49 protein-coding genes (2 of these 49 cut by a window edge) are annotated in these 57671 nt (G+C 37.2%); 23 read left to right on the top strand and 26 right to left on the bottom strand.

Annotated features, from left to right (window positions below; translation table 11 throughout):
• The 4 genes in view from H4J73_RS01090 to H4J73_RS01075 are tightly spaced (at most 27 nt apart) and all read left to right on the top strand, a layout consistent with a single transcriptional unit that may run on beyond the window.
• Positions 1–1713: the 3' portion of a penicillin-binding protein activator gene (locus H4J73_RS01090; RefSeq protein WP_182179228.1), read on the top strand. Its footprint begins 165 nt before the window's first position; the window shows 1713 of its 1878 coding nt (coding positions 166–1878); its start codon lies off the left edge, out of view; the stop codon is at positions 1711–1713.
• Positions 1682–2074, top strand: coding sequence for a YraN family protein (locus H4J73_RS01085; protein WP_182179227.1), 393 nt, complete (start codon positions 1682–1684; stop codon positions 2072–2074). Before H4J73_RS01090 ends, H4J73_RS01085 begins: the two co-directional genes overlap by 32 nt.
• A gap of 27 nt (positions 2075–2101) precedes the next feature.
• Entirely contained in the window at positions 2102–2692 is a 591-nt protein-coding gene (locus tag H4J73_RS01080) for a phosphoheptose isomerase (protein WP_182179226.1), read from the top strand.
• Between the two features lies 1 nt (position 2693).
• Positions 2694–3263 (top strand): BON domain-containing protein, encoded by a 570-nt coding sequence (locus H4J73_RS01075; RefSeq protein WP_182179225.1) that lies wholly within the window; start codon positions 2694–2696, stop codon positions 3261–3263.
• A gap of 89 nt (positions 3264–3352) precedes the next feature.
• Here the strand turns inward: H4J73_RS01075 and H4J73_RS01070 are convergent, their stop codons facing one another.
• The 8 genes from H4J73_RS01070 to zapE all read right to left on the bottom strand — a co-directional run bounded on the left by H4J73_RS01070 (position 3353) and on the right by zapE (position 9714).
• Positions 3353–3811 carry a ClpXP protease specificity-enhancing factor gene (locus tag H4J73_RS01070; RefSeq protein WP_182179309.1) on the bottom strand — a complete coding sequence of 153 codons (459 nt, stop codon included), beginning with the start codon at positions 3809–3811 and terminating at the stop codon, positions 3353–3355.
• Between the two features lie 17 nt (positions 3812–3828).
• Positions 3829–4467: a stringent starvation protein SspA gene (gene sspA / locus H4J73_RS01065; protein WP_182179224.1), complete on the bottom strand. Its 639-nt coding sequence runs from the start codon at positions 4465–4467 to the stop codon at positions 3829–3831.
• Positions 4468–4552: 85 nt separating this feature from the next.
• Positions 4553–5266, bottom strand: a complete 714-nt coding sequence (locus H4J73_RS01060) for a cytochrome c1 (protein WP_182179222.1) — start codon at positions 5264–5266, stop codon at positions 4553–4555.
• On the bottom strand, positions 5266–6531 hold the full coding sequence (locus H4J73_RS01055; RefSeq protein WP_182179220.1) for a cytochrome bc complex cytochrome b subunit: 1266 nt from the start codon (positions 6529–6531) through the stop codon (positions 5266–5268). Before H4J73_RS01055 ends, H4J73_RS01060 begins: the two co-directional genes overlap by 1 nt.
• Positions 6531–7121 (bottom strand): ubiquinol-cytochrome c reductase iron-sulfur subunit, encoded by a 591-nt coding sequence (petA, locus tag H4J73_RS01050; protein ID WP_182179218.1) that lies wholly within the window; start codon positions 7119–7121, stop codon positions 6531–6533. The genes H4J73_RS01055 and petA overlap by 1 nt, the downstream gene beginning before the upstream one ends.
• Before the next feature lie 379 nt (positions 7122–7500).
• On the bottom strand, positions 7501–7893 hold the full coding sequence (gene rpsI, locus H4J73_RS01045) for a 30S ribosomal protein S9 (protein ID WP_182179216.1): 393 nt from the start codon (positions 7891–7893) through the stop codon (positions 7501–7503).
• Between the two features lie 3 nt (positions 7894–7896).
• Positions 7897–8325, bottom strand: coding sequence for a 50S ribosomal protein L13 (gene rplM / locus H4J73_RS01040; RefSeq protein WP_182179214.1), 429 nt, complete (start codon positions 8323–8325; stop codon positions 7897–7899).
• Positions 8326–8598: 273 nt separating this feature from the next.
• On the bottom strand, positions 8599–9714 hold the full coding sequence (zapE, locus tag H4J73_RS01035; protein WP_182179212.1) for a cell division protein ZapE: 1116 nt from the start codon (positions 9712–9714) through the stop codon (positions 8599–8601).
• A 177-nt stretch (positions 9715–9891) separates the two neighbouring features.
• On the opposite strand from zapE, the gene H4J73_RS01030 reads away from it, so the two are divergent.
• From H4J73_RS01030 to H4J73_RS01020, 3 genes are all read left to right on the top strand, one after another.
• Positions 9892–10347 carry a YhcB family protein gene (locus tag H4J73_RS01030; protein ID WP_182179210.1) on the top strand — a complete coding sequence of 152 codons (456 nt, stop codon included), beginning with the start codon at positions 9892–9894 and terminating at the stop codon, positions 10345–10347.
• 92 nt (positions 10348–10439) lie between these two features.
• Positions 10440–11801 carry a Do family serine endopeptidase gene (locus tag H4J73_RS01025; protein WP_182223822.1) on the top strand — a complete coding sequence of 454 codons (1362 nt, stop codon included), beginning with the start codon at positions 10440–10442 and terminating at the stop codon, positions 11799–11801.
• Positions 11802–11939: 138 nt separating this feature from the next.
• Positions 11940–12992, top strand: a complete 1053-nt coding sequence (locus H4J73_RS01020; protein WP_220460027.1) for a trypsin-like peptidase domain-containing protein — start codon at positions 11940–11942, stop codon at positions 12990–12992.
• A 787-nt stretch (positions 12993–13779) separates the two neighbouring features.
• Here H4J73_RS01020 and H4J73_RS01015 read toward each other — a convergent pair.
• The 3 genes from H4J73_RS01015 to H4J73_RS01005 all read right to left on the bottom strand — a co-directional run bounded on the left by H4J73_RS01015 (position 13780) and on the right by H4J73_RS01005 (position 21517).
• A complete protein-coding gene (locus H4J73_RS01015) occupies positions 13780–13926 on the bottom strand; it encodes a hypothetical protein (RefSeq protein ID WP_182179206.1) in 147 nt (48 codons plus the stop codon).
• Positions 13927–14477: 551 nt separating this feature from the next.
• Entirely contained in the window at positions 14478–15389 is a 912-nt protein-coding gene (locus H4J73_RS01010; protein ID WP_182179204.1) for a diguanylate cyclase domain-containing protein, read from the bottom strand.
• 2 nt (positions 15390–15391) lie between these two features.
• Positions 15392–21517 carry a response regulator gene (locus tag H4J73_RS01005; protein ID WP_182223823.1) on the bottom strand — a complete coding sequence of 2042 codons (6126 nt, stop codon included), beginning with the start codon at positions 21515–21517 and terminating at the stop codon, positions 15392–15394.
• A gap of 280 nt (positions 21518–21797) precedes the next feature.
• On the opposite strand from H4J73_RS01005, the gene H4J73_RS01000 reads away from it, so the two are divergent.
• The 3 genes from H4J73_RS01000 (at position 21798) to H4J73_RS00990 (ending at position 23754) form a co-directional block, all read left to right on the top strand.
• A complete protein-coding gene (locus H4J73_RS01000) occupies positions 21798–21968 on the top strand; it encodes a hypothetical protein (RefSeq protein WP_182179195.1) in 171 nt (56 codons plus the stop codon).
• 79 nt (positions 21969–22047) lie between these two features.
• Positions 22048–22743: an iron-containing redox enzyme family protein gene (locus H4J73_RS00995; RefSeq protein ID WP_182223824.1), complete on the top strand. Its 696-nt coding sequence runs from the start codon at positions 22048–22050 to the stop codon at positions 22741–22743.
• Positions 22744–22776: 33 nt separating this feature from the next.
• The gene (locus H4J73_RS00990; RefSeq protein WP_220460026.1) at positions 22777–23754 is read left to right on the top strand and encodes a C1 family peptidase; all 978 of its coding nucleotides are present in this window, start codon (positions 22777–22779) and stop codon (positions 23752–23754) included.
• A 73-nt stretch (positions 23755–23827) separates the two neighbouring features.
• Here the strand turns inward: H4J73_RS00990 and H4J73_RS00985 are convergent, their stop codons facing one another.
• The gene (locus tag H4J73_RS00985) at positions 23828–24625 is read right to left on the bottom strand and encodes an EAL domain-containing protein (protein ID WP_182179191.1); all 798 of its coding nucleotides are present in this window, start codon (positions 24623–24625) and stop codon (positions 23828–23830) included.
• A 265-nt stretch (positions 24626–24890) separates the two neighbouring features.
• On the opposite strand from H4J73_RS00985, the gene H4J73_RS00980 reads away from it, so the two are divergent.
• Entirely contained in the window at positions 24891–25994 is a 1104-nt protein-coding gene (locus H4J73_RS00980) for an aldose epimerase family protein (protein ID WP_182179189.1), read from the top strand.
• A gap of 51 nt (positions 25995–26045) precedes the next feature.
• Here the strand turns inward: H4J73_RS00980 and H4J73_RS00975 are convergent, their stop codons facing one another.
• The 4 genes from H4J73_RS00975 to H4J73_RS00960 all read right to left on the bottom strand — a co-directional run bounded on the left by H4J73_RS00975 (position 26046) and on the right by H4J73_RS00960 (position 28820).
• Positions 26046–26360, bottom strand: a complete 315-nt coding sequence (locus H4J73_RS00975) for a helix-turn-helix domain-containing protein (RefSeq protein ID WP_182223825.1) — start codon at positions 26358–26360, stop codon at positions 26046–26048.
• Between the two features lies 1 nt (position 26361).
• On the bottom strand, positions 26362–26823 hold the full coding sequence (locus H4J73_RS00970) for a hypothetical protein (protein ID WP_182179185.1): 462 nt from the start codon (positions 26821–26823) through the stop codon (positions 26362–26364).
• Positions 26824–27052: 229 nt separating this feature from the next.
• Positions 27053–27523, bottom strand: a complete 471-nt coding sequence (gene argR, locus H4J73_RS00965) for a transcriptional regulator ArgR (protein WP_220460025.1) — start codon at positions 27521–27523, stop codon at positions 27053–27055.
• A gap of 103 nt (positions 27524–27626) precedes the next feature.
• Entirely contained in the window at positions 27627–28820 is a 1194-nt protein-coding gene (locus tag H4J73_RS00960; protein WP_182179183.1) for an acyl-CoA dehydrogenase, read from the bottom strand.
• Between the two features lie 315 nt (positions 28821–29135).
• Between H4J73_RS00960 and H4J73_RS00955 the strand changes: the two genes are divergently transcribed.
• The 6 genes from H4J73_RS00955 to H4J73_RS00930 all read left to right on the top strand — a co-directional run bounded on the left by H4J73_RS00955 (position 29136) and on the right by H4J73_RS00930 (position 35421).
• Positions 29136–29999: a MipA/OmpV family protein gene (locus H4J73_RS00955; RefSeq protein WP_182223826.1), complete on the top strand. Its 864-nt coding sequence runs from the start codon at positions 29136–29138 to the stop codon at positions 29997–29999.
• Positions 29989–30468 (top strand): DUF3019 domain-containing protein, encoded by a 480-nt coding sequence (locus H4J73_RS00950; RefSeq protein ID WP_182223827.1) that lies wholly within the window; start codon positions 29989–29991, stop codon positions 30466–30468. The genes H4J73_RS00955 and H4J73_RS00950 overlap by 11 nt, the downstream gene beginning before the upstream one ends.
• 31 nt (positions 30469–30499) lie before the next feature.
• Positions 30500–31195 carry a response regulator transcription factor gene (locus tag H4J73_RS00945; protein WP_182223828.1) on the top strand — a complete coding sequence of 232 codons (696 nt, stop codon included), beginning with the start codon at positions 30500–30502 and terminating at the stop codon, positions 31193–31195.
• A gap of 5 nt (positions 31196–31200) precedes the next feature.
• Positions 31201–32517, top strand: coding sequence for a cell wall metabolism sensor histidine kinase WalK (locus tag H4J73_RS00940; protein WP_182223829.1), 1317 nt, complete (start codon positions 31201–31203; stop codon positions 32515–32517).
• 70 nt (positions 32518–32587) lie between these two features.
• Positions 32588–34132, top strand: coding sequence for a DUF2235 domain-containing protein (locus H4J73_RS00935; RefSeq protein ID WP_182223830.1), 1545 nt, complete (start codon positions 32588–32590; stop codon positions 34130–34132).
• Between the two features lie 188 nt (positions 34133–34320).
• Positions 34321–35421, top strand: coding sequence for a phosphotransferase enzyme family protein (locus tag H4J73_RS00930; protein ID WP_182223831.1), 1101 nt, complete (start codon positions 34321–34323; stop codon positions 35419–35421).
• Between the two features lie 176 nt (positions 35422–35597).
• Here H4J73_RS00930 and H4J73_RS00925 read toward each other — a convergent pair whose 3' ends face one another.
• Positions 35598–36158 (bottom strand): CBS domain-containing protein, encoded by a 561-nt coding sequence (locus H4J73_RS00925; protein ID WP_182179168.1) that lies wholly within the window; start codon positions 36156–36158, stop codon positions 35598–35600.
• A gap of 306 nt (positions 36159–36464) precedes the next feature.
• Entirely contained in the window at positions 36465–36767 is a 303-nt protein-coding gene (locus H4J73_RS00920) for a hypothetical protein (RefSeq protein WP_182179161.1), read from the bottom strand.
• A gap of 284 nt (positions 36768–37051) precedes the next feature.
• Here H4J73_RS00920 and H4J73_RS00915 point away from each other — a divergent pair, with 284 nt between their 5' ends.
• The 3 genes from H4J73_RS00915 to H4J73_RS00905 all read left to right on the top strand — a co-directional run bounded on the left by H4J73_RS00915 (position 37052) and on the right by H4J73_RS00905 (position 41710).
• The gene (locus H4J73_RS00915; protein ID WP_182179159.1) at positions 37052–37612 is read left to right on the top strand and encodes an RNA polymerase sigma factor; all 561 of its coding nucleotides are present in this window, start codon (positions 37052–37054) and stop codon (positions 37610–37612) included.
• A 24-nt stretch (positions 37613–37636) separates the two neighbouring features.
• A complete protein-coding gene (locus H4J73_RS00910; protein ID WP_182179157.1) occupies positions 37637–38698 on the top strand; it encodes a FecR family protein in 1062 nt (353 codons plus the stop codon).
• Between the two features lie 468 nt (positions 38699–39166).
• Positions 39167–41710 (top strand): TonB-dependent siderophore receptor, encoded by a 2544-nt coding sequence (locus H4J73_RS00905; RefSeq protein ID WP_259366543.1) that lies wholly within the window; start codon positions 39167–39169, stop codon positions 41708–41710.
• 118 nt (positions 41711–41828) lie between these two features.
• Here H4J73_RS00905 and H4J73_RS00900 read toward each other — a convergent pair whose 3' ends face one another.
• From H4J73_RS00900 to H4J73_RS00880, 5 genes are all read right to left on the bottom strand, one after another.
• Positions 41829–41987, bottom strand: a complete 159-nt coding sequence (locus H4J73_RS00900) for a hypothetical protein (protein ID WP_182179156.1) — start codon at positions 41985–41987, stop codon at positions 41829–41831.
• Between the two features lie 39 nt (positions 41988–42026).
• Complete coding sequence (rraB, locus tag H4J73_RS00895) at positions 42027–42377, bottom strand: ribonuclease E inhibitor RraB (protein ID WP_182179154.1); 351 nt, start codon at positions 42375–42377, stop codon at positions 42027–42029.
• Positions 42378–42384: 7 nt separating this feature from the next.
• Positions 42385–43131 (bottom strand): 1-acylglycerol-3-phosphate O-acyltransferase, encoded by a 747-nt coding sequence (locus tag H4J73_RS00890; protein WP_182179152.1) that lies wholly within the window; start codon positions 43129–43131, stop codon positions 42385–42387.
• A gap of 317 nt (positions 43132–43448) precedes the next feature.
• The gene (locus tag H4J73_RS00885) at positions 43449–44204 is read right to left on the bottom strand and encodes a VacJ family lipoprotein (RefSeq protein ID WP_182179150.1); all 756 of its coding nucleotides are present in this window, start codon (positions 44202–44204) and stop codon (positions 43449–43451) included.
• Positions 44201–45478, bottom strand: a complete 1278-nt coding sequence (locus H4J73_RS00880) for an alpha/beta hydrolase (protein ID WP_182179148.1) — start codon at positions 45476–45478, stop codon at positions 44201–44203. Before H4J73_RS00880 ends, H4J73_RS00885 begins: the two co-directional genes overlap by 4 nt.
• A 352-nt stretch (positions 45479–45830) precedes the next feature.
• On the opposite strand from H4J73_RS00880, the gene H4J73_RS00875 reads away from it, so the two are divergent.
• A complete protein-coding gene (locus H4J73_RS00875) occupies positions 45831–46493 on the top strand; it encodes a hypothetical protein (RefSeq protein ID WP_182179146.1) in 663 nt (220 codons plus the stop codon).
• A gap of 92 nt (positions 46494–46585) precedes the next feature.
• On the opposite strand, the gene H4J73_RS00870 is transcribed toward H4J73_RS00875, so the two are convergent.
• Entirely contained in the window at positions 46586–48367 is a 1782-nt protein-coding gene (locus H4J73_RS00870) for an acyl-CoA dehydrogenase C-terminal domain-containing protein (protein WP_182179144.1), read from the bottom strand.
• 264 nt (positions 48368–48631) lie between these two features.
• Here H4J73_RS00870 and H4J73_RS00865 point away from each other — a divergent pair, with 264 nt between their 5' ends.
• Positions 48632–49606 (top strand): hypothetical protein, encoded by a 975-nt coding sequence (locus tag H4J73_RS00865; protein WP_182179142.1) that lies wholly within the window; start codon positions 48632–48634, stop codon positions 49604–49606.
• On the opposite strand, the gene H4J73_RS00860 is transcribed toward H4J73_RS00865, so the two are convergent.
• Positions 49607–52900 (bottom strand): ATP-binding protein, encoded by a 3294-nt coding sequence (locus H4J73_RS00860; protein WP_182223833.1) that lies wholly within the window; start codon positions 52898–52900, stop codon positions 49607–49609.
• Positions 52901–53069: 169 nt separating this feature from the next.
• The gene (locus H4J73_RS00855; RefSeq protein WP_182179138.1) at positions 53070–54449 is read right to left on the bottom strand and encodes a PhoH family protein; all 1380 of its coding nucleotides are present in this window, start codon (positions 54447–54449) and stop codon (positions 53070–53072) included.
• A 342-nt stretch (positions 54450–54791) separates the two neighbouring features.
• Here H4J73_RS00855 and rapA point away from each other — a divergent pair, with 342 nt between their 5' ends.
• A protein-coding gene (gene rapA, locus H4J73_RS00850) for an RNA polymerase-associated protein RapA (protein WP_182223834.1) crosses the window boundary here: on the top strand, positions 54792–57671 show its 5' portion. The gene runs 48 nt beyond the window's last position; the window shows 2880 of its 2928 coding nt (coding positions 1–2880); its start codon is at positions 54792–54794; its stop codon lies off the right edge, out of view.

The raw sequence follows: 57671 nt of genomic DNA, 5'->3' as shown, positions 1-57671 counted from the left end.
ACTTCTGATGATAAAATAACGGCACAACAACTCCTGTTGTCTGCACAAACACAAGCATCAGATCAAGCGATCGCTACGTTAACCCAAGCAAGTGAAAAGCTTATAAATGAAGGTAGTTTTGAACAAGCGTTATGGTTATCACAGCAACTTGTTCAATTAACACAAAGCGAAGCACTTAAATATCGCTTAGCGTTAGTCAGTGCAAATGGTTTCCTTAAAATAAGCGAAGTGGCATTAGCTTTTAAGCAGCTAGAAATTGCTGAACAATTTTCAGCAAAAAATGGCATTATGCATCACGAAGACTACTACAACTTGTTTGCTGAGGTTCAAAAACGTCGAGCCCTAGAAATTAGCTCGATCAATGCGAAGCTGCATTGGTTTGCTATTAGCCCTAGCACCAATAACAATGATATTCATTCACTATGGCAAGCATTGAGTGTGCTGTCTACTTGGCAACTCGACCAATTATCGGACTTAAACCCACCTCATATTGAAGGTTGGCAGCAGCTGTTAACTTATGCACATAAATTTGGTGGTGACATTGACCGTTTTGATCGTTACTTAACCCAGTGGCAACGAGACTTTTCAGCCCACCCTGCGCAAGCCATCATCAAAAGCTTAAGGGCTGGCAAATTAGCCACTAAGCAAGTTATTCAAAATATCGCTATTATTTTACCTTTGTCAGGTAAACAAGCAGTTGCAGGAAAAGCAGCCCAACAAGGTATTCTAGCGGCTTATAATAATATACCTTATAAAAACTTAAGCTTTATTGATACTGATACGCTCGATTGGTCGCTCTTAAATGAACGGCTCATCACCTTAGATAGCCATTTTGTTATCGGTCCATTGCTTAAAGAAAATGTTGACAAGTATCTCGCTCTGCATGAAATATTAATCCCCAGTTTATTACTGAACACCCCTGAAAATGTATCACTTAATACTGAACAATTTATACTGTCAATGCGCCCAGAAGACGAAGCTTTCCAAGCAGCAACCACACTAAGCCGTAAAAATTATCGTGCGCCGGTGCTACTAAGTCATCGAGATACGGCCAGTCAGAGAATTGCTCAAGCATTTACCCAACAGTGGCAACTTCTCAATGGTTATTTACCTGAAGTCGTTTATTTCGAAAAAGGTAAAAAAATGCAAGAGCAATTAAAGGCAAGTTTAGAAGTTGATCTAAGCCAAGCTCGCATTAAAGATTTGAAAATTAGATTAAAACAAAGCATAGATACAGAATCAAGAAACCGCAGAGATATAGATATGTTTTACTTAGTGGGGTCTCCTGCACAAACTAAATTACTGAAACCCTATATTGATGTAAATACTAGCCCTTTTGCTAAAATCATCCCTGTGTATGCAAGCTCTCGAAGCCATAGTAGTAAACAGGACTCAAGTCAGCATAACGACCTTCGCAACCTTATATTTACTGAAATGCCTTGGCTTTTAAGTAGCCAGCAACAAAATGCTCAGCTAGCTCAGTTGAGTAAAACCCTTTGGCCAAGTCGTAGTGACTCGTTACAACGAATATTTGCCATGGGTTACGACAGCTTATATTTAGTTGATAAACTACCATTAATGAAACAAAAACCTTATATTCGTCATTACGGTCAAACAGGTATCTTAAAATTAAATAGTAATAATACACTAACTCGAAGTTTATTATGGGGTATTTATCAAAATGGTAACGTCTCTGAAATATCCATGGACTAAAAAGGTTACCACCCGAGAAACGGGTAATATAACTGAAAAGGTTGCCGCTAATTATCTTGTGGAACAAGGATTGATTATCCAAGAAAAAAACCTCTATAGCCGCGCGGGTGAAATTGATATAATCATGAAAGATGGCAACACTATCGTCTTTATAGAGGTGAAATATCGTGCTTCGGCACTATTTGGTGGAGCGATTTCAGCGATTTCGGAAAAAAAACAGCAAAAAATTAGAAAAACAGCCGCATTTTACCTGCAACAATGTGGCTTAAACGAATATAATACCTCTTGTCGATTTGATGTTATTGCTTTACAAGGTAATATAAACAATCTCGATATTACCTGGCTAAAAAATGCCTTTTAGAGACAATAAACGGAGCGAGTTTCATTTATGTTAGAACGGATCAAAAGTAACTTTACCGAAAGTATCCAAACCAAAATTGCCGCCAGCGAGTTATTAGCTGGCCCTATTGAGCATGCGGGTATGATAATGGTGCAAAGCCTATTAGCAGGTAATAAAATACTAGCTTGTGGTAACGGTGGCTCAGCGGGTGATGCACAACACTTTTCAGCCGAGTTATTAAACCGTTATGAAACTGAGCGTCCACCATTGCCAGCAATAGCTTTAACAACAGATACCTCGACCATTACTTCAATTGGGAATGATTATTCCTTTGATGAGATATTTTCTAAGCAAGTAAGAGCACTTGGGAATAATGGCGACGTTCTTCTCGCAATTTCAACCAGTGGTAATTCTCGTAATGTGGTAAAAGCCATTGAAGCTGCAGTATCACGCGACATCCCAATTATTGCACTTACCGGTGGCGATGGTGGAGATATCGCGGGTTTACTGGGTGATAACGATGTAGAAATACGCGTTCCATCATCTCGTACAGCACGAATTCAAGAAGTTCATTTAGTAGTGATACACTGTTTGTGCGATATTATTGATACCACGTTATTTCCGCAAGATGTGAGTTAATATGCACGCTAAAAAATTATTTATAACACTTAGCGCTGCTTTACTTTTACAAGGATGTGTTGCCGCAGCTGTTGTTACTATTATTGGTGGAGCATCTGCCGCTACGGATGAACGCAGTATAGGTACACAGCTCGACGATCAAAAAATCGAATTTGATGCTTATGCTAAGCTTTCAAAGCACCAAGCACTCGATGATAATACTAACTTACAAGTGATCAGTGTTAATCGAAGTGTGCTTGTTATAGGACAAGCGCCGAATACTTATTTACGTGATTTAGCAATAAAGTCGATTAACGAAGTTAAGCAAATTATACAGCTACATAATCAAATTCGTATCAGTAACACCACCTCGGTTACCACAAGAACCAACGATATTTGGTTAACGTCAAAAGTTAAAACAGCCCTATTTGGCAGCGATAATATTGATGCAACTAATATTAAGGTCGTTACTGAGAATGGCGAGGTGTTTTTGATGGGTTTAATCAGCGCAGCACACGCAGATGAAGCGGTAAATATTGCGCGTAATATCAGTGGTGTAAACCGCGTTTTCAAAATATTTGAGTATATTTAACCTTCAAATATTTTAAATATAAGCATAAAAAAAGCTTCACAAGTACATACTTGTGAAGCTTTTTTATAAGCAATAATTTATAAATAGAGTTACTTAATCACTTTTAAGCTAGGCTTACCTTTCACTTTTGGTGATTTCACTTCTGAATTAGTATTGTCAGTACTGGTATTATCTGAGGATACACTTGATAGCCCTACAGGTTTTACAGGCGTTATATCTTCGCTCAGTTCAGGTTCAGAATGCTCAATAGCTAGCGATGTACCTGCTCCATTCTCTTTTGCGTAAATAGCCGCGATTGCGCCATAGGGCACAACAATGTGCTCAAGCTTGCCACCAAAGCGTGCACTAACTTCTATAGCATGATCCCCAAGGGAAATAGAACCCACGGCTGACATTGAAACGTTCAGCACAATTTGTCCATCACTGACATAGGCCATTGGCACTAACACACCGTAAACACTCACATCTACAGCAATGTAGGGCGTAAGTTGATTATCAGAGATCCACTGATAAAAAGCCCTAATAATATAAGGCTTATTAGAAGTCATTTCTGGAGATGCCAAGGCTAAAACATACCTAAACGAATTTCACGTTCATCTTCAGTTAATGATGCTTGAAATGATTCACGTTCGAATAACTTCAACATATAACCTTTAAATTCTTTAGAGCCCTCACCATCCAGCTCAATACCTAAAGCAGGCAAACGCCATAATAATGGAGCTAAATAACAATCAACTAAACTGAATTCTTCACTCATAAAATACGGTGCTTCATTAAGAATTGGTGCAACACTTAGTAAGCTTTCTTTAAGTTCTTGACGCGCTTTACTCGCAGCTTCTGCTGGGCCACTCATAATTATTTTTGCTAGACTATACCAATCTTGTTCTACACGATGCATCATCAAACGGCTACGACCCCGTGATACTGGGTAAACTGGCATTAATGGCGGATGAGGGAAACGCTCGTCTAAATATTCAATAATAATTGATGCTTCGTATAATGCTAATTCACGATCAATTAACGTTGGTACTGTACCATAGGGATTTAAATCGAGTAAATCTTCTGGTAAGTTAGCTAAATCAACTAAATGAATATCAACGCCAACGCCTTTTTCAGCGAGTACGATGCGTGTTTGATGACTATACATATCATCAGCGTGGGAATATAAATTCATCACTGAACGCTTGTTTGCTGCTACGGCCATAATGCCTCCAAAAATCTGTAATAAAAAACTAACAAAGGGGGCCAAAGCCCCCCATAAATAAAACGCTGTACATTAACAATAATTGTTAGTGTACATCCTTCCAATATTCAACTTTAAGTAAGTAAGCAAAAATAAGGAAAATAAATAAGAAGCCTATTACCCAATATCCCATCGCTTCACGCTTAAGTTTGCTTGGCTCACCGGTATATTCTAAGAAGTTGGCTAAATCACGAGCAAAGGCATCGTACTCTTCAACGGTCATAGAACCACCTGTTGCTTCACTGAGTTTACCATTTTCGTCCATTGTGCGAACACCTTGTAGCCCCTGCAAAACATGTGGCATACCCGCGTTTTTTAATATGGTGTTATTAACGCCAAAGGGACGTTCTGGATCAACGTAGAAAGAACGCAAGTAGGTATAAATATAATCAGGCCCTGGCTTTAAACGCGCCATTAACGTTAAATCTGGTGGTGTATTACCAAACCATTTAGCCGCATCTTTTGCTGGCATAGTATTAGTAATATGATCACCGACTTTTTCACCCGTATACATATAATTAGCAATACCATCGGCTTCACTAATACCTAAGTCCTCAAAAGTACGATTGTATCTTTGGTACTGTAACTGGTGACAACCTAAACAATAATTAATGTAAGATTGAAAACCACGTTTAAGTGATTCTTTGTCACTTAAATCATTACCGGCTTTGTCTAAATGAACACCAGTGCTAGCAGCAAGTGTTAACATTGGCACAAGCGCAAAAATCCCAAAAATAAAAGCTCTAATAAATTTATTCATTATCCTGAAACCCTCTCTGGAACTGGCTTAGTTTTTTCGTTCTTACTGTACACCCATAAGGCAAGAAAGAAACCAAAATAACCAAACGTGGCGATAGTACCAATTAAGTTGTAGACCGGTGTTGATGGCAACGTACCTAAAATACCCAAAGCAATGAAACAAATAACAAATTGCGCTAAGTTAACCGTATGAGCCGTACAACGGAACTTAATAGATTTCACTGTACCACGGTCAAACCAAGGTAATAAGAATAAGACAATGATCGCAGAAAACATACCAACTGCCCCTAATAACTTATCAGGGATAACACGTAAAATGGTATAAAAAGGACCAAAATACCAAACTGGTGCAATATGCTCTGGTGTTTTCAAACCATTTGCAGGTTCAAAATTTGGCGCTTCCATAAAATAGCCACCGCCTTCAGGGTTAAAAAACATTACCCAAGAGAAAATGATTAAGAAGATAACAATCGCCACTAAATCTTTAACTGTGTAATAGGGGTGGAATGGGATCGCATCGACGATATCGTATTTTTTAGTATATTGCTCATGGAAAGTAAATTTACTATGCTCTTCTAATGGCACACTACCTTTAGGTTTTTTAATATTTGTGCCTTCAGGGTTGTTCGAACCCACTTCATGAAGTGCAAGAATATGTAAGAAAACTAATACAACTAAAACCAGTGGCATTGCAATAACATGTAAGGCAAAGAAACGGTTTAAGGTAGCACCTGATATAACGTAATCACCACGTATCCAAAGTGTTAAGTCATCACCTATAATTGGAATTGCACCAAACAGAGAAATAATAACCTGCGCGCCCCAATAAGACATATTGCCCCAGGGTAATAAGTAACCCATGAACGCTTCAGCCATAAGCACTAAAAAGATCAACATGCCGAAGATCCACAGTAACTCACGAGGCTTTTGGTATGAACCGTACATCATGCCACGGAACATATGCATATAAACAACAACAAAGAACGCTGACGCGCCTGTAGAATGCATATAGCGAAGTAACCAGCCGTAATCAACATCACGCATGATATATTCTACAGAAGCGAACGCACCTTCACCTGATGGCTCATAGCTCATTGTTAACCAAACACCCGTTAACAATTGATTGACGAGTACGACACTCGCTAAAACACCAAATACATACCAAAAATTAAAGTTTTTAGGTGCAGGGTACTGTCCAGCGTGTTTGTTTACAGCGTCAGTTAACGGTAAACGTTGATTAATCCAGGACATAAAATTTGCAAACATTATACTTCTCCTGTACTAACACCGATTAATAAGGTGTCTGCTGTTGGGAATGAATGTTCAGGAACCACCAAATTTGTTGGTGCAGGAACGCTTTGAAAAACACGTCCAGCCATATCGAATTTAGAACCGTGACAAGGACAAAAGAAACCATCTTTTACACCCTCAACAAACTCTTCAAAATCGCCTTGGTGGTGAGTAGGAGCACAACCTAGGTGAGTACAAACGCCCAAAGCAACCATAAACTCAGGCTTAATTGAACGATATGCATTGGTTGCATAAGTCGGTTGTTGAGGCTCTTCTGAACCGGGGTCTTTCAATTGATCGTCATGCGCCGATAAAGTTGATAATATTTCTTCTGTTCTTCGGACCACATAAACAGGTTTTCCTCGCCATTCAGCGCGGATTAATTGACCAGGTTCTATTTTACTCACATTGACTTCAACCGGAGCACCAGCAGCTTTCGCTCTAGCACTAGGGTTCCAAGAACCAATGAAAGGCACAGCCAAACCGACAACACCAACACCACCGACTACCGAAGTAGCAGCAGTTAAAAAGCGTCGACGGCCGTTATTCACGGGCGCATTGCTCATTCAAAATCTCCAAATAACATTGTTTCAAACAAATTCGAATTATTATTCTCACAGCTACAGCGAGTTGCAAGAGGAAATACTTTCCAATTGTTTGCCAAAACTTGCGACAAAAATTTTTCTGATAATAAAGAAATATGCACTTTTTTACAAGTAAAAATAAGCGAAACATCAGTTATATATCATTATATCACTGACTTTACCACATTGGACGCTCCGCTAAATACGAAAGATTATTATTTAAAAATTGAGGATAAAAAATAGTTTCTCCTTTACTATTTTATCAAAAAGACTAATCGTAATATTTTGGAAGGTATTTCTGAATTGCAGATATAAAAAAACCGACATAAAGTCGGTTTTTTGAAAACGTATAAGGTATATATTAACGTTTTGAAAATTGTGGCTTTTTACGAGCCTTGTGTAAACCAACTTTCTTACGTTCAACTTTACGAGCATCACGAGTTACGAAACCAGCTACACGTAAAGAACTACGTAAAGTTTCATCAAACTCCATTAATGCACGAGTAATACCGTGACGAATTGCGCCAGCTTGACCAGAAATACCACCACCTACAACAGTGATGTTAAAGTCAAACTTTTCTACCATTTCAACTAATTCTAATGGTTGACGAACAACCATACGAGCCGTTTCACGACCAAAGTATACAGAAATGTCACGCTTGTTAATTGTAATTGCACCGTTACCAGCTTTCATGAACACACGAGCAGTTGAGCTCTTGCGACGACCAGTACCGTAATATTGATTATCAGCCATTGCTTAAAGCTCCAAAAGTTGTGGTTGTTGTGCAGTATGCTTATGTTCAGTGCCCGCGTAAACTTTAAGCTTACGGAACATTTCACGACCTAAAGGTCCTTTAGGTAACATACCTTTAACAGCAAATTCCAAAACACGCTCTGGAGCTTTTACAATTAACTTTTCAAAGCTAATTTGCTTAAGACCGCCTGGGAATTCTGTATGCGAGTAGTAAATTTTACCCTTCGCTTTATTACCAGTTACTTTCACTTTCTCGGCATTGATAACAACGATGTAATCGCCAGTATCTACGTGAGGAGTATATTCTGCTTTATGCTTTCCGCGTAAACGGCTTGCAATTTCAGTAGCGATACGACCTAAAGTTTTATTTTCGGCGTCCACTAAGAACCATTCGCGTTGTACGCTTTCTGGTTTTGCTACAAAAGTTTTCATTAAAAAACCCAATATTTATTATGTTACTTTAAATGATGAATGTTAAGAATTAACACCACCGGTTAAAAAGACCACGCTATACCCCTTCGAGTATCGAGTCCATCGCCACTACTTTTCACAAAAGTCAAAAACAGTAGGCATTTGTAACGCAGGGAGCGCGAATTATACAGAAGTTATCCTATAAGATCACGTATAAATCACAATCAATTGCACTTTATTTACACTTTTATCTGTTAAACAATAAATCTTAGGATAAATTTTTTCCAATTGAACTTAGGGTAAATGTTTACTTGCTAAATAATCATGGGACTGCATTTCTTGTAAACGACTTAAACAACGTTTGAATTCAAATACTAGACCACCATGACTGTATAAATTTTCCATATCGACTTCTGCAGAAATAATTAATTTCACATTACGCTCATAAAATTCATCAACCAGCGCAATAAAACGACGTGCCGCGTCTTCGCGCTCGACACTCATCTGTTTTACGTTGGCTAATAGTACCGTGTGATATAAACGACTTAATTCCATATAATCAGTTTGGCTACGTGCTGACTCACACAATACTGAAAAATCAAAATGCACAATACCGTCAGATTCTTCAATCGCAAGAAGTGGGCGGCCGTTTATTGCGATATCAACGTTTTTATTTCCTAGATTCACAGAAAGTTGTGTAAAGTATTCAGCTAAATTATCACTGGCTTGAGCATCAAGTGGTGAATGAAAAATTTCAGCTTGCTCTAAAGTACGTAAACGATAATCAATTCCGCTATCAACATTAACCACATCACAGTGCTGATTAATAAGATTAATCGCAGGTAAAAATCGCTCACGTTGTAAACCATTATGGTAAAGATCATTAGGGATAATATTCGACGTTGCTACGAGTGTAACGTTATGGGCAAACAGCTCTTCAAATAAAGATCCGAGGATCATTGCATCGGTGATATCAGAAACAAAAAATTCATCAAAACAAATAATGCAGGTTTCGTCAGCAAAACGTTTCGCTATTATTTTTAAGGGATCAGCTTGTCCTGTTAAGGTTTTTAATTCTTGATGAACCCGATGCATAAAGCGATGAAAGTGAACACGCATTTTATTTTCAAAAGGCAGACAATCATAGAATGTATCAACTAAGTAAGTTTTTCCGCGGCCAACGCCCCCCCAAAAATAAAGTCCCTGAATGGTTTTAATTTCCGATTTTGAAACAATCCGCTTCCAGCGATTGAGTACTTTTTTAAATCCTTCAACAGGCAAGGGTTTATTTTGAAGATCTTCGTACAAGCGCTGTAAATTTTTTACTGCGTTTTCTTGCGCCTCGTCATATAAAAAATCATCACGGGTTAAATCTTGATTATACTTATCTAAAGGTGAAAGCTTGATCATTTATTGGCCACTTATATTTTGTTACACAGAGTCTTTGAAGGACTAATGGAATATTTTCTTGAAATTAACAAATTCGCAATCATATTCATTAGGTAAGCGCGAACAGAAGCGCTATTATACAAAATAAGTTAATATATTTTTACTAATTTTTATCGAATATAACGAGGGTTCCACACTATGGATATAGTTTTAGCAATTTTTCTTTTAATCGTCGGTACGGCAATGGGTTTTGTTGCTAGTCGTTTTTTATCTGCCTCAGTCAAAGACAATCAAAAACTCAGTGAACGTGTCAGTAATAGTGAAACCGCTTTAACACAGTATAAACTAGACGTTGCCGAACATTTAGATGATTCGACAAAACTATTAGATAAAATGAATAGCACCTGTCAAACGGCAATGAAACAAATGGAAAAAAGTACGCAATTGCTAAAAAAAGCAACACCTTTAGAAGTTGACGGCATGCCATTTTTCTCAAAAGAAACTCAAGATCAACTTGCTCAAACCGTATCATTACGCCACAGCAAAGCCGAACGTAAAAATGAAGAATTGGGTACTGAGCCACCACGTGACTATTCAGATCAAGCCAGTGGCCTTTTTGCTGACAAGAAACAAAGTGTTACAAATGTAGGGTAAGGCTATCTTGAACTAACATAAACAGCGCAGGTCTTTAGTTAGGTATATAAATTACATTAAATCATTATATTTATAGAAAGGTTGTCTCATTTATGAAAAAACTGTCTTTTTTAGCAACAAGTATTTTATTATCAGGCTCTATTGCCTTTGCCAGTTTGCCCGTCCACGCAAATTTACCTTTTTCCGTTAATAGCCAACAAATGCCAAGTTTAGCGCCCATGCTAGAAAAGGTAACGCCAGGTGTTGTATTAATTTCTGTTACGGGTACTCATGTAGAAAAGTCAAAAGTACCAGAAGCCTTTAAATTTTTCTTTGGTAACCCCAATCAAAATCAAAACCAATCAAGAAAGCGAGAATTTCGAGGTTTGGGTTCCGGTGTCATTATCGATGCTGAACAAGGTTACATAGTTACTAACAGCCATGTAATTAATGAAGCTGACGAAATTCAAATAACCTTAAAAGACGGTCGTCAAATTACAGCGAAAAAAATTGGCTCTGATGCCAGTAGTGATATCGCTTTACTGCAAATAGAGGCCAAAGACTTAATAGAAGTAAAGCTCGCCGACTCAGATAACATACGTGTTGGAGACTTTGCTGTCGCTATTGGTAGCCCTTTTGGTTTAGGTCAAACCGTAACCTCGGGTATTATAAGTGCCTTAGGGCGTAGTGGATTAAACGCGCAAAATTATGAAGACTTCATTCAAACTGATGCCGCGATTAATAGTGGTAATTCAGGAGGGGCATTAATTAACTTACAAGGAAAACTTGTCGGTATTAATACGGCTATCTTAGGTCCAAATGGTGGAAATGTTGGTATTGGCTTTGCTATACCAAGCAATATGGTCGACAACATCGTTAAACAGCTCATTGAATTTGGTGAAGTACGCCGCGGAGTACTAGGTGTATTAGGACGTAGTGTCAATGGTGAAATCGCTGAAGCTTTAGAGCTTGAATCAAGCCAAGGTGGTTTTATTGAGCAAGTAGAAGTTGGCTCAGCAGCTGACGAAGCCGGTATTGAGTCTGGTGATGTTATTACTAAAGTTAATGGAAAAATGGTGAAGACCTTTGCTGCAATACGAGGAAAAATAGGCACAATTGGCGCAGGTAAGAGTGTCGAATTAACCGTAATAAAAAAAGATGGCTCTGAAAAAACCTATAACGTTACCCTTAAAAAGCAAGAAACAGCCAAAGTCGAAGCCGCCAGCATCCACAAAATGTTAGACGGCGCTGAGCTTGAAAATAGCGAAAATGGTCGAGGTATTGATATAAAATCAGTAGCAGAGGGAAGTCCAGCAGCTTTCATTGGCCTTCAAAAAGGTGATATTATCAGTGGAATAAACCGCACACGTATAAAGTCGATAGGTGAATTGCGTAGTTACTTAAATGATAATAAAGGTGTTTTCGCGATAAATATTATCAGAGGTAATAGCACATTATTTTTAATGATCCGCTAACGCTAAAAAGTAAACCTCAAAATTAATTTAAAGGCTCTTTATGAGCCTTTTTTATGAGTAATACTATTTTGAAACTATAAAATTTAACTAAGCTTATGCTATGATTAATGATATTACATACTTATAATAAAAATTATTTTGAACATAATCAACCTAATAAAATATATTGTTCGCCCAGCCAGTTATGGTGTAATGATAGCTGTTGCTTTACTCCTATTAGTACCCGAGCTACGCACGAATACTTTGCAAGTACTTCAAAAAAATCAACAGCAACCCCAACAACCACTGTCTTATGCAAAAGCTGTCAGCACCGCTAGTCCAGCTGTGGTGAATATTTATTCTGAAGAAATAAATTCAAACCCCGTATATCGAGCAAAAGCAAGAAGACCTACTAACTTAGGGTCAGGTGTTATCATGCATGCCGATGGTTACATTTTAACGAATTATCATGTAGTGCAAAATGCTGACTTAATCACGGTGTTACTCCAGAATGGTCAACAATTTCCTGCAGAATTAATTGGCTTCGATGCTTACACTGACTTAGCCGTACTTAAAGTTGAAACAAGCAATTTACCTGTGATCCCCCAAAGAGCTAACTTACAGTCACTTGTTGGTGATGTCGTCCTTGCGATAGGTAATCCGTTCAATTTAGGACAAACAGTCACCCAAGGTGTTATTAGTGCAACAGGTCGGAGTGGTTTAAGTGTTATTAATTACTTAGAGTTATTACAAATGGATGCCGCAATCAACGAAGGTAACTCTGGCGGTGCATTGATAAATACTAACGGCGAATTAGTGGGCATTAATTCAAGGAAGTTCACCAATCAAGAAAGAAGTATTCAAGGCATATTTTTCGCCGTCCCCTATTCACTTGCCCATAAAGTGATGATGAAGATTATTGCCAATGGCAGAGTTATTCGTGGTTATTTAGGGGTAACTGTTTCACAATCACTCAATACAATGAAAGGTTTTGCTATTGATGCTGTTGAAGAGAACAGCCCCGCATTTAAAGCTGGCTTGAAACCAGGCGACATTATTTATGAAATAGATAATGTCGCGATCAATTCATTTCCACAAGCCCTCGACATTGTTGCAGAAACAAAACCTGGCACAACGCTGACTTTTAAGTTAGTTAGAAACAAAAAATTATTAGAAGTATCAGTTACCATTGCTGAAAAGCCAAAAAGTTAAGCCATAAGAAATTTAATCAGATAAGCTCAGTATTTACCTACTTGGCTTTTAACCGTTAATCGCACTAACAACTGAGTGTGTTCCTAAAAAAATGCACCCTTCTCCTCTTTTTTTCGTGTAGAAGATTTCAAAAAGTAACTTAAACGCTTTATCATCAATACCTGTATCATCATCTCGATATCTAATAATAATACTCCCTTTCTTCATATATACTTAGATAAGCACACTACCTTTAGCACCTTTGGTAAAAGCATGATTTACGGAATTTAAAATTAAATTACTGAATATTTGTGAAATAGCTCCTGCATTAACATTATCAGTTATTAGGGGGCTTTTTAATGTTGGTCTTAATGATAAAATAATTTCATCAATATATTGAAGTACATTAATATTTTGTATCTCATTAGATAATTGATCTACAGCAACTTACTTAAAACTATTCACTAGCAATGCACTACGCTAAATGTTCATGGCAAGAATCGTCAGCACCTCTTCAATATCTTCAAAAAATTCATCAATTGTAGTTCTGTAATTGATTTATTATCGACCGAACGCTTCACTATTTTATACTCTTCTTATAAATGGCTAACACCCGTGACGCAAATCCCTAACGGAGTATTAATTTCATGTGCAATCCCCGCCACAAGACCACCTAATGAGAGCATCTTTTCTTTTTGTATCAGTACTTCTTGAGTTGTCTTCAATTATTTAATAGCTCGCTTAAAATCTCTATTTTTTGCTCAAGCAGACGATGTTGCTTAGCCATTTTTAACTGAGATTCTTTTCGCTACTGGCTATTTACCAATGTATCAATAGTATTCGCGACATGTTGCGCCACAAAGTTAAGCAGCATAAGATCGTCTTTGTTATAAATAATATCTTTATCGTAACTTTGAATCACAATTACCCCGTGTAAAAAGTTAGCTAAAATCATCGGTGCCCCACCCATGAGATAAAGTCTTTTGAACCAATAACTTATTCTATCTCCCCATGCGTAATAAGCTTATTTATTTACGTAATATCTAATAATTGCGCTTTGCGGTTTCTGATGACATAGGAACTAACTACCTTGCCATTAGCCACTTTCTATCAACAACATCTTGCTCGTCTTTCTCGTTAATAAAGTAGGGGATCGTTAAAATTAGGTCTTATTCACTATATAAAGCAATAAAGAAATTCTTTGAATAAATGAGTTCAGCAATGGTGTTATGAACGGTTTGATAAAATGAATCGAGATTATTATTGTTATAATCTACCGACGTTACTTTAAATAGCGCGTGATGAAGTTTTTCAGAACGTTTCCTTCCAGCAATTTCTTGCTCAAGCTGCAGGATATATTGTTGGCTATCTAATGCCTTATATTTTGAAGTGGCCTATTTTAGGAGTAGACAATGGTAAAGCTCACTTAATGTCGTTGTTTTAAGTTTAGTAAAATATTGGATTAAAGAAAGTGAATAATATCAGGTTTTTTATATAAAAAAACAGTTAATACAATTCAGCAATACACCACTGATTTCGACCGTTATTTTTCGCCTGGTATAATAAGGTATCAACTTTTTTCATAATACCAGCGACAAAAGCTGACTCTGATGAATTCACAACAACGGCACCCACACTAACCGTTAACTGCTTAGACACACTAGAGTATTCATGTTTAATCATTTTGTCTTTTATAGCTTGATCAATATTGCTGAGCATAATGTCAGCGCTTGCTTTATCACAATCAGGTAAAATAATAACAAATTCTTCACCGCCATAACGCGCAACAAAATCTCGTGGTCGTAAACAAATTTCACGCAGTGCCTGTCCAACTTGTCTTAATGCTACATCGCCAGCACCATGGCCGTAGTTATCGTTATATTGCTTGAAGTAGTCTATATCGATAAGGCCCACTAATAACGTCGTGTTTTCTTGCTTGATAGCAGCCACTTCCTCTTTTAGAACAACATCCATTTTACGGCGATTATTAACCCCGGTTAAAGCATCGATATGGGCTATTTCGTCTAGCATTTTTCGTTGACGAATCAACTCTAAATGCATCATCACTCGTGCTATAACAATGTTCGATTTAAAGGGTTTATAAATATAGTCACAGCCCCCTAAATTAAAGCCACGCTCTTCATCGTCGTCATTGGCTAAGCCGGTGATAAAAATCACGGAAATATTCATCGTTTCAGGATCATTTTTTAAAATATCAATGACCTCAAAACCAGATAAATCAGGCATAACCACATCTAATAGAATAAGGTCAGGCACATGTTTTATAGCCAGTTTTTTGGCTTGTTGACCGTTTTTTGCAAAAATAATTTTTGCTTGTTCTTGTAACAACTCTTTCAGCATTTTGCGATTTGCTTTATCGTCATCAACAATTAATATGCTTTGCTCTAAAGTTTTCATGCTTACGATACTAGTTTATTTTTTAATGCTTCGATACATTTTAATGCGCTAGCATATTCAACATCTTCAATTAATTCGACAATATTATCAACGAGACTGCCGAGATCACTACCTTGAGTATACTCTGCCAATGTCGGTAATAAATCTTCTACTTCAGCATCTTCTTGCTCAAGTAAGTACACCATAGAATTAAGTAACACCGTCAGCAACTCTTTATTAAGCGATACTTTAGGTTGTTCACCTAAAGAAGCGCTAATGTCTTGATCCGTTAAAGTCGTTAAAGCCGACAATATTATTTGATGTTCGTTAATGAGCAGCTTTATGAACGACGCACTTTTTTCTGGTTGATCTTTTATCTGACCTTCTAATTCAGCCGACAAATCCGCTAAATGATAAGCACCAATATAAGCAGCATTTGATTTTAAAGAATGAGCAAGTCGATATAATGTATTAAAGTCTTTATCTTGATAAGCCTGCTCTAATTCCACATGCAATACTTTTGTACTTTTATAAAAATCAATGACCAACTTCTGATAAATATGCTGCCTGCCGCCCATAGCCAACAAGGCTTTTTTACTGTCTAAACAGGTCAGTTTTGTAATACGTTCCATTAACGTCTCGCCAGGTGGTTCAATAACCAACTCAGCAATATCAGACGATTTTTCTGTGCAATGATCATTCTTATTTTGCACCCCATTAATTTTATCACTTAAGTATTTTGCCATTAGGCTAAATAGAGCATTGGGATCTATGGGTTTAGTAAAGTATTCATTCATCCCTACGTCTAAACATTTGTTCAGTTCGTTAGGCATCGCGTGGGCGGTCATAGCAATAATAGGCAGCGCGTTAAATCGAGCTTGTTTTCTAATTTCTTGTGTTGCGGTTACACCATCCATTTCAGGCATTTGTATATCCATCAAGACAAGGTCATAGTTTTTATTGGCTAACTTTTCTAAGGCAATTAAACCATTACTCGCGACATCGACCTTAGCTTTGGTATCTTCTAAAAAGCCTAACACCACTTGTTGGTTTAATTCATTGTCTTCAACTAACAATATATCTGTTGATGAGAAATCCATTAAACTCGCATTTTTCATATTATAAAAATCTTCATCAAGATCAATTTTTAATGCGTACATCATCGCCTCTAAAAGCACCGTAGCATTAACGGGTTTTTCTAAAAAGCCATCAATACCAGCGGAACTCGCTAACGGCATAGCATCATTTTTATCGAAAGCAGTTACCATTAATACGGCTCGAACGTCGTAAAGGTTTTTATCATCTTGTATGGCTTTTGCAAAGGCAATGCCATCCATATTAGGCATACGCCAATCGGTAATAACTAAGTCGTAAGATTCATCATTACTTTTTGCTGTGGCTAACAGCTCTAATGCTTTTTCTGCACTTTCAACGGCAGTAATTTCACAATGAAACTCTTGTAATAATTCAGTGATCACATTTAAACAAAGCTCGTTGTCATCAACTACTAAAATATTGAGTCCTTTAATAGCATCAATATTTTCCAATTTACTCACGGGCAAATCGCTTTTTTCACAGACGATATTAAAACTAAATTTACTGCCTTCACCTAACGTACTCTCAACCCAAACTTCACCGCCCATTAAGCCGCTCAGCTCTTTACAAATTGAGAGACCTAAACCCGTACCACCAAATTTACGAGTAATAGAACTGTCCGCTTGCGTAAACGATTGAAAGAGGTTATTCATTGTCGCTGTTTCTAAACCGATACCGGTATCAGAAACACTGAACTCAAGTATTAATTGGCTATCGTCATCTTTAGTTAATGGCTGTTTAGCCAAACCGACTTCAATAAGAATATGACCTTGGTCAGTAAACTTTATTGCATTACTCACTAAGTTCACCAGAATTTGCTGCAAGCGTATCGGATCAGACTTAATATGTGTTGGCACATCACTGTGTACTTTTACAATAAGTTCTAAGTTTTTAGCATGCGCACGCAAGGCACAAATATTATTGGTTTTCTTAATCAATCCGCTCATATTCACGGTGACAGATTCTACCGACATTTTACCTGCTTCTATTTTTGAGAAGTCGAGAATATCGTTAATTAGCCCTAAAAGTGCTTGCGAGGCATCTTGCGTTTTTCCAATTAGGTCTTTCTGATGGGGATCTAAATCTGTTTTAAGTGTTAAATAACCTAAACCAATAATAGCATTCATCGGTGTGCGAATTTCATGACTCATTTTTGCCAAGAACTCGCCTTTCGCTTGCATCGCATGTTCAAGTTCAACGGTTCGTTCAGCCACTTTTTGCTCTAAACTCCGATTGATATCAAGTAAGGTTAAATGCGTTTCTACACGAGATAACAGTTCGTGCTTCGAAATAGGTTTGGTTAAATAGTCATTACCACCAGCAGCAAAGCTTTCAACTAAATCGACGACCTGATTTTTAGCGGTTAAGAAAATCACTGGTAATTCGTTCACTAAATAAGTTTCACGAAGCTTTCTACACACTTCATAACCTGAAACCTTTGGCATCATAATATCAAGTAAAATCAAATCAAACGGACGTTCTCCTTCAGGAAGACCTTCACTCGCTTTTTCAATAAACGCTAATGCTTGTTCACCGCCATTGGCCTGAAACAATTGATAGTTAAGCGGCAATAAATAATTATGTAGCACTTGCCGATTAATCGCATCGTCATCAACAATCAATACCCTAAAATCACGATTATCTTTACTTGTAATAGAGCCACTTACAGCTTTATTGAATTCATTGTCGAGGGGGAAGTATTCTATGGTGTCATCTAACGCCTGTAAACGTGACAATTGCTGTTTAGTTTGCTCGTTTTTTCCATCAAACAGGGTCGACGATTCACCAATCTCACGGCCATCAAGCGTATAAACAGGTAAAGTAAAACTAAAGGTACTCCCTTTATTAAGTGTAGAGCTTACGGTGATTTTGCCACCATGTAATTCAACTAACTGTTTAGATACCGCTAAACCTAAACCTGTACCACTGGCACCGCGTGTTTCATCTCCTGATATTTGTTCAAAAGATTCGAAAATGGTTGATAAATTTTCTGCGGCGATACCGATACCGGTATCGGTAATATCAATACAAACAAACTGTTGCTCGTCACTTTCACTATTACCAACGAGTTGGGCTGAAACAGTAATAGTGCCTGACTCGGTAAATTTAATCGCGTTACCGACAATATTAAAAAGAATTTGCTGGAGTCGGTCTTCATCTGCTTCTACCGCAGGAAAATCGCTGGCAATATTATTGACTAGCACTAAATTTTTGATTTTTAATGTTGCACGAGATAACGTGAATACCACATCAATCATGCTGTTAATATCAATTGCTGAAGTGTGGATCTGCAAACCATGGTTTTTTAACTTAGCGAAATCTAAAATATCGTTCACTAAGTTAGACAAACGCCGACCACTTGCCACTACCATAGATAAATCGTGATTGGCTTTATCAGGTAATTGCCCTGCCACACCGTCGATTAACGATTCAGCTAAACCAATAATACCGTTTAAGGGCGTACGTAACTCATGGGAAGTATTGGCTAAAAATTCATCTTTCAATTTATCAACGCGGGTTAAACGTAAATTAATGGCTTGCTCTTTTAAACGTTGGTAATTCAAACGATAAATATAAGAGATTAGCGCGCCAATACCGACAATAAAATAAAAAGTAAACGCCCACCAAGAAAGCCATGGCGCGGGTAACACCTTAACGTTTAATGACTTTCCTTGTTCGTTCCAGTAGCCGTCACCATTACTGGCTTTTACCCGAAAGACATAATCGCCTGCTGGTAAATTGGTGTAAGTGGCTCGGCGGTTTTTTGCATCGGTATAAACCCATTTTTCATCAAAACCTTCAAGTGTGTAAGCATATTTATTACTCATTGGCTCAGAAAAGTGGAGAGCTGAAAATTCAAAAGTAACTAATTTTTCATTATGTGAAAGGGTGAGACTATCGAGTTGATTTATCGCCTGTTCAAGGCTAAAAATATTTTCATTCACAACACCGATGTTATCGTCAACGCTTGACGAAATAACCGGTACAGATATATTATTTAATAAAAAATCGGTCAAACCAACATTAGCGATTGTATTATCATTCTCAATACTTTCAGGAAAAAAGTGGCTAATGCCATTGACCCCACCAAAGAACAACTCGCCGGTTTTACTTTTATAATAAGCGCCCCCATTAAACTCATTCCCTTGTAAGCCGTCATAAACATCGTAATTTTTAAAAGTTTCTGTTTTAGGATCAAAATGCGAAATTCCCTTATTGGTACTTAGCCATAAGGTGCCTTGGGGATCTTCTAAAATGCCGTATACACTGTCGTTAGCCAGCCCATCTTGTTCACGATAGTGGGTAAATACCCCTGTAGATTCATCATATTTGTTAAGCCCCCCCCATGTACCAAACCAGAAAATATTTTGCTTGTCTTGATAAATGGTCATTATTTTATTATTAGACAAGCTATTGCGATTATCAGGGTCATGCTTAAATACGATGAAATTTTCTCTATTTTCTTGATATAAATTTAAACCATTATCTGTGCCAACCCATAAACGGTTTTTCTGATCTTGATATATGTCCCAAACTGTATTATTGCTAAGGCTATTTTCATTTCCATCAGCAACGAAGCGGTTAAATTTTCCACTTGTTGTGTCGAATTTATTTAATCCCCCCCCCCAAGTACCAACCCATAATTTATTTGCATAGTCTTCTTGTATAGATAAAATTGAATTATGACTAATACTAGAAGCATCGTTCGCTTGGTGTTGATAATGCTTGAATTCGCTTGAATTATTACTGAGTTTATTTAAGCCGCCATCGTAAGTACCGACCCATTTATTATTTTTACTGTCGACATAAACAGACAAAACATTATTACTGCTGATAGTACTAGCTTGATTAGCATCATGGGTAAATGTAGTGAAAGTTAGCGTTTTAGGATTATACCTATTTAAACCACCAAAAGTGCCATACCAAAAATAATCGTAATTATCCTCAGCTATAGCAAACGCTAGGTTATTACTCAGACTATTAATATTAGTGGTTGAATGTTGAATATGAGCAAAGTTAAATTGATTAAGCGCTAATTTATTAAGCCCTCCACCATAAGTACCTACCCATAAATTATAATTTTTATCTTCATAAATATCGGTAATTTGATTAAAACTTAAACTACTTGAATCACTATTATTTTCTTCAAAATGAGTAAATGACTGGATCGCTGCAGTATATTTATAAAGCCCTGAAAAAGTGCCAATCCAGAAGTCATTGTTACTGTCTTGGTAAATATCATGAATATTACTATTTGCCACACCATCTTTTACTGGAAGGGTAATAAAATCAATAAATTTTTTATCGGTGGTATCAAATATACTAATGCCTAGGTTAGTTCCAAGCCAAACATCTCCATTTTTAGCTAAAAGTAAGGCATTAACTCGATCAGCGTTAATATTGTTCACTTGATTATTCTTATCGCTATAATAGGTGAACGTTTCTATTACGGGGTTAAACTGAGTGAGCCCCCCACGATTGCTCGTTAACCACAACATCCCTTTTTTATCTTCTATAATGGAATGAAAGTCGTTATATTTAGTGTTCTTTTTTTGATAAATAAAACGTTTAAATGTTTTTGTTTTTACATTGAATTTATTTAAGCCGTTCTTGGTTGCAATCCAAATAGTGTTATTACTATCTTGAAAAACACTATTTATATAATTATCACTGATACTATTTTCTTCTTCTGACACACTAAAATAATGTTTAAATTTTTCAGTTTTAACATTAAAATAATTTAAGCCGCCTGCACTGGTACCTACCCATAAACCACCTTGCTTATCTTCAATCAGAGCCGTTATAAAATTGTCTGAGACTGTATCAATATTATCAGGATCATGGCGAAAAGCCTTAAATTGATAACCATCATAACGATTTAAACCATTTACTGTTGCTACCCAAATGAAGGCATCCTTAGTTTGAAGTACATCATTAATAGTATTGGTAGACAAACCATCGACATCGGATAAATGGCTAAAATGAATAGTTGATTCACTTGCATATAAATTAATAGAAATTAACAAATAAAACAGACAGAATAGTAAACGCATAGCAATTATCTTATTTTTATTATGGTGCGGGAATTATTAGACTTTGAATTAAAACCAAAAAGAATCAAACAAGCAAGGATAATGTAATAATAAGGGAAGCATAAAACTATCTTTAACATTTTAAATTATCTTGAATAATCCCTCTTGTTTAGTTTTTATTTTAAGGCTAAGCTAATTCCTCCCTCAATATAAGTAAAGTAAAGCTAGGATATTCAAGCGATTAATTTAACTTGTTGAGGAATAGACAAACATATAATTTACTACTACTTGAGGAAAAAGTATGAGCACTAATACTGATAAACTGCATGAAGCAAACGTTATTGATAAAGAAAAACTAAATGACGATCATAAAAAATCGATTGAAAGTTTATCCAATGAAGAAGTTGAACAAGTCATTAGCATTTCAAAAAAATTAGGTGATATCCCACATACTACTGGCGCACCTTTTTAGATCCCCTGATTAAAGAGCAATTTATAATAGTTACCTTATTCATTGCTCTGTATTTGTAAACTGTAACGTGGAATGACCAATGACAGAAAAACTTACCCATTATCAACGTATTCAAGACAGTATAAAATTTATCAGTTTAAAGGCATTTCATGCCAACAATGACTTTAGAAATCATCCGCAGTTTTCAGACATTTGTATTAACTTTATTCATATGAACCACAGTGTTGCTAGAGCAACTATTCCAATGATGGAAGAAGTTATTCGCTGCGCAGAAGCTTTACCTAACGACCCCTTATCTGCGCCTCTTATTGCTTATATGAAACAACATATCGTGGAAGAAAAAGATCATGACGAATGGTATGTAAGAGACCTTGGGATTTTAGGTATGAGCCGTGAAGAAGTATTTTCTCGTATACCGTCACCAAATATTGCTGCGATGATCGGTTCACAGTATTACTGGATTAAACATCATCATCCTATCGCGTTCCTTGGTTATATGGGATCACTTGAAACTTATCCACTCAAAGAAGAACACGTAAATGGCATGATTAAAGATTCCGGAATGCCAGCGGCAGGGTTTGATACCGTAATGTTGCATGCAAAAATTGATATTCATCACAGTAAAGACATTATCAATTTAATTAATACTTTACCGTTAACCGAAGAGCACATGAGAATAATAGAAATGAGCGCATTTCAAACCTTCCGTTATATTGCGTTGATGATGGAAGATATTTGTAAATCGGCACCTAAACCTTTAGCAACAGCATTTTAACGTTCGAGTACTCAGCTGGTGACAGGAAAAGACATGGAAGCCTTGCATAAAAGAACCGTACAACCTGATATTCATGATCATCGTGATCACCAATTTTGTCTGCATCACGGTGACAAATCGCCCCAGTACAACCATATAACGTGCCCAATTAAATTAAAAGCGCAAATGGCTGAAGATATTCTCCCTATGGTAGATTTACGCAAAAGCCTTACCTCAGAGATAATCAACCAAGGGTTACTTAATTCATGTTCAGCCTGTGCTATTGCGGTAGCGGCTGAACTTTATTTAATCAAAGATAATCAGCCTTTTATTAATGAGAACATCAGTAATATCGATGCTTCACAAATGTTCATTTACTACAATGAGCGCGTAATAGAAGGTAAAGTTGATTTAAATGCCCCCGTTTTTATTCGTAACGGAATTAAATCTTTGTTTAAAAACGGCATTTGTTCAGAAGTCTCTTGGCCTTATCCTGAAACAACATTTCCCAAAAGCATTAAAGATATTATTAGAACAGGCAGCGTTGCAGAAATTACAGCAGCGATAGCAAAAGCACTAAAAGACAATGAAACCGAGTTACATGCTGCTATTTCACAAATCCCCTCTGTGCAGGCACTCACACAAGCGAAAAAACATATTATCACTCGTTATTGTAAGCTAACGCTTGATAATGGCTTGATTGACTTTAAATTGTCTTTGTCGAAAGGCTTTCCCGTTATTTTTGGCATGATGGTGCCAAGAAGTTTTTATTTAACGCCGGCAAATGGTGTTTTTACCCTGCCACCTCCTGATGAAATTAGGCTTGGGGGACATGCGTTACTCGCGGTTGGTTATGATGATAATAAGCAGCACTTTATTGTTAGAAACTCATGGGGCGAAGAATTTGGCGATAAAGGCTATTGTTATATTCCTTATGATTTTTTTACCGGTAAATATCAAACCAGCCAAACAGGTCAGGTTAAAGACTTGCAAGATAATACCTTTAGTTTCTGGTGCCTCACTCATGAGTAATTCGTGAGTCATTGATGAGTAAGGTCATAATATCTCGTTAATCACAGTCAGCCCTTATATAAAGCGCCTGTGTTCAACCAAGAGAAGTGCGCTTTGTTTGTGGTACTTGCCTGTAATATTGATAATCTGCATCAAGATATTTAGGGTAATGCCTAATAGGCATGATGGCTGGCTTAGCTAAATAAAAGCCTTGCGCGTAAACCATGCCAAGCCTTTGCAATAACTCGAATTCTTCAATGGTTTCTATTCCTTCAACAATAACCTGCGCCTTAGCAGATTGTGCTAAGTCAAAAATAGCTTTAAGAAATTTGCGTTTAAAACTGTCTTGATGGCAGTTTTCGACGAAATAGCGATCAATTTTGACAATATCAGGGCGAAGCTGACTCCATAACTTTAACCCTGAATACCCTGCCCCTAAATCATCAATAGCCACATCAAAGCCAAATTGACGATATTTCGCCAGTGCCTCACTGAGCATAGTGTCATTAGGCACCGGATATTTTTCGCTGAGCTCGATAACAATTTGATCGCAACGCAAACCCGCTTGTTGAACAAATTTGATTGTCTCGCCTTGCGGATGATGCTTACTTAGCAGTACCAAAGGGCTAATATTTAGGAACAATTTCCCCTGTAATTTCAATTCAACAAAGCGAGTTATTGCCTTATCTCGGCAAAGTATTTCTAATTCAGAAATTAAGTCGTACTGTGATGCAAAATAAAAAAGTTTATCCGGTGAATACAGTTCAGTGTTTTCTGGCCCACGCGTGAGTGCTTCATAGCCGAGGATAATTTTTTTTTGTACATTGAAGATGGGTTGAAAAACGGTGGTTACTGCTTTGTTTGCTAATATTTCTAAAAGTTTATTTTTCACAGAGTACTCCTTAATTGCTGGAGTGTAGGTGAATACTATTACATTTTTATGACAGGCCTTTTGATCCTATTGATTTCCTCATATTATCAAAAGGCAAGCCCCCTGAAATCTTATAAATAAGCAGTCGAGCGATAACCTAGGTACGATTTCAATTTGATAGTTTATAAATGAGTTAAAAACGTTACAATTTTTTATTTGCTTAACCACTGAGCTTCAATAAGATGTATGGGTGAATAAATAGCGTTGTAGAAAGAGGAGTTCAGTGGTGAAAGAGCAATTAGACGTTAAGAACAGTATAGATAGAATAGTGACCTCTACTTTTGGAAAATTATCCAGTGGTGAAACTACACAACAGTTTACGCTGAAAAATGAAAAGGGAACGACGGTCAGTATCACTGATTTTGGCGGTATTATTACGTCGATAAATACCCAAGACAATAAGGGGATTTTTGCTGATATTGTTTTAGGTTACGACAACATTCAAAGCTATGAACACGACCCTTATTATTTAGGGGCTATTATTGGCCGTTATGCAGGAAGAATAGATCAAGGCACTGTTAGTATTGACGACGAAGCATTTCAGCTTGCGTTAAATGCGCCTGACAGCCAACTTCATGGCGGAGAAAAGGCGCTTAACAAACAATTATGGCAAGCTAATACTTTTCAAACAGAGACGTCTGCAAGTGTTGAACTTAACTATACTAGCCCCGATGGTGATGCTGGTTTTCCTGGCACCGTTACTTTTAAAGTAATTTATACTTTAGATGACGATAACCAATTCACACTTGAATATTTTGCCCACACCGATAAAGCCACCATAGTCAATTTAACGCAGCACAGTTATTTCAACTTGGCTGGCCATGACAGCGGCAATATTTTAGATCATCAGGTTTATATTAATGCCAACCATTTTTTACCGATGTGTGAACGGGTCTATCCCACGGGTGAACAAAAGCTCGTTACCGATACGGCTCATGATTTTACCAACGCTACAGATTTACGCACTTTGGGCGATGAAATAAACGGTGAAGATAAACAAATAAAAATGGGTTTGGGTTATGACAATTATTGGCTTTTAAATAAAGAGTCTTTAGGCGGTGAAATACTTGCAGCACAAGCTGTTGAAAAAGCCTCTGGACGTTGCATCAGTATTTATTCAGACCAACCTAGCTTAATTTTATATACCGCCAATTATATTGACGGTAGCCAAATAGGTAAAGACCACTGCCGTTACCAGCCACGCGCTGCACTTTGTTTAGAAACCCAACGCGCCAATAGTTTGCAGAAAGGCTGTTCTATCGACAATGTATTGTTAACGCCTGAAGAGGATTTCTACAGTAAGACTCGCTGGGTATTTTCTTGTCTTTAAAATGAAAGTCACAGATAAAGAGGATCGTTAATCCTTTTTATCTGCTGGTCATTACTTAACGAGAAACATGATCAGTGCGCCAACCATTGCGCCAAATAACCCCGCAAATAATATTTGCATATTTGGGTTAAAACTATTGTCTTCGTCGTCTAAAAGCGATTCATCAAGTGCTTCAGGTATAACTATCTCAGCTTGTGTTATTTCAAAAACTGACGAGAGTCCAAGCACGGTATCTTGAGAAGCATTACCGTAACGTTCTACGCGTTGCACCGTTCTTAAGCTAATAGCACAGGCATCCGCTAAATGTTGCTGGGTCCAGCCATTGGCCGTACGAAGTTCTTTTATTTTTTTAGCATTAACATCCATCTTATTCACCAAACAACATAAAGAAAACGTTAACCGCTAAGAAACCACAAAGTGCACCCACTACAAAGCAACTTGGGATGAACCACCAAAGTATATCTTTATTGAGTTGGCGACTTTTCTTTAATGCTTTTTTAAGTGTTTTTACATGTACGCCATTTTTGATCAACGTACAGTGAGTTTCACCCGTAAGCATATTAACAACATGTAATTCGACTTCATAAAGGTCATCATCCATAGAAAACTGATGAATAGATTTACGTCTGAACGACCATTTTTTAGAGACTAAGGCATCATCAACATAAAGTCGCTCTTTGCCATTAACCGCCGAGCAATTCAAATAAACACTATGTTCACCCTCCGTAAAGCTATAGTTAAAACCTTTTCTGAAACTAACCGTTCCTTGAAGCTCTTTCTCTTTATTTGCTATGTTCTGATCTTTATTATTTTCTGTATTCTTTAGCATGATGATCCCTTTGTTTGTCACTAATTAAGTGAGGCTAGTAAAACTTTTCTAAGCCGTTAAGTCTGCGTCAATGAAGCGACAGTCTCTCAAATGTCATATGACAACACCTGTGTCATATCAACTAAAGCATTGAAAATATTAAATAACATAGAACAATACAAAATAAAAGAGGGCAACATAATTGTTGCCCTCTTTAACTGAATATAAAGCTTTATCTAACACTTATTAACTATACGTCTAATAAGTCTCTAATTTGCTGAGTAATTTCATCAATTCTATTAATATCAACCGGTGCAATAAATATGGTGTCGTCACCAGCAAGTGTCCCTAAAATCCCTGCGGGCTCACCTAGACTGTCTAACATTCTTGAAATCAAGGGTGCGCCACCAATACCCGTTTTCAAAATTATTTGCATATTATTGTGCTTAACACTCACAACAACTGACTGAATTGATTGTTTAGATTTAGGTACGGCAAGCTCGTCGGGTAAAATATAAACAACCTCGGTGTTGGCGTTACGCATTTTAACCGCACCAAGTTTTGACAACAAACGAGATATTTTCGCTTGCGACATATTTTTAAAACCTTGCTTATCTAAAGCATCTGCTAACTGACTTTGCGAACCGTAGCACTGATCTTTTAATAAGGATTTGAATGCTAAAACTAATTCTGCTTCATTTTTTTTACGGCTAGAGATCATATCTGGGTCGGTACGGTAGTTACAATGAATTTTATTTTAAGCGATTAACGCTATATTCACCTAGACAAATTTATAAAAAGTCACGTTAACTTATTAGCGCCCCCTAAAAAAAAGCTTGAATACCCGTTTGCGCGCGCCCCAAAATTAGGGCGTGTACATCGTGCGTGCCTTCATAAGTGTTCACCGCTTCTAAGTTCATCATATGTCGAATAATATGAAACTCGTCACTAATACCATTACCACCATGCATGTCGCGGGCATTGCGGGCAATTTCAAGTGCCTTACCGCATGAGTTACGCTTTATTAAAGAAATAGCTTCTGGCGATAACGACCCAGCATCCATTAAACGTCCTACCTGTAAACAAGCGAATAAGCCGGTGGTAATATCGGTTTGCATATCCGCTAGTTTTTTCTGAATAAGTTGTGTTGCAGCTAGTGGCTTACCGAACTGTTCGCGGTCTAAAGTATATTGGCGAGCGCCATGCCAACAGAACTCAGCAGCACCCAGTGCTCCCCAAGCAATGCCGTAACGTGCTTTGTTTAAACAACCAAAGGGCCCTGATAAACCTTTAACATTCGGGAGGATATTTTCTTTAGGCACTCGCACATTGTCCATCACAATTTCACCGGTAATCGATGCGCGTAAAGAAAATTTACCTTCAATTTTAGGCGCCGACAGACCTGCCATGCCCTTTTCAAGAATAAAACCACGAATAACGCCCTCGAGTTTTGCCCAAATAATAAAAACATCAGCAATGGGGGCGTTGGTGATCCACATTTTATTACCCGTTAAGCAATAACCACCATCGACCTCTTTAGCCCTTGTAGCTAAACTTGCAGGGTCTGACCCCGAATTAGGCTCAGTTAGCCCGAAACAGCCAATATATTCTCCTGTTGCAAGCTTAGGTAAATATTTTATCCGTTGCGCTTCACTACCATAAGCATGAATAGGATGCATAACCAATGAAGACTGAACGCTCATCGCACTTCGATAGCCACTATCCACTCGCTCAACTTCTCGGGCAATTAAGCCATACGTTACATAATTAACCGCTGAACAACCGTATTTTTCTGGCAAGGTGCACCCTAATAAACCCAGGTCACCTAATTCTGTCATAATGCTGGCGTCAAATACTTCATTTCGATTTGCTTCGAGGACGCGAGGCATCAATTTTTCTTGACAATATTGATGGGCAGTATCACGGATCATCCGTTCTTCTTCACTCAATAAAGACTCAAGTAGTAAGGGATCTTGCCAATTAAAAGAGGAACGTTGCTTTGATGATGTGTTTGACATGAAGTTAACCTAAGGCTGATTACAATTTATCACTAGAGCATAATCAACTTTTAACCAAAGTTAAAATATTCTTTCTCTTGGCTAGCCATAGTCAAAAGCTATACATGAAAAATTTTCTCGTTATAGCTTTGTAACTGTGATGTTAACGTTTAAGATAACACCTCGTGTGTACTTGCTTACAATTTTTAACCCCTATATATCCGACAAAACTCAGTTACATTTGATAACATTTAGTCAGACAAAAAATAATAAGAATTTATGAATAAATCATGACAAAAAACGCTTAACTCACAAGCGATTAATAGGGTAAAAATAATGCTCAGAAAAATTTTAATAGGGTCTAAAAATCAACTATTGGCTTTATTTATAGCCTTGATATCTGTATCAGCTTTAGCGGCTGATCCCCAGCATAAAAATGAAACCACCGTGTTTGACAAAACGTTCAGTTGGCAAGTAATGGGCGGGATTTCTGCTAGCTATGAACAAGGTTTTTTAAAAGGAGATGAGCAATCAGAATTTAGTGATTATCTCAATCTTTCACTGTTACTTGATGTTTATTATAAAGGCTTTTTTATTCAGTCGAATCATCGCCGCTCTGATGCCGTATTGTTAGGTGGAGAAGTGGGTTATGAACTGATTGTTCAGGAGAGTTGGGAACTTGATATTCTCCACAAAACTTACTTACCCGGTTACGACCCCAAAACCGTAATAGAAAATAATAACCATGATATTCCTACTTTAGCCAAACTCAAAGAAAGGGACTTTGGTGAAGGTTTTGGTCTTCGTTATTCTCATTTCTATGACAATGCCATTTTATCTGTTGATTTAGCCGCATTGAGCACTAATGGCTGGTTAGCTGATGTTTTTTATAGCAAGTTAGTCCCTTATCGAAACTGGGACATATACTTTGGCGCCGGTTTTACGCATTATTCTGAACAAGTTACCAATTACTTTGTCGGTGTAAAAAAAGATGAAATATCTGCGGTACGCCCCTTTTATAAACCCGGTAGTAGCTACAAAGCTCAATTAGAAATTTTTGCTCGCCACCCCATTTCTAAAAAATGGTCGTTCAGCGCTGGTATAACGCAAAGTTATTATTCAACAGCCATTAAAAATAGCCCGATAACAGGTAAGCAATACTTAACAGAAGTGATGTTAGGGGTACTCTATGTATTTTAAACTTAGCAATGGACATGCTAAAAAGTGGTTATTATTAAGCTGTTTATTTGCCAGCTTCCAGCCTAGCCTGGCTGCAGAGTTAACGAAGAAAGATCAAGATGAGCAAGCCGATAAAGTAAATAAATTGTCACTCAGTCGCGTCTCATTTTCAGCACAACCGGCAAATTGTATTGCTTTGCGACACGGCAGAACTTGTTATGCTAACGTAAAACTAACTTGGTCTAGCGATATTAAAGAAAATTATTGTCTCTATATTAAGCAGCCTGAAGTGGCGCAAGAAAAGCGACAACGCATACAATGTTGGGAAAATAGCATGGGTAACCAAATTAGTTTCAATTTTGAGTCAAACAAAAAAATTGAATTCCAGCTCATGTCATCAAAAGACAATAACGTTATTGCAGAAGCAGCAGTAGAGGTAAGCTGGGTACACGAAGCAACCCCAAGAAAACGTCGCTGGCGTATATTTTAGTGCCAACATAAAAGGGATAAGGAAAGAGAAAATGACCAGTCGAATCTTATTAGTAGAAGACGATTTAACATTAGCTGATTGGGTTTGTGAGTATCTTCGCGAACAAAATTTTATTGTCGACCATGTAGCTCGCGGTGACTTAGTGATGGACGCTATGGAAAAGTTTCAACCACAATTGGTATTGCTCGACATTATGTTACCGGGTTTAAATGGTATTGAGGTCTGCCGGTTAATTCGCCAAGAAAGTCAGCTACCTATTATAATGCTAACAGCAAGAGCCGATGAGTTTGATGAAGTTATTGGCCTAGAAGCTGGCGCTAATGACTATGTGATAAAGCCTGTTCGTCCACGCGCCCTCCTTGCTAGAATAACAGGTGCTTTAAAACATAGCGCTCCCATAGAAACGTCTACGCAAATCATTACCCATGGCTCACTTATTATTAACAGTGAAGCTAAAAGAGTCACTTATAAGAATGAAGAAGTTGAATTATCCACCAGCTTATTTGCTTTTTTAACCTTTCTTGCCAGTCATGCTGGAGAAGTGGTTGACCGAGATACGGTATTTAAAGCGTTAAAAAGTCGTGAATACGACGGACAAGACCGTCGCTTTGATGTGATGCTTTCAACGCTGCGTAAAATATTTAATGACGATCCGCAAAAGCCACAAAAATTCAAAACGGTTTGGGGCAAAGGTTATTTATTTGTTGCCGACGCTTGGGCTGAATAAAATAAATGAAGCGCTTATATATCAGTATGGTAGTTGCGGTTTTAGGCGCATTATTTATCATTAGTTGGGGGCTCGATAAACTTGTCGCTAAACAAGGTGATGAGTATGAAAATACTGAATTAGTGATTTATCAAAAACTCATTGATGGTTTTGAACAACAACTATCAACTATAAAAGTCGAGCAATTATTAGCAAAAACACGTCAATTAGCACAGTATTATCAGGTTAATGTTTCACTTGAAAATACTGATAATATTGCCCTACCACAATCTTTACTCGCACAACTTTCGCAAACAGGTGGGTTACTGCTTGCATCTAACGACGACGCTTACTTATTAAGAAAAGTAACCTTACACCCAGAGATACTTATACATTTACAGTTACCTCAGCTGGTGCCTGAAAATGAACAAGAAAACCTTTTATTTACCTTAATTCTCTACCTAGGTATTTGTGGTATTTTATTGCTGTGGCTATTACCTTTAACACGTCGGCTTTACTTACTTACTTTTGCAGCGGCCAAAATAGGCGCAGGCGATCTTTCAGTACGTGTGCCTTATAACCGTTTGTCTTATATCAATACTTTAGAAAGTAGTTTTAATCATATGGCGGCGCGTATAGAGAAGCTGGTCGCTGATAATAAAATTCTTGCCCGAAGTATTTCTCACGATATTCGTACACCGATGTCGTGTTTACGATTTGGTGTTGAAGCAGCTTTAGACTGTGATGATTTAACAAAGAAAAATAATTATTTGTCGCGTATGGAAAATGAATTAACACGTATGGAAGATATGACCACCGCTTTTCTAGACTATGCGGGCATGGAAAGGCAAAGCTTTCACTTAAAGCCTGAGTTAATTGATGTAAATAATTTAATTGAGCTGGTGACTAGTGACTGTCAATCATTAGCTGAGCAACATAATATTAAGTTAACCTGTCAGTCATTAGCCTCAAAAAAAGCCTATTCTTTAGATTTTCATTGGTGTTATCGCGCCGCACTAAACTTAGTCAGTAATGCTATTCAGCATGCAAAATCACAAGTAATACTGTCAATAGTCATTACTAACCAAGGGGTTGAAATAGCGGTAGAAGATGACGGTGACGGTATTCCAAAAGATAAACGAGATGTTATATTTTCTCCTTTTATAAAACTCGACAGTTCGCGTTCACGAGAACAAGGACACTTTGGTTTGGGGCTTGCGATTAGTGCTAAAGTGATGGATTGGCATCAAGGAAAAATTAAAGCAGATGTCGCCACTCACCTTTCAGGTGCACGCTTTAGTTTATTATTTCCAACGCAGAGCAATACAGATAATTCAAAATAATAGCCATTTCACCAACGCTTAACTATGCTTGTTCTTCAAATAAGATCATTATTAAAACAAGGAACAAGTTATGTCATCATTACTTATTTTTAACTTTGATGGTACTTCTAATGAACCAAGTGACGCTGAACAGAGCATCAACGCTCAGGGGACCAAAAAAGACGACAATATTACCAACATAGTTAAGTTTCATTTACTGTGTGGCGGAAATTTAAAAAGTGCTGCTGGCCATGCAAGTGGTTGGGAAAACAGTAAACAAAAATGCTTCTACTATCACGGTATTGGTACTTATGGCAGTCGATTACGACGAGCTATTAATGCTTTAATCTCTCCAGAAAAATCAGATGTTGCTAATATTCTCAACCAAGCAAAAGCAGACTTTATTCAACATTTTAAAATTGGTGATGAAGTACTTTTAACAGGGTTTAGTCGAGGAGGAGCACTTGCGAGGCGCTTTTGCACTATTATTAGCCATGATATGCCAGAGCTGAAAATCTACCAGGCGATTTTTGAAACGGTTGCTTCGATTGGTTTACCTAACTTAAGTAAAAACGATCGTCCTCATTCTGAGGTTATCTTTGAGCATGGTCATACACTTGCTTCTACTGTAGAAAAAGCCCTTCATATGGTTGCACTTGATGATAAAAGAAAAGCCTTTCAACCAACACTAATGAACCTTGATGAACGTATTTTAGAAGTGTGGTTTGCCGGAGCACATTCAGATGTGGGCGGCGGCTATTATCGCGATGGTTTATCTGACATTACTTTACGGTTCATGCTTAATTGGCTTAAAGAATTACCCATTAAATTAACCTTAAAAACCATGGATGACATTGACTTCACAACACTTTTACCTGAAAAAACCAAATATAATATTAGCATTGATGATGTTATTATAACGCCTAATGTTTTTGGTAAAAATCATCAACAAGACCGTCTTCCCATTATTAACTGGTTCACCTTAACCGACCGACGTTGTTGTGTAATTGCCCATGACGAAGTTTCCAGCACCTTACCTATCGTTCATCACTCTGTTGCGCAAAGGATCAATGGCGATAGAGACTATCGGCCCGAAACATTAAAAGGCGTTCCACATCAAATTATTTACCCCAGCGAAGAAAAAATAGCGGCGACTGGGGTTAAAGATCATATTGTATTCGCACAACGAAATTTAAAAGTACTCGATATGGGTCAATCAACCATCGTCAGCATATTCGCTTATGAGCCTAATAATCATACCGCGCTAATGCTTGAGAAAGGTAAAACGTATCAGTTTATTGTTGAAAACTCAGTAAATAACAAACAGCAGCAATGGTTTGACGCCACCATAGCTTGTGATGCTAATGGCTGGGATAGAGATGATGTATCCTTAGGATTAAAGGAGATTGCTATTGCCGCAATGGCGCCGTTTAAACGCTTTCCTGATGCAAAGTGGTTTACGTTAATTGGCTCAATAGGAACCGCAAGTGACGATGCTTTTCTCATTGGTACTGAATTAACGCATTATACCGCCCCTAAATCTGGAGAGTTTTGCGCTTATGCTAATGACTTAGTGCGTTATTACGGCAATAACTCAGGTAAATTATTACTGACCGTACGATGCATTTCTGCATAAAGGTATGTTAACTTAATTAAAGACACCAACATTTCGTAAATATGAGGAAAGCTTTAACTTCCCATATTTGCGGCTTTCTATTAATATAGCCATTGATTTCATCTCAAAAAATCAGCCAATAACATTCTAAAGTGAAGGACTATTTTGTCTTTAAATTTATCAATGACAAACGCTAGCAGTAAATAATTATGACTAAAGTTGTTAATAACGAAATTCTAAACCAAGTTTTAACGAATTACCGATGCTCTATTGATAACTGTACAGTATCTCCGTTAGGGAACGGCTTAATTAACAGCACATATCTTGTCAGTAGTAATAACGCTAATTTTGTTTTACAGCGAATCAATAAAAACGTTTTTAAGAAGCCCGCAGACGTTATTAACAATAACGACTTAGTTAACAAACACTTACTAGCAAAAAAACAAAAAAATTTATATTCGCTATCCCCCATTGGGCAAGTCGCTACTATAAATGCAGAAGCGATGGTTATTGATGCGAGCAATGAGTATTGGCGTGCTATTCAATACATACCCAATTGCTTTACCGTTGAGGAAGTTAAAACGCCAGAGCAAGCGAGACAAGTCGGCTCAGCTTTTGCGCAGTTTACTTCTGCATTAGGTGATTTCCCTGCCGAATCGTTAGTCGAAACTATCCCTGATTTTCATAATTTGTCTAAGCGAATTAATCATTTAAGAGCGGTCATTAAAGCTGATCCACAGCATCGCTTATCGTCATGCCAAACATTAGTTGATTTTTGCTTTGCACAACAAAATTTTATTGATGAAGTCGTACTCTTAACACAACAACTTCCAATACAAGTTACCCATAACGATACTAAAATTAATAATTTATTGTTTTGTGCCAAATCGAACATACCACTTGCTGTGATTGATTTAGACACTTGTATGCCGGGATACCTCATGCATGACTTTGGCGATATGGTCAGAACCTGTTGTTCAAACTTACCTGAAGATGGCAAAGATTTAGCTAATATGTCGGTTAGTTATGATATTTATAGTGCATTAGCACAAGGTTATATTGAAGCCTTTGGTGATAAAATGTCTGAACTTGAGCAGCAAAGCTTAGCCATTGGCGCACAGTTACTCCCATTTATGATCGGTGTTCGGTTTTTAACAGATTATTTAGATGGTGATAACTATTTTCATGTTGAACATGAAGGCCATAACTTAGAGCGAGCCAAAAACCAGCTTAATCTTTATCGTTTATTACATAAAAACCATGAAAAACTGAATAAAATAACTCATCATTCCTCCCTCGTCTTAATTTAGTGCAGCACAGTTTTATCTCTTTATATGATTAAATAAGCAACCGGTAAATAACCTAATTTAAGTTAGGTTATTTACCGGTTCAGCATTAAAACGGTTAACCTTTTAAATGTAAATGAGTGGCGCTTTTAATGGATTCATCGAGCAAGATTTACACTCACGTTAAGGTTAGCAAGCCTTTACGTATGAATAACTTTAAAAATCTGGCTAAAGGAAGGTTTAGGATAAATGTCTATTGCTAAATGTAACTCTTTCGCAATATCACTAGAAGAGATAACACCACGAATATGATGATGCTCTCTATCAAGAACTAAGCAATGACGTAACCCATAGTTTTCTAATGCCGCAACAACATCATTAACAGTGGCTTTTTCTATTTCCTTAAAGTCAAACGCATGTAACGTATCTCTTGCAAGCATCAAATCACTGACTAAGACCTCATGGCGATCACGTCCTTTAGCAACCTCTGAAACTATAAGGCGTTCGGTTAACTCTTCGGTACTAATTATCCCCATAAAATCATCATTTTTTGAAACAACGATTTTCATTGTTACATGGGTTTTTCGCATTAAGTTTAAGGCTTCCGCTGCGGTAGTCACTCCTTCAATAACTAATGCTTTATACGCCTTAAAGTCAGTAAACACCTGTTTAGCTGGAGACATTAACGTTGTTTGTTCAAAATACTCGGGAGAAATAATGTTATCGACTAAATCTAAATCAAATAATTGTAATTTTTTCATAATAACCTCTAATTTTATAAAAATAATACGGCTTTAACAGAACGATCAACTAACGATCAATCGTGTTTTATACCTAACGGAATGTTTAAGTTCGCTGCTAAGCTGATCAAATGCGGGTTCAAAAATAGCGTTTATACAATTAATCAGTTCAGTGTAGAACTAAGGTTTCACTCTTTATCAAATAGAATGTTAATCCTATGCTTCATGAAAAAAAATGCTTGTATCATCAGAACAGTCTTCTCAATAAATGAGCGACATGACGCCAAAAAACAAGACGAAAATTGACTTAATGATAAGTGGTGAGATTTATACAGTGATAGAGGGAGGAGCTCTTGGTTGCAGAGATTGAAATTTATTTTTTAATCTGTTTAGATTTTTGTTTGCTAGGTGTTTAGATAGGTGAGTTAGTTGAAGTATTCTATTATTTCTATCGGTATCTGTAACTAAAGAATACAACTCATGTTCTGAATCTAATTGAATATCAGTCACTACATCAAGAAATAACGTGCTAGCAGTGTTAACTTTTATTTCATCAGCAACACTATAACCCAACTCAATAGTTGAGTAAGTTACAGAAAATAAAAATATTGTAAAAATAAATTTATACACAAATTTCTCTGAGTTGATGATTACCTATAATAATATTGAGTAACAAACATATTTTTCAAGTGAGTAAATGTAATTATTTATTTCGATTGTTTTTGGTGACATCCTCCTCATTAATATTTAGCCGCTACTTTACCGGTGTTATTTTATTCATATTTTCATTTAACGTGCCATTACAAAACGAATACAACAACCTAAAAGCTTTGTAGAATACCTATCCAAACACCATTGTGATTGTTTGTTTTTCCCCCTACACTAACTGTCAAAATAAAATAATAATAACAACAATGGCTCAGAATAGTAAATTCACTACGCTGTTTGTTAATTACACCGCTAACATCAAGCGCTATATCAATAAAATTGTCAGTCCTGATGATATTGATGACATTATTCAAGAAACGTTTATTCGTACTTATGAAGCGGATCTCAAAGAAGAAATAAAATACGCCCGCAGTTTTATGCTTAAAACAGCTAAAAACCTTGCTTTAAATCACGTTAATAAGTGGGATAATAAATACAACGACCCGCTTGATGATTTTTCTGACCCTGTGGTTGGATTAACCTCGTTAAAATTTGAAGAACAGTTTGAGAGCAAAGAACGTTTCTTATTATTTTGCCGTGCTACCGAGCAATTATCTGACGTTGTACGTAAAACATTCATATTAAAAAAGGTTTACGGCTTTAGTCAAAAAGAAATTGCTAACTATTTAAACCTTAGTGAAAGTACTATTGAAAAACATGTCGCCAAAGGTCTATTAAAGTGCGCAGAATATATGGAAAGGGTTGAACAAAATAGTACACCAAAAACTTCAGTCTTAAGAATTAACGCACGTTCAATAACAAAATAAAGTATTAAAAAGAAAGAATATTGTATGACAACCATTAAACCATTTACGAGTAAAGACGATATCAAAGCGCAAGCATGCCTTTGGATAAGTAAAATCGATCGAGGTCTTTCTCTAGAAGAAAAACTTGCCTTACAACAATGGGCCAAGCAAAGTGATTTTTACCGTAACTCTTTATTTTCTCTCGCGGCATTTTGGGATGATTTAAGTGTGCTCAATGAGTTAAGTGCTCTATTTCCTCTAGAAAAAACAATGCCAGAAAAAAACAGTTTTATCGCTAGATATGCTATCGCAGCGAGCACAGCCTTTATTTTGTTATTTGCTGGGAGTTTATTTATGAATATCTCTCCTTTTTCTGATGCAACTAACGACAAACAATTTGTCGAAGTAAGAACGTTACAAACACTCATTGGCCAACAAACGCGGTTTTCACTGTCTGATGGTTCAAGAATAAAGCTTAATACCAACAGTTTAGTCAACGTCAGCTTTTCAAAAAACAACCGCTTATTAACGCTTATCAAAGGCGAAGCTAGTTTTGATGTGGCCAAAGATAAAAGTAGACCCTTTACCGTCACGGTAGGTGAAAAATCATTTACGGCTTTAGGCACTATTTTTAATGTACAAAAAAAATCGAATGAAAATATGGAACTCGTTGTCACTGAAGGTCGTGTACTGATAACAAAATCAAGCGAACCATTAAATAAAATAGCAAACATGCTTACGATTTTACCTAAAGAAGCGTTACCGGGTGTATTAATAACATCAGGTGAAATTGCGACTATTGAAAATAACACTCAAACGTTAAATCAAAAAATATCATTTGAAAAGATTCAACGTGAACTCGCATGGCAGCAAGGTATGTTGGTCTTTACCGGTGAACCACTTGATGAAGCATTAGCAGAGGTAAGCCGCTACACCACAACAACGTTTGAAATTGATGATGATGCCTTGACTAAAATAAAAGTGGCGGGTTACTTTAAAGCGAACGATATTGACGGATTACTTAAATCTTTGAGTAGCAATTTTAATATTCAATTTGAAAAAATAAATAACACCTCGATTCGCTTGAGTTTACATGCTTCAAAATAATTACGCGTATTCCCTATTTTCTAACTCAATATATTTTTTATAAAATATTATAGAGGAAATTTCCTTCTGAACTGTTTATTACATCTGCAAGGTTGGCAAAAGTTATTTTGTCGTTTTCAACTTTCTGTATTTCAGCCGTCAACAAGCGTAACCCTGTTTTTATGCGCTTGTATTTTATTCACGTCTGGAGCATTTGCCGAAAGCTTGATCAACTTTACAGTGAAGAAACAACGTGCTGATAAAGCGCTTATTTCGTTTGCGTTGCAGGCAAATAAAACAATTTTATTTTCCTATGATTTAACAAAAGATCATGATGCAAATGAATTACAGGGCGAATATTCGGTAAAAGACGGCTTACAAAAACTTTTACAAAATACCGACTTAATCGCTGTTATAGATAACACTGGTCAACTGAGCATAAAACAACATAAACATCTCAGGAGTGATATAACAATGGATAAAAAGACAATGCTCAAAGCCGCTTTAGTACCACTTTTACTAAGCGCAGCCAGTCAAACTGCACTGGCCCAAGAGCCTGCTCAGGTCAATGAACAAGAAGTAGAAAAAATTTCAGTTATTGGTAGCCGTGTTGCAGGTCGTTCTGCTGAAGATTTACCTGTTCCTGTAGATATCTTATCTGCTGAAGCGTTGCTTAATACAGGGCAAACTGAAGTGGGTCGAATGTTACAAGCTATTGCCCCATCGTTTAACTTTTCTAGCTCGTCAATTAGTGATGGAACTGATGCATTGCGCCCAGCAACATTACGCGGTTTAGGCCCCGATCAAACGTTAGTATTGATCAATGGTAAACGTCGCCATCAAGCCAGTTTAATTCATATTAATACTTCTGTTGGTCGTGGTACTGCTGGCACCGATATGAATGCCATCCCTGCTGCCTCTATAAAGCGTATTGAAGTATTACGTGATGGTGCTGCTGCACAATATGGTTCAGACGCAATTGCTGGTGTCATAAATATTATTCTCAAAGATCAAAGCGAAGGCGGAAGTGTTGCCGTTTCTTATGGCGAGAATTCAGCCGGCGATGGTGAAACGACTAATATTGATATTTCAAAGGGTTTTTTATTGGGTGATAGTGGCTTTCTTAATACCACGTTAAACATACGTGATAGAGGCTATTCAGATCGAGCAGGTTTACATGGTTCATGTCAGTTTTCAGGTTGTACGCAACTTGATAACGGAGATTATTTATTAGGTGATCCGCGAGAAGCTACCGCAACACGTGAAACCTTTCGTATAGGTGATGCAGACTCTGATCAAATAGGGCTAACCATCAATACAGGTTACGATTTAGCCGATGGGGAGTTATATGGTTTTATCACTTATTCAAGCCGTGATAATGAATCAGCCGCTTTCTTTCGTCATAATGCAAACGGTGGAGGTAACGCTCAACTTCAAGATGGTGATGCAACCATTCCTGCTGGCTTCTTACCTAAAATCAATACTCAAATAAAAGATATTTCATATAACTTTGGCTATAAAACCGAATTTAATAATGATTCATCATTAGATTTATCATATACCTATGGTGAAAATAATATTGATTACACCACCCAAGATACGATTAACTCATCCTATGCGAACTCATTAATCTACACTTCGGAATTATCCGCTGATGATATACGTCGTTCCATTCCCCGTGAAGCCTTTGCTTACGGATTAGAACTGACATTACAAACGCTTAACATTGATTATACCAAAGCTTTTGATTGGTTTTCTTTAGCAATGGGCGCTGAACTGCGCACTGATGAATTTAGAGTTAGCGCCGGTGATGAATACTCTTATCGTGATTATGATACCGACGCACAAGGTAACAGCTTATATGCTACCGACCGAAGTGCAGGTACTCAAGGGTTTGGCGGTACGGCGCCGTTGCAATCTGTTGATGAATCTCGTGATGTGATTTCATTTTATATCGATACCGAAGCAGAAGTTACCGATGAACTGATTATCAGTACCGCAGTACGTTATGATGACTACGACGGTTTTGGAGATAGCACTAATTTTAAACTTGCGGCTAATTGGTCAATTACTGAAGATGTCTCATTACGTGCCGCTATGAGTACAGGTTTTAGAGCTCCGTCAATGCAACAGCTTTATACAGATAATATCAGTACCCAATTCCAAACTAATCCAAATGGTGGTGACCAAATTGCTGTGCAAATAGGTACTTTCCGCAATGACAGTATTTTAGCGCAAGCCATTGGCATTCCAGAGCTCAAAGAAGAAGTGTCCACTAATTTTAGTATCGGTTCTGTTGTAAAAGTTACCGATAATATTAATTTAACGATTGATTTCTACTCTATCGATATTGAAGACCGTATTGTGTTGAGTAATTCATTAGGTCAAGGTTTATCACCAGCACTTGATGCCGCATTAACCTCTTCTGGAGCGGGTGCGGGGCAATTCTTTTTAAATGGGGCAGACACTGAAACCAAAGGTGTGGATATTATCACCACTTGGAAGACAGAGCTTATGTCGGGCACTTTAGACTTAACGTTAGCTGCAAATTTCTCTGAAACAGACGTTACCGATACCTATACACCAGAAGGTAGTGCGTTAGGTGGGATTTCACCTGATGATGTTTTTTCTGAGCAAGCGATTTCTATTATTGAAGAATGGCAACCTCAAGACCGCATTAGTTTAAGTGGCTTATATAAAGTTGGCGATTTCACTATTAATTTAGCCTTTAATCGTTACGGTGAATACACAGTGCTTGACGGCGAAAGACAAACCTACGGTGCTGAAGTATTAACTGATTTACGTGTAAATTATCAGTTTAACGATGAGCTTTCATTTAACTTTGGTGGCAATAACATTTTTGATGTTTACCCAGATAAAAATGAAATAGGTAATTCTCGTTCAGGTACCATTGTTGACGCAAGTGGCAATGTTATTGTGAGTAGCCCTGGGGTGTTTACTTATTCACGTCGCTCAGCACCTTTTGGTTTTAATGGTGCTTACTTCTACGCGGGTGCTGAATACCGCTTCTAGTGCTTGGTAAGTGAGTATAATCAAAAAAGCAAAGTGCATGCACTTTGCTTTTTTTATCACTATAACTCACTTAACATCAATAATTAACTTAAAAGTAAACCACTGCTCGTTATTTGATTTATTGATCAGGGTCTAAACCGTGCTTAATTTTCTCTATTCGCTCTTGATGGCGATGATGCGCTTTTAATGCCGCAATAGAAAAAGCACCAACAATAGCAATAATTGGTATTAATAATGATAATGTCGCAGGGTTAAGTAGCGTTTCTATCCATCCCATTTTCAAGTCCTTTCAAAATATTTTCGTGGAGCCTATTCACTATTCTTCGAAATACGTGCCCCAACCATCATAGTCAACTTTACATTGCTTTGCTAACTCGAACATCTTTGTTGTTTCTTCAAAAATAATTTCTTCGTCAAGTGGCTGTTCAGTAATAATATCAAAAGCGAAAACTTTATCGCCATTTTCTAACTCAGCTTCTTCAGGGTCTTCTATTTCTAAACCCATTTTGAAAGCAGCGATAGCCGCTTTCTCTAGTACATCAAAATCTGAACTAGAAAAATGATGTTCAATAGTATGATGCACCTCTTCGTTGGTACCGTCTTCTATCAGTGTATTAACCAAATTATTGGTATGCTCTTGCCATTGCTGTAATTCTTCATCTATCATTATTTTCTCAATTTTTAACGTTCTTGTTTACGATGAGCTCGTTTCCAGACTCTTTACTGAGCTCTGCAATCTTCACAAGCATTTTTTTATGTGCGCTATTAGCAACTTCTCTAATACTTTCTTTAGCATCATTATTAAAATATATAGGATCTAATAGTTCAATAATCAATTTACCATTGTTCCAACGCCCTAACTTTATTTTTCCGTGGCTGTTACTTACACAGACCGGGATAATAGGTACATTGGCTTGTTGTGCTGTTCGAAACGCGCCGGTTTTAAAAGGAAGTAACCCTTTACCATTACTTCTCGTTCCTTCAGGAAATAACCAAACAGAGAGTTCTTTTTCAGTAATTTTTTTCGCGGTTAACGCAATAGTGTTCATCGCTTTACTTGAATTTGAACGGTCAATTAAAATGTTACCTGTTAACCAGTACATTTGTCCGAAAAAAGGGATCCACTTTAAACTTTTCTTACCAACGCTCACCGTAGAAGGCTGAACAGCAGCACCAACAGTAAAAATATCGTAGCTGTTTTGATGGTTACAAATATAAACGGCCGGCCCCACATTTTTAATACTTTCAGGTGTTCTTACTTCAATACTTAAGCCCAGAAGTGTCGAAACTTTACTCATATAACGCGCAGTATGAAAAACATTATTTCGATGAAATGGCCGTAATATGCTATAAAAACATGCCACAGTGGAAATAAAAACTAAAGCAAGTGTCATTAAAATAAAACGAATTACAGCTAACAAATTTATATCCTAATTATTATATATCGGCGCAGTATACCTTATAGATGTTCGACTGCACTACCCTATTTACAGAGTCGCCTAAGCAATGGGACTATCAGTAACTTCACCACCTAATCAAGTTGTGGTGGTAGCCTCTAAAAGTGCCGGTTGTTGTATTTTTATATGCGCCACGTCATCAAAGATGATGTGCTTTGTATAATATTAATTTCCGTCATAATATTATACAAAATATTCACTATATTTATCTATTTTAACCTTTACGGTTAAAGTCGATTTAAGGGGATATTTAAAGACTGCTCATTGCGCACTCATCTTGGTTAGCGCGCTATTTGAATTTCTCGATATTTCATATACAGCACTTTGAAGCGTTCGTACTCGAAAGCCGAACCCGAGGCGTAATACCTAAACGGCAAATTAGCACGAGTATTAATACTTCCCAATAATGAAAGAAACATTTCTTCTTCTGCTGTCATACCGAGTTCATCGATGACAACTTGCAAAGCAAACATATCTATCGAAGTCCCCGCAGCATCACGTAATGAAGATGGTCCTAATAATGGTAGAACTAAATAAGGTCCGGGATTAACTCCCCACACTCCCAGTGTTTGACCAAAGTCTTCATTTTGCTCGACCAAGCCTATTGATGTCGCCACATCAAATAACCCCAAAACCCCCACGGTGGTATTTACCGCAAAGCGACCCAAAGTTTCAGAAGCGACGCTGGGCTTACCTTGTAAAATAGCGTTAATAAAAACAGGGAATTCGCCTAAGTTTTTAAAAAAGTTACTAATACCTTTCTCAACAAGATCAGGTGTTACCGCTTTATAACCTGCAACAATTGGTAATAGTACATATTCGTCGGCTTTAGCATTGAAGTAATACATCCGGCGATTAAATCCTTCCCAAGGATCATCATATTGATTAGTAACCGCTTTTTCTTCATAGACCGAAGACAATTTAACCCGTGGTTTTTCAACATTGTCTTCTAATTCAGGTATAGATGAACATGCAGAAAGTAGCGCAATCAATAAAATAGCGAGACTTTGTGTTAATAATTTAAAAAACGCCATCATTGTTTAGCACCTTGAAATTGACTATTGAGGTACTCAACGAAACTGACTCTGTCGATGTTTCCACAGTGTCCGCCACGAGGAAATATTTTTGCCCTCAAACCAAAAACATCTTGTAAATATTCCACTTCACCTTTAGCTAAAATAATATCATCAGCATTAGTCACTAAACTTATTTTGTCTGAATGGCGTAAATAGTTTTCTATGTTTTTTAAACTCAGCCGAGCAATCAGTGCCTCGCGCGTTAAACTCGCATCGCTTTCTTGTTGCCAAGGTACCAGCACTTTTTCAAAGTACTCTTTAAAGGTAATAACACTTGCTCGATACATAGAATGAGTAATACTTTCAAATTTATTAATCTTATGATTTTTATATATAATACCACCAACGTTATAGCTAACATCTAATGCAAACAACATATCTGTTGACGACATCCGAAACGATGCACCTATTAACAGTTTTAGTTCCTCTTCTGACAAATTAGCATCTCTAAATAAAGCATAGATAGCACTTTGAGAAAATGAAGATGACTCTTGCTCTGCATAACTGTCAGCAAACCTTAAAAATATATCATCAAGCATCGTTGAAGCCGCATCTGGACCACCTTCTTTTAAATCTAAATAGCTATCAAGTATGTTAACTGAGTTGTATAAACTAACAGGAGGATTGATCAGAACGACTTTTTCAAAGTTAAAAATCTGTTCACTTTCATCAAGTTGAGCAACATAGGCAGAATGAGCCCCACCCAAGCTATAACCTGTTAATGAAAAGGTGGTGGCGACAACATTGTCTTCAGTGATAACTTGCTGATAAACCTTTTTCATTATGCGATAGAGGTTTTTAGCATCTTGTTCTAGCACACCTGGGAAATCAGTACTCGAATCTAAGTTAATGATAAAATTAGAATATGTCGGCGAAGAAAGAGATATGACATGATAGCCTTGTTGATATAAGGTTTTTTGTAGGCTAATCATCTTTGCACTATTGTAACTTGCTCCGGTACCAGCAATGACAAAAGCTAATGGAGCTTTTTCTTCTTGCTTGACTAATGAATATTTCATTTTAGTGCTATACCAAAACACGTCAGGAATCGATGCAACAGAACGCAGTGCTATTTCTTTTTCAATGATGGGGATTTCTGCGGGTAATGAAGCTTCAGCTTCTTGACAATATCCTGTAACCGTCGCTTGATATTGTGTATATTCAATATCACAGGTTTCTGCTTTTACTTCGAGTGGCGGTTGGGTATTAGCACTACACGCTGTTATGAACAACACAATAACTATGCTTTTAAATCGCACGACTTCCCTTATTAATTCAATATTATATGCTTTTATCTCTGTATATAATTATAACTGACTATTTGCGGTGCTCCAAAAGAGCAAACGATGCCGTAAAGCTAAATCAGCCACTAAATTGCTACAATAAAGCGCATTAATGATCTATTTATATTTTATTAATGCCACTTTAGTTCTGTTTTTTTTCTGTTGTTCATTAACTTTAATCCTTATAAATATCAACAAATAAGCTAATAAAGTAATATTCCTCTTAAAAATAACGCCTTTTTTATAATACTTGCCTATAGTTAAAAAGAGCATAAAAGTCTTAATTCTTCCAATAGGTTATTTAATGAAAATATTTATAAAATTAATCTTATCAATGGTATTTATAGTCGGTGTATTATTTAATGCACACGCTTATAGCGAGGAAAAAAATTCCAATCGCATTATTGATGGAGCATTAATTAGCGACTGGGCCAACTCGGCATTAATTTTTAATTCATTAAATCAAGCCTATGATTTAGAAGCATTAGGTTTCCCCATTTCAAACGAAAATATCAGCCCTCCAAATACACCATTAATGAACAAGCTTGAAACGCATCAAGTTGCTGTCATTTTTGAAAATGACGCATTTAGTGCCCAAAGTGGTTTTTTAACCAAAAAAGTCGACCAAGTCAGTGAGCAAGCTTTTTTTATTCAAGGCAGCTATAGGGTACTACAAGAAGAAAATTTCATCTTACTTGTCACCGCAAAAATAGAGTCTTTGAATGAGCATTCCATTTATCAGTTTTATAGTAATGACTTTGTTTCTCGCGAAACAGCTGCCACAAAAGCCACGGGTTCAAAATCTTATGCTAGGTTTGGCATTTTAGGACAGTACTCAATCAACAGTAATTGGTCTTTAACTGGCGGACTAACCTCTACAGCTCATGAAGAATCATCGAATATCCGGCCCGTTTATAATATGCAAAAAGAACAAGTCGCTGTGTTTGGTACAACCTATACTTTCTAATCGTAAATCGTTGCAAAAACAGAGTAAAAAGGCGCTATCATAAATGATAGCGCCTTTTTTAATGATACTATTTAAATGAAAATTTTAGAGGACTAGAACAAGTGTTCATCTAAATCAAATAACGTATCACAACCCGCTTTAATAGACGCTGCGAGTGACAAACGACGTGGCAACAAACGTGCAAAGTAGTAGCGCGCTGTTTTTATTTTACTTTCGTAAAATTCATCACTTGAACCCTCTTGAGCCAAAGCTGACTCAGCCATTTTTGCCCAAACAAATGCCATTGCCGTGTAACCAAAGACATGTAAATAATCGTTAGCTGATGTACCCAACTCTTCAATATTGCCTTGCGCGGCTTTAAGAATATGCTGGGTTAATTCAGCTAAATCAATATTGGCATCTTTTAACGGCTGGATAAATTCTTGCATATTAGTTGCTGATGTTTGCTCAATGTAAGTGTTCACTTCATTGATAAAAACCTGCATCAATTCGCCTTTACTTGCCGCGACTTTTCTCGCTAATAAGTCCATCGCTTGAATACCATTAGTGCCTTCATATATTTGTGCAATGCGAACATCTCTCACTAACTGTTCTTGTCCCCATTCACGAATATAACCGTGGCCACCCAATATTTGTTGACCTGCAACCGTATTATCGAGACCTAAATCAGTAAAAAAAGCTTTTGCTAAAGGTGTCATAAGTGCAGACAAACTCTCGCCCTTAGCTTTTAATTCACCTTCACCATAAGTTGCCATATCGAGTGTCATTGAAATATACGTAGACAATGCTCGTGAACCTTCAGTTAATGCCTTCATGTTAAGTAACATACGACGAACGTCACCATGAACAATGATAGGATCAGCTGCTTTTTCTGGGTATTTAGCACCCGACAGTGAACGACCTTGTAAACGTTCTTTAGCATATTCTAAAGCGTTCTGGTATGAACGTTCTGCCGCACCAATACCTTGGATGCCGACGCCGATGCGCTCAAAGTTCATCATGGTGAACATACAAGCTAGACCCTTGTTTTCTTCACCGACCAAGTAACCTTTTGAACCATCAAAATTCATTACACAAGTTGCAGAAGCATGGATACCCATTTTGTGCTCAATTGATCCACAAGTAACATTGTTAAAATCGCCTAAAGACTCATCTTCATTAACTTGATATTTTGGCACTAAAAAGAGTGAAATACCACGAGGGCCCGCTGGTGCACCCGGTAATTTTGCCAGTACTAAATGGACTATATTTTCAGTGATATCATGTTCACCAGCAGTAATAAATATTTTTGTACCTGTGACCGCAAAGCTGCCATCTTCTTGAGGAATAGCTTTGGTATAAATCAAACCTAAATCAGTACCGGAATGTGGTTCAGTTAAGCACATCGTTGCCATCCAGTCGCCAGCATATAAGCGCGTTAAATAACGCTCTTTTAATTCATCTGTCGCATGTTTAGCAATAGATAAACCAGCACCTGCCGTTAATCCTGGATATAATGAAAAAGCAATATCAGCTGAACACAGCATTTCTTCGTGTAATGCAGTAATGACTTTAGGCATACCCATGCCACCAAATTCAGGTTCACCACCTAAACTTGTCCAACCACCGTCAGAATAAGTTTTAAATGCCTCTTTATAGCCAGGAGCAGTCGTTACCTTTCCTTCATTGAAGCTCACACCAATTTCATCGCCTTGGCGTGAGAGAGGTGCAATTTCTTGTTCAGCTATTTTGGCACATTCTTGTAAAATGGCTTGTGCTGTCTCGCGATCAACATGTTCAGATAAGCTAGGCATTGACTGCCACATTGCTTCCATTGAAAAAACATCATATAACAAAAAATTCATATCTTTTAATGGTGCTTGATAATCAGCCACGGTATTCTCCTCGTTTTTTATGTTACTACAAATAACATTAATTTAACTTTTGAAACAATCATTTCAAACATGTGTTTGAATATAGCAAAATCTCCTTAAAAGTAAAGCGTCAACGATTAAATATTCCGTCATCACTTTGCCATTGGTATGAAAAGTAAAAATGCGTTAATGTTAGATTAGATTATATTTTTGTTAGTGGTTTGATTATTCTCGATGACTCGCGATATTTTAAATAAAATTCTTTGCATAGTTCTTTACTTTTTTATGCCCTCTTTGGCTTTTGCCGATCAACTTGCCTTTTCAAAAATAGAAAAAGGTGACAACTATCAATTTAATTATCAATGGCTCGACTATCAAGGTGACACGCAAAACCTGCAGTTTATAATGGCTAAGCGAGCATTGTTTGATCGTTTCAGAAATTTCAAAGTGTTTAAGCCTGAAATGGCAAAATTCTCAATTAATAATGCGCTACAAAAAAAGCTGCGTGCAGAGCCTATTAATGGCGTAATGATCAATTTTAGCAAAAATACCGATGACGGTGAAATTGTCATAAAAGGACGAAACAACCAAACAATCAATGCCGCTTACGCTAGAGTTTATAAGTTAAAGCAAGAATTAAGTGATCAATATTTAGCAAATAATTATTATCATCAATTTGTAACTCACGATCAAATAAACGCGGTAAAACCAAATCATAGCCAATTTGCAAGTATTTCGAGCATCGATTTAAAGTCAGTTAAGCCAATAATTCTTGAAAAATTTTTAATAAAAAACATTCGTAAGGTTACTGACTATGTTCTGGGGTTTGTACAAAGTATTCCTTACGCAACGTTAGAATCAAGGGTAACCGCTTCTGGTGCCGGATTTAATCCGCCATTAAAACTACTATGGGAAAACCAAGGAGATTGTGACAGCAAAGTAACACTAACGGCTGCGATTCTGCGCAGTCTGATGCCACGTATAAAAATGATTTTAGTCTTTATTGATAATCACGCTTTATTGGGTATAAAAATACCTGTGCAAGCTAATGACCAAACAATCGTTATTGATGAAATAACATATGTACTTGCTGAGCCAACAGGCCCGAGACTACTACCTTTAGGTGAAATAGCACAGGTATCTGAATTAGCCGTAGGTAACGGGCATTTCACTGCAGAGCTATTCCATGCAAAAGTAAAACCTCAACCCCAAAAGACAATTGAACAAAAAGACACCGCATTCATTGATGAGGAACAATAATTAAGCCTGTTTATTAAGAACTTCTAAAATACCAGAAAGTAGTAATTCAGCATTAATAGGTTTTGCCATATGCTTATTCATGCCTGCCGCAAAGCTTCTTTCTTTGTCTTCTTGGCGAGCATGAGCCGTCATGGCAATAATGGGTAAATGATCAAATTCTTTTTGTTGACGAATTTGACGAGCCGCTGTTAACCCGTCCATCACTGGCATTTGAATGTCCATAAGTACCACTTCGATACCTTGATCCTTACTCGCCAGAACATCCAGTGCCTCTTTACCATTTTCAGCAATAATAACATTAGCTTGCATCATTCTTAGTAGTTCTTTTGCGACTAGCTGATTCACTAAATTATCTTCAACAAGTAAAACAGTAATACCTCTTAAATCATTACGTTCTTGTGGATTTATTTTATCGGCAAGCAATTGATTATCGATATTTTTTACCACAAGTTCTTTGTTGTAGACCGCCAAGAAGAGCTTACGGATAAAGCTTCGATAAAGGGGTTTTTCTAGCAACACATAAGGAAGTTTTAATGTTTCAATTCGTTCGATTATCTGCGACGATATTCCATTCGCCATTTGATGACTTATTGCCAATAACACTTGATTATCAAGGCAGGTTTTATATATTTCTTCCAGATTTTCATTAATATCATCTTCGTCAATAAGAATAGCGACATATTTATCATTCTTATAATTTTTAAGTCCTGATAACGATGTAATATTAACGTGTTTTATTTGATATGCTGATAAGCTTTCTTTTAACGATTCAGATAAACCTAGAGGAAAGCTGCATAACGTTAGCGCTAATGCCTCTTTTGATGAGTTGTCTTGGACAACATTAAAAGGGAGAACAAAATTGAATATAGTCCCTGTACCTAATTCACTTTCCAGTGAAATTTCACCCGATAAAAGGTTGACAATTTGCTGACAAATAGACAAGCCTAATCCTGAACCACCATACTCGCGAGTCATTGACTCATCAGCTTGACGAAACGCTTCAAATAAATGCCCTTGCTTATCTTTAGCAATACCTATGCCGGTATCAGCAACAATAAAGCGAACAAAAACGGGTGAATGAGCAAGCGTACTTTCTAAAAAACGAGTGGTTGAATCAACCCTTTCGACGCTGAGTGAAATTTCACCTTGAGGGGTGAACTTCATGGCATTATTCAGTAAGTTTGTCAGTACTTGAACCAGTCTCATACCATCAGTTAAGACAATATCGGGGACATCAAAATCAATATTAATTTTCAGAGATAATTGCTTCTCGCTGATCATACCAATATTTAGTTTAACCGCTTGGTCAACGATTGTATCAATACTCTCTGGCATTTTTACCATAGACATATTCCCCGATTCTATTTTAGCTAAATCGAGTACTTCATCAACCAAGTGAAGCAATGATACTGATGCCCCCTCTGCATTTAATAAATATTGCTTCTGCTCATTGGTTAACCGTGTTCTTGCTAATAGAAATAACATACCTTTAATCGCGTTAATGGGTGTACGTATTTCATGACTCATGTTGGCTAAAAACTGACTTTTTGCTTGGTTAGCATACTCGGCTTGGTTTTTTGCTTGTTCCAAAGCGATATTCGCTGCATATTGCGCAGTAACATCTCGAACTAAATTAATAGTGCCAACAATTTCAGCTGTTTGGCTATAAAGCTGATTACTAAAAACTTCATAGGTATTAGATGAGGTTTCAACGACCTGTGCTAATCCTTGATCCGTTTTTCGGGTTAACGACGCCGCCGACATTGAAACTAATGATTGCCCTAACTCAAGACAGACCACTTCGTCACTAGACTTACCAATAAGATCTAAAGAGGTCGCTTGAACAAAGTTTTCAAACGCTTTGTTATAACCAATCATTGTCCCATCTAAATCATTAAAAATAATGTAATCTGGAATAGCATCCATCACTGAACGCAACAAAGCATAGTCACGTTGATGCTGTTCACTTTTAAGACGTAGCGCTTGGGTTTTCTCATTAACCCGCGTGTCGAGAATAATATTCTGATCTTTAAGTTGCTGTAATAACGTACGATTTTGTCCAAAAATATCTTCAACAATTTTAAACCAATACGACCAGTCAGCAGGCGGCTTTACTTTACCAGGATCACCCTGCGAACAATGTTCAATATGATTGATAAATTCTTTAGTCGGCTTCATAAACGTTTTGCGCGTAACAACATAAATGATACTCATAAACGCAAATAGCCCTAAGAATAGCAAAATAAGCATCACAATGAAGCGGTTCAAAATAGGGGCAGTAAAGTCTTGATAAGGCTGATACTTAAGTAACACCCAACCGTTTATAGGTAATTGATATTTTTGAATAAGCCATGAACCCACTCGATAACTATTTGGTAATTTATTGAGACGCTTGGAGGAATAATTGATGAGTTGCTTTGGTGCAATATCTTGCCAAGTGATTTTCGTTGATAAAGCTTTGTTATCTGCTGTTTTATGAATAAGTATGTTGTTTTTTTCATCAATGAGCACAAGCCCTTGATTGGGTTTATTAATCTCAGGCAAACTATCACTTAAACTTGATAGGCTAAAATCCACTAGCACCGCACCTGCTATTTTTTTATTGCGATAGACTGATGTCCCTAATGAAGAGCTTAACCCCTTCCCTGCTGAATCTAAATAAGGTGGCGACCAAAAAAAGTTGTTCTCTCCCGGTAACAGCGCTTTAATGCTATTAATATTGTTATTATTAAGATTGTGTTCTGAAAATCGCCAACTCTCACGACCTATCCAAGGGTAAAGACTGACAAATTGATTTAAAGACACATAATAAAACCAAGTAGATTCTTTAATTGAATTTTTTGCAATAATAAAAGCAGGAGTTAATGCATTAGCCATTGCTAATTCCTGATTTTGTAACTCATCAAAATCAGCAACTTGACCTATTCCTGTAATACTTCCTCGATAATTTTTACGGTGTGCGAATGAGTCTCGACTATTTTTCTTTAAATAGAATTCATCACCATCTTGTGTAAGTGGCGGTGTGGTGGAGAGTAACTCTTCAGGAAAAGAAAGGTGATAATTTGCAAACTTTTTTATTCCTGCGATGCTTTTCAATCCCAAGATAAGGGTGTTTTCTAACTGTTTGGCACGTGTAGTTAACGTGCGAAGTTCTCGAGTTTGGTAAGAGTCTAGCTCAACAAAATATCGGTAAGAAGCTATCGAAACCGCAATGAATATTATAACAATAAATACCGCTAAAACAGAGCGATTGTAACGACTAAATACCTGTTCTTTAGAATACTTACCAAACAATGCGACAACCTCATATTTATTCTGATAATTTGTTATTCACTTAGAATAAGACATCTTACTGAAAATATGCTTTGATAACTAGTCTACAGACTAAGTCGTGCAAAGATCACTGATAAAAAAGGATCAAAAATGAGCCTTTTTTATCTTAGTATCTAAACAACTATCACCCCTATAAATTTTCCTCTGCAAAAGAAGCTAACCGACTTCTGACCACCCCATTTAAGTTGATTGTTGAGCTACCTGAAAAATTTTTAAAGCGTTCAACAATATAAGTAAGCCCTGACGTAACAGGTGTTAAATAATTACTATCGATTTGCGCAAGATTACCTGAACACACGAGTTTTGTCCCTTCACCACAACGCGTGATAATCGTTTTTAACTGCGATGCGGTTAAGTTCTGACATTCGTCGAGTAACACCAAAGAATGCTGAATACTTCGACCACGCATGAAGTTCACTGACTTAAATTGAATGTTGGCTTTTTCCATAATGTAATCAAGGCTGCCATTCATATTTTCATCTTGTTTATGTAAGACTTCTAATGAATCTGTTATTGCCGCTAACCAAGGTGCCATTTTTTCTTCTTCTGTACCGGGTAAGAAGCCGATAGATTCGGCAATTTCAGGGGTACTACGTGTTACGATAACTTTATCGTATAAGCCACGTTCTATGACTTGTTCAAGCGCTGATGCCAATGCTAATAGTGTTTTTCCACACCCCGCGGGGCCCGTAAGAATGACTAAATCTATTGTAGGGTCGAGTAAAGCGTCCATTGCCATACCTTGGTAGATATTTTTTGGATGGATACCCCATGCCTGTTTCGCCATTAAACGTTCTCGACTCAAATCTGTTACCGCAAGTTTGTCATCGTCCCAACCAATGACTTTACCCGCAAAGTGTTCGCTATCATCAATAAGGTATTCATTCATATAAGTATTGGGGAGTACATCACGTTTAATATAGTGGGTGGTATTTCGACCTTCTGTTTCACTTTCACACTCATTGACATGTTGCCAAAAATCCCCCTCAAATTTATGATAACCTTTAGTTAAAAACTTAATATCATCAATAAGTTGATCTGTTCGGTAATCTTCAACATAAGCTAAACCAGCCCCTTTAGCTTTTAAACGCATATTAATGTCTTTAGTCACTAGCACCACTTTATTAGACGCTTTTTTCTCCTGTATATATAAAGCGGCATTAATAATACGATTGTCATTTTCATTGAAAGATAAACAACCTGTTTTTTGCTCCAACGTATAATCATTGAAAATAGATAAACAACCACTGGGATGTTCTGCGTCATTTTGAGGTAATTTAACACCCGCGAGTACTTCTTCAGGTGTGGCGTGGACAAGTACGTCTTCAAGTGCGCGTATAGCAACACGGGCATCTCGACTAACATCTTTTTGGCGGTCTTTAATGGAGTCTAATTCTTCAAGGACGGTCATGGGAACGACTACGTCATGCTCTTTAAAAGAGAGAAAAGCAAAGGGTTCGTGTAATAAAATATTTGTGTCTAATACGTAAATAATTTTTTCTTCATTCATACAAAGATCTCCGATCTAAGTTAAAAGAAACAGAAGAATCGGTAAGTAAACTTAATAACCGAGTATTCAACTGCTGACTAAAAAACCAAAAACAGTAACCATCACCTTATTACTTGAATGATAATTCTACTTTGCCAGCTAAATTTATCACTGGCAAGTGACATCTTAAGATTATTTATCCTCAGACAAACTTTATTGAACCGTTTTATAAATTCTCTGCATTTTTTGGTGATCATAGCTATGATTAACGTTACTATAGCGCCCTTTTTTAATGCCGTCTTTGGCGTGTTCTGTTGCACAAGTTTTTTATAACCGTGCAAGATTTTAATTTTGGAGTTTTATATGGTTTTTTACCCTGGTCAACGATGGATAAGTGACGGAGAGTCGGATCAAGGATTAGGTACGGTCTTAACGGTTGAACACCGATTTGTATCGATTATATTTACCGCTACCGGTGAATCACGCCAATATGCCATAGCAAACGCACCATTAACCCGTGTTATTTTCAATCAAGGTGACAGCATTCCGAGCCATGAAGGCTGGATATTAACCGTTGACAGGATTGAAGACATTGATAATTTACTGACCTATCACGGTAAACGCCAAGATAATGGTGAAGAAACATCACTAAAAGAAGTGATGATTGACCATTTTATCAAATTTAATAAACCACACGACCGACTGCTAAATGGTCAAGTTGACCGTCTCGACTGGTTTCGTTTACGCAAAGACAGTTTAAAACACCAACACACTCAACAGCAATCTCCATTAATGGGCTTAAGTGGTGGCCGAGTCAGTTTAATTCCTCATCAATTATATATCGCTGAAGAAGTCGGTTGTAGGTTTGCACCTCGTGTATTACTGGCCGATGAAGTAGGTTTAGGTAAAACGATTGAAGCAGGTTTAATTATTCATCAGCAACTCGTAACAGGGCGCGCCAAGCGTATTTTGATTATTGTACCTGAATCACTGATGCACCAGTGGTTAGTCGAAATGTTGCGACGTTTTAACTTACATTTCAGTATTTTTGATAGCGGACGTTGCCAAGAAATTAAAAACTCCGGTGAACAAGAAAACCCATTCAGCACTGAGCAACTGGTATTAGTTAATTTGGATTTTGTCACACAAAATCCAGAATGGTATGAAGACCTGATCGCAGAAGACTGGGATTTAATGGTTGTTGATGAAGCTCATCACTTAAATTGGCATCAAGATAACCCCAGTATCGAGTATTTATGTGTTGAACAATTGGCCCAAAGTATCCCGGGTGTTTTATTATTAACAGCGACGCCTGACCAACTCGGTCATGAAAGCCACTTTGCTCGTTTACGCTTACTTGACCCTGATCGTTTCTTTGATTATCAAAAATTTACTGAAGAAGAAAGCCACTATACTGAGGTTGCCAATGCTGCTAATGCATTGGTTGCTAAAGATGCTTTATCTGTAGAACAGCAAGTTACGCTGACCGAGCTATTACAAGAAACAGATATCAGTAAACACTTGGTAAATATTAATCTCATCACTGAAACGGAGAAAGAAACGCTTGAACAAATAGCGTCACGTGAGCAAGTACTTACACAGCTACTTGATCGCCATGGCACAGGTCGTATTCTTTTTAGAAACAGCAGAAATACTATAAAAGGTTTCCCTGAACGAGAATTACATTCAACACCTTTATCCTTGCCTGAAGCTTATCAAGACCACATTAATGAATTTTTGTTGTCAGACAGTAGTGAGAATTTAAAAGCGTTATCACAAGCAAAACATATTTTTACACCTGAAATTATGTTTTCGTTAAATAGTCATGAAAACTGGACCGATATTGATCCCCGTGTTGACTATTTAATAGAGCTATTACAAACCCTAAAGAAAGAAAAGCTACTGGTCATTTGTGCACATGCTCAAACAGCTATTGATTTAGAAGCCGCATTACGTGTAAAAGAAGGTATTCGAGCGGCTGTTTTCCATGAAGGTTTGAGTATTTTTGAACGAGACAAAGCGGCCGCTTATTTTGCTCAAGACGAAGACAGTGCACAATGTTTACTGTGTTCTGAAATTGGCAGTGAAGGGAGAAACTTCCAATTTGCACATCATTTGGTGTTATTTGATTTACCTCAAAACCCGGATCTTTTAGAACAACGTATTGGCCGTTTAGACCGTATAGGGCAAACACAAACGATACGCTTGCATGTGCCTTATTTTGCTGATTCGGCGCAAGGTTTACTTTTTAACTGGTATCAAAATGGTTTAAATGCATTTGAACATACTTGTATTACGGGTCGTGCTATTTTTGATGACTTTGGTGAGCAATTATTTGATTTAGCTTTAGCGGCACAATGGCAGTCTAGCGCAGCTGAAAAATTAATTGATGAAAGTCATGCTAAGCATTTAACCCTTAAAACTAATTTAGAATCAGGACGAGATAAGTTATTAGAATTGCGCTCTTCTGGACAAGGCCGTTCACACGAATTAGTCAAAGAAATATCTGCACTAGATCAACAAATTGAATTGCCACAATTCATGTTTCAAGTACTTGATGTTTTTGGTATCACCCAAGACGACAAGTCAGATAATGCGATTGCTTTACAGCCCAGTGAACATATGCTTTGTGGTAACTTCCCTTGCTTACCTGATGATGGTACTACCATCACGTTTAATCGGGATACGGCATTAGCCTGTGAAGATTATCATTTATTAACATGGGATCATCCTATGGTCCGTGGCGCTATGGATTTAGTCCTTAGCGATCAAACTGGCAACTCCAGCATAGGCTTATTAAAGAACCCTGCATTGCCTGCAGGTACATTTTTCATCGAGTGTATTTTTACGGTTGAAGCAACTGCGCCAAACCATCTACAACTTGGCCGTTACTTACCCACTACACCCATTCGTGTTCTTGTTGATAAAAACGGTAACGACTTGGCAGATAAAGTCAGTGAGAACATTTTAGATCAGCAGCTCGCACCGGTTAAAAAACAAGTCGCTTTGCAATTAGTCAAAGCGTTGAGAGAACAAGTCACACCTTTAGTGGCTAAAGCTGAAGGACATGCTCAACCTCAAGTTATTAATATCCAAGAAAAAGCACTTGCAAATATGCATAAAAATTTAGATGAGAAATTTCAACGATTAACCGCACTAAAATCAATCAACCCCAGTGTTCGTCAACAAGAGTTAGATTTTATCAAAGTACAACAAAATGAATTAAGTCACTATATTAGTAAG

Origin of the sequence: Colwellia sp. MB3u-41, assembly GCF_014076845.1 — a bacterium.
Classification (GTDB): Bacteria; Pseudomonadota; Gammaproteobacteria; order Enterobacterales; family Alteromonadaceae; genus Colwellia_A.
This window is presented reverse-complemented; position numbering and strand designations above follow the sequence as displayed.

Excerpts from the sequence above, each read along its gene's own strand:
- H4J73_RS01085 (WP_182179227.1), top strand. The coding sequence starts at position 1,682 with ATGGTAACGTCTCTGAAATATCCATGGACTAAAAAGGTTACCACCCGA.
- H4J73_RS01080 (WP_182179226.1), top strand. The coding sequence starts at position 2,102 with ATGTTAGAACGGATCAAAAGTAACTTTACCGAAAGTATCCAAACCAAA.
- H4J73_RS01075 (WP_182179225.1), top strand. The coding sequence starts at position 2,694 with ATGCACGCTAAAAAATTATTTATAACACTTAGCGCTGCTTTACTTTTA.
- H4J73_RS01070 (WP_182179309.1), bottom strand. The coding sequence starts at position 3,811 with ATGACTTCTAATAAGCCTTATATTATTAGGGCTTTTTATCAGTGGATC.
- sspA (WP_182179224.1), bottom strand. The coding sequence starts at position 4,467 with ATGGCCGTAGCAGCAAACAAGCGTTCAGTGATGAATTTATATTCCCAC.
- H4J73_RS01060 (WP_182179222.1), bottom strand. The coding sequence starts at position 5,266 with ATGAATAAATTTATTAGAGCTTTTATTTTTGGGATTTTTGCGCTTGTG.
- H4J73_RS01055 (WP_182179220.1), bottom strand. The coding sequence starts at position 6,531 with ATGTTTGCAAATTTTATGTCCTGGATTAATCAACGTTTACCGTTAACT.
- petA (WP_182179218.1), bottom strand. The coding sequence starts at position 7,121 with ATGAGCAATGCGCCCGTGAATAACGGCCGTCGACGCTTTTTAACTGCT.
- rpsI (WP_182179216.1), bottom strand. The coding sequence starts at position 7,893 with ATGGCTGATAATCAATATTACGGTACTGGTCGTCGCAAGAGCTCAACT.
- rplM (WP_182179214.1), bottom strand. The coding sequence starts at position 8,325 with ATGAAAACTTTTGTAGCAAAACCAGAAAGCGTACAACGCGAATGGTTC.
- zapE (WP_182179212.1), bottom strand. The coding sequence starts at position 9,714 with ATGATCAAGCTTTCACCTTTAGATAAGTATAATCAAGATTTAACCCGT.
- H4J73_RS01030 (WP_182179210.1), top strand. The coding sequence starts at position 9,892 with ATGGATATAGTTTTAGCAATTTTTCTTTTAATCGTCGGTACGGCAATG.
- H4J73_RS01025 (WP_182223822.1), top strand. The coding sequence starts at position 10,440 with ATGAAAAAACTGTCTTTTTTAGCAACAAGTATTTTATTATCAGGCTCT.
- H4J73_RS01015 (WP_182179206.1), bottom strand. The coding sequence starts at position 13,926 with ATGATTTTAGCTAACTTTTTACACGGGGTAATTGTGATTCAAAGTTAC.
- H4J73_RS01010 (WP_182179204.1), bottom strand. The coding sequence starts at position 15,389 with ATGAAAACTTTAGAGCAAAGCATATTAATTGTTGATGACGATAAAGCA.
- H4J73_RS01005 (WP_182223823.1), bottom strand. The coding sequence starts at position 21,517 with ATGCGTTTACTATTCTGTCTGTTTTATTTGTTAATTTCTATTAATTTA.
- H4J73_RS01000 (WP_182179195.1), top strand. The coding sequence starts at position 21,798 with ATGAGCACTAATACTGATAAACTGCATGAAGCAAACGTTATTGATAAA.
- H4J73_RS00995 (WP_182223824.1), top strand. The coding sequence starts at position 22,048 with ATGACAGAAAAACTTACCCATTATCAACGTATTCAAGACAGTATAAAA.
- H4J73_RS00990 (WP_220460026.1), top strand. The coding sequence starts at position 22,777 with ATGGAAGCCTTGCATAAAAGAACCGTACAACCTGATATTCATGATCAT.
- H4J73_RS00975 (WP_182223825.1), bottom strand. The coding sequence starts at position 26,360 with ATGGATGTTAATGCTAAAAAAATAAAAGAACTTCGTACGGCCAATGGC.
- H4J73_RS00970 (WP_182179185.1), bottom strand. The coding sequence starts at position 26,823 with ATGCTAAAGAATACAGAAAATAATAAAGATCAGAACATAGCAAATAAA.
- argR (WP_220460025.1), bottom strand. The coding sequence starts at position 27,523 with ATGATCTCTAGCCGTAAAAAAAATGAAGCAGAATTAGTTTTAGCATTC.
- H4J73_RS00960 (WP_182179183.1), bottom strand. The coding sequence starts at position 28,820 with ATGTCAAACACATCATCAAAGCAACGTTCCTCTTTTAATTGGCAAGAT.
- H4J73_RS00955 (WP_182223826.1), top strand. The coding sequence starts at position 29,136 with ATGCTCAGAAAAATTTTAATAGGGTCTAAAAATCAACTATTGGCTTTA.
- H4J73_RS00950 (WP_182223827.1), top strand. The coding sequence starts at position 29,989 with ATGTATTTTAAACTTAGCAATGGACATGCTAAAAAGTGGTTATTATTA.
- H4J73_RS00945 (WP_182223828.1), top strand. The coding sequence starts at position 30,500 with ATGACCAGTCGAATCTTATTAGTAGAAGACGATTTAACATTAGCTGAT.
- H4J73_RS00940 (WP_182223829.1), top strand. The coding sequence starts at position 31,201 with ATGAAGCGCTTATATATCAGTATGGTAGTTGCGGTTTTAGGCGCATTA.
- H4J73_RS00935 (WP_182223830.1), top strand. The coding sequence starts at position 32,588 with ATGTCATCATTACTTATTTTTAACTTTGATGGTACTTCTAATGAACCA.
- H4J73_RS00930 (WP_182223831.1), top strand. The coding sequence starts at position 34,321 with ATGACTAAAGTTGTTAATAACGAAATTCTAAACCAAGTTTTAACGAAT.
- H4J73_RS00925 (WP_182179168.1), bottom strand. The coding sequence starts at position 36,158 with ATGAAAAAATTACAATTATTTGATTTAGATTTAGTCGATAACATTATT.
- H4J73_RS00915 (WP_182179159.1), top strand. The coding sequence starts at position 37,052 with ATGGCTCAGAATAGTAAATTCACTACGCTGTTTGTTAATTACACCGCT.
- H4J73_RS00910 (WP_182179157.1), top strand. The coding sequence starts at position 37,637 with ATGACAACCATTAAACCATTTACGAGTAAAGACGATATCAAAGCGCAA.
- H4J73_RS00905 (WP_259366543.1), top strand. The coding sequence starts at position 39,167 with ATGCTCAAAGCCGCTTTAGTACCACTTTTACTAAGCGCAGCCAGTCAA.
- H4J73_RS00900 (WP_182179156.1), bottom strand. The coding sequence starts at position 41,987 with ATGGGATGGATAGAAACGCTACTTAACCCTGCGACATTATCATTATTA.
- rraB (WP_182179154.1), bottom strand. The coding sequence starts at position 42,377 with ATGATAGATGAAGAATTACAGCAATGGCAAGAGCATACCAATAATTTG.
- H4J73_RS00885 (WP_182179150.1), bottom strand. The coding sequence starts at position 44,204 with ATGATGGCGTTTTTTAAATTATTAACACAAAGTCTCGCTATTTTATTG.
- H4J73_RS00875 (WP_182179146.1), top strand. The coding sequence starts at position 45,831 with ATGAAAATATTTATAAAATTAATCTTATCAATGGTATTTATAGTCGGT.
- H4J73_RS00865 (WP_182179142.1), top strand. The coding sequence starts at position 48,632 with ATGCCCTCTTTGGCTTTTGCCGATCAACTTGCCTTTTCAAAAATAGAA.
- H4J73_RS00855 (WP_182179138.1), bottom strand. The coding sequence starts at position 54,449 with ATGAATGAAGAAAAAATTATTTACGTATTAGACACAAATATTTTATTA.